Origin of the sequence: Pseudomonas sp. ADAK7 (assembly GCF_012935675.1) — a bacterium.
Lineage (GTDB): Bacteria > Pseudomonadota > Gammaproteobacteria > Pseudomonadales > Pseudomonadaceae > Aquipseudomonas.
Genome location: NZ_CP052861.1, coordinates 5,093,315 through 5,150,985, shown reverse-complemented (window position 1 = coordinate 5,150,985; position 57,671 = coordinate 5,093,315). Strand labels below are relative to the sequence as shown.

Sequence of the window (57,671 nt, the reverse complement as noted above, 5' to 3'; positions counted from 1 at the left end):
CACGCCCTGATGAACTACGGCGTTGACCGCTACAAACGCCCGTATCCGATTTCCGCCGAAGAAGAACGGCGTCGGCAGAAGGACCGTGAAGAGCATCTGCAGAAACAGATCAACGACCTGTGGCGCACCATTCCAAAAGGCGCGGACAAGTACAGCGACAAGGATAACGCACGCTTCCCCGCCGAACCGCAGGAAAACATCCTGTACTTCATCGAAAAACACGCGCCGCTGCTGGAGCCGTGGCAGCGGGAAATCGTGCGGATCGTGCGCAAGATCGCCCAGTATTTCTATCCTCAGCGCCAGACCCAGGTGATGAACGAAGGCTGGGCAACGTTCTGGCACTACACGCTGATGAACGACTTGTACGACGAAGGCCTGGTCACCGACGGCTTCATGATGGAGTTCCTGACGTCCCACACCAGTGTCGTGATGCAACCGGGTTTCGACAGCCCCTACTACAGCGGCATCAACCCCTACGCCTTGGGCTTTGCCATGTACCGGGACATCCGGCGCATGTGCGAACACCCAACCGAAGAGGATTACCGCTGGTTCCCGGAAATCGCCGGCACCGACTGGCTGTCGAGCATCAAGTTCGCCATGAGCAGCTTCAAGGATGAAAGTTTCATCCTGCAGTACCTGTCACCCCAGGTGATCCGTGACCTGAAGCTGTTCAGCATTCTCGATGACGATCAGAAGGACGATCTGCTGGTCCCTGCCATTCACGATGAACCCGGCTACCGGACCATTCGTGAAACCCTGGCGGCGCAATACAACCTGGGCAATCGCGAACCCAACGTGCAGATCTACAGCATCGACCGGCGCGGCGACCGCTCTCTAACCCTGCGCCACCAGCAACACGACCGCAAACCGCTGGGCGAGTCCACAGAGGAAGTGCTCAAGCACTTGCACCGCTTGTGGGGCTTCGACATTCATCTGGAAACCCTGCAAGGCGACCAAGTGATGAAAGTCCATCACGTACCCCCCAGAAGTGAGCATGCCGAGGGGGATTACGGTCGGCTGGACTTGGCTGTCATTCATCTTTGATTCTGTTTCTGCCTCCGGAAGTTCGGCGCAACGGTTATTCTGTCGAGCTAACGGAGGTTTTTTATGCAGATTTATAAAGTTGGCGGCGCGGTACGCGATCGCCTGCTGGGCAAGCCCGTCACGGATATCGACTGGGTCGTGGTCGGCGCCACCACCGAAGAAATGCTCGCCAAGGGTTTTCGCCCGGTGGGCTCGGACTTCCCGGTGTTTCTTCACCCCAAAACCGGTGAGGAATACGCCCTAGCCCGCACCGAGCGCAAAAGCGGACGCGGTTACGGCGGGTTCACCTTCCATGCCAGCCCCGAAGTCACCCTCGAAGAAGACCTGATCCGTCGCGACCTGACGATCAACGCCATGGCCGAAGACGATCAGCAGAATCTGACTGATCCCTACCACGGCCAGCGCGATCTCGAAGCGCGCCTGCTCCGTCACGTTTCCCCCGCGTTCGCCGAAGATCCGCTCCGTGTCCTGCGTGTTGCCCGCTTCGCCGCGCGCTATGCCGGGCTCGGTTTCACCGTTGCACCCGAGACCCTGGAACTGATGCGTCACCTCAGCGGCTCAGGCGAATTGGAGGCATTGACGGCGGAACGCAGCTGGAAAGAAATCTCCCGCGCCCTGATGGAAGATCAGCCACAGGTCTTCATCGAAGTCCTGCGCGCGTGCAATGCGCTCAACGTGCTGATGCCGGAAGTCGACGCGCTGTTCGGCGTACCGCAACCCGAAGCCCATCACCCGGAAATCGATACCGGCGTGCACACCTTGAGCGTGCTGGAACAAGCGGCGCTGCACAAACAGCCGCTGACGGTGCGCTGGGCCTGCCTGCTGCATGATTTGGGCAAAGGCCTGACGCCTAAGGAGGAGTGGCCTCGGCACATCGCCCACGAGCACACGGGCCTGCAGTTGATCAACGCGGTGAACGAACGGTTCAAGGCGCCGAAAGACTGTCAGGAACTGGCATTGCTGGTGGGCCAATATCACACCCATGGCCATCGGGCCCTGGAGCTGAAACCGTCAACCTTGCTGGAGTTGCTGCAAAACTTCGACGTGTACCGTCGACCGCAGCGGTTTGAGGAGTTTATTGCAGCGTGCGAGATGGATGCTCGGGGACGCAAAGGCCTGGAGCAGAGAAGTTATCCACAGGCGAATTATTTGCGCGGGGCGGCGGTTGCAGCCCGAAGCGTGGCGGTGCAGCCGTTGCTGGAGAAGGGATTCAAGGGGCCGGAGTTGGGCGAGGCTATCAAACGTGAGCGGCTCAAGGCGCTGAAAGCGTACAAAGAGGCGGCGTCTGCCTGAAAAGCTTCGCGGGCAAGCCTTGCTCCTACAGGACGGTGTCGTTTACATAATTTGCAAACGACTCAAATCCGTAGGAGCGAGGCTTGCCCGCGAAGGCGTCATCTGCTTTACAACAAATCCGAAGGCGTCAACGGCTGCCCACGCCACTCAAACGCCACCGGCGCCAACACCTGATCAATCTGCGCTTCATCCCACAACGTCGCGAAGCTTTTGCCTACACCCGGATGCACCCGGTCTGGCGCAATCAGCGACAACGGCCACAGCACAAAGGCGTTTTTCAGGATTTCCGCCCGCGGCAGGATCAAACCGTCGAAGTTGCCCACCAAATCGCCGAACAACAGCACGTCGATATCCAGCGGCAAACCCTTGCGGTCCGGCGCATAACGGCCGTTATCCGCCTCGATGAATTTCAGTCGGCGGTCCAGCTCCATCAGCGGCAAGTCGGTAAAAGCCGACACCACGAAGTTGAAGAACGGGCCGCTCTTTATCCCCACGGGCTGGCTTTCGAACACCGCCGAGCAGCGTATATCCACCAGAAAACCCGCCAGGGCTTCCAGGCCAGCCTGCAAATGGGATTCGCGCTCGATATTGCTACCGAGCCCGAGGTACACCTGAGTCAGCGACATCCGCGCTCGATCTCCACGCCGACGCCACCGGTGGCCGCCGGGACCGCGCCTGGCTTGGTCAGCTTCAGGCGCACCCAGGTGATCTTGAATTCGCTCATCAGGACCTCAACCAAACGCTCGGCAAAGGTCTCGACCAGTTGGTACTGCGCCTGCTCGGCGAACGCCTGGATACGCGACGAAACGCTCGCGTAGTCGAGCGCCAGGGTCAGGTCGTCACCCGCTGCTGCCGGGCGATTGTCCCAAGCGAAGCTCAGATCAAGTCGCAGGCATTGTCGGATGCCGCGCTCCCAGTCGTAGGCACCAATCACGGTGTCAACTTCCAGGCCCTCGATAAACACTCTGTCCAAGCACTTCTCTCCGCTGCACGACAAGGGCGCAATGCGCCGTTAGAATCAGGGCGTCCTCGCCCGGAATAGTTAGCATGTTTTGGTTATTGGCGATTCTCGCCTACCTGCTCGGCTCGCTGTCCTTCGCCATTTTGCTCAGCCGCCTGACCGGTAACCCCGATCCGCGAATGAGTGGCTCGGGCAATGCCGGCGCTACCAACATGTTGCGCCTGGCCGGCAAGAAACTCGCCGTCCTGACGTTGCTCGGCGATTTGTGCAAAGGCTTGCTGCCCGTGCTGATCGCCGGTGTTGCCGGTCTTTCGCTGCAAGAACAGGCCTGGATCGGCGTATGTGCCGTTATCGGCCACCTGTTCCCGCTGTACTTCCGCTTTCGCGGCGGCAAGGGTGTCGCCACCGCAGCCGGCATGTTGCTGGGCCTTTACCCGCCCGCAGCCTTGTTGGCGGTCTGTGCCTGGCTGCTGACGTTCTACCTGACCCGCACCAGCTCACTTGCGGCGCTGATCGCCACACCGCTGACCCTGCCATTGCTCGCCTGGCAAGAGCCAGCGGCACTGCTGCCGATGAGCGCACTCACGGCACTGATCGTCTGGCGTCATCGCGGCAATCTACGCGACCTGTTTGCCGGGCGCGAACGGCATTTTTAAATACCGCACATGAGCGCCGCTCATCACAGCGCCGACAATTGCTCCATCGGCCAGCGTGCCTGCACGCTGATCGCCAGGCTTTCGTGCTGACCCGCCTGCAAGCGCTGGCAACCGGCAAACGCAATCATCGCGCCGTTATCGGTGCAAAACTCGGGACGCGCATAAAACACGTCGCCCTTCATGTCGCCGAGCATTTTTTCCAGTGAAGTGCGCAGTGCCTTGTTGGCGCTGACGCCGCCAGCGATCACCAGACGCTTCATGCCCGCCGCTTTCAGGGCACGCTTGCACTTGATGGTCAAAGTCTCCACCACGGCCTGCTGGAACGCCAGCGAGATGTCGCAACGGGCTTGCTCGCTGTCGTCCCCGGCGCTGACGCACTGCTGCCAGGTGTTCAGGGCCGAGGTTTTCAAGCCACTGAAGCTGAAGGCCAGGCCCGGGCGATCGCACATCGGCCGCGGGAAAGTGAAGCGCCCTGCAACCCCTTGCTCCGCCAGGCGCGCGATTTCCGGACCGCCCGGGTAATTGAGGCCCATCATCTTCGCGGTCTTGTCGAATGCTTCACCGGCGGCATCGTCGAGGGTCTCGCCCAACAACGTGTATTTGCCGATCCCGTCGACCTGAACCAGCTGCGTATGACCGCCCGACACCAACAAAGCGACGAACGGAAATTGTGGCGGTTGCGGCTCCAGCATCGGTGCCAGCAAATGACCTTCCATGTGATGCACGCCAAGGGCCGGAATCCCCCAGGCAAAGGCCAGCGCCTGGGCGCAGGAAGCGCCTACCAACAGGGCTCCAACCAGGCCAGGACCGGCGGTATACGCGATGGCATCAATCTCGGTCGGCACGCAGCCGGCCTCGGCCAACACCTGACGGATCAAGGGCAGCATGCGTTTGACGTGATCACGCGAAGCCAGCTCCGGCACCACACCGCCATAGGCGCGGTGCAGGTCAATCTGGCTGAATAGCGCGTCAGCCAGCAGGCCGCGTTCACTGTCATATAATGCGACACCGGTTTCGTCGCAGGAGGTTTCTAATCCCAGTACTAGCATGGGTTTGCGCCTTGTTTAGGCTGAATTCGAAGGCGCGCATAATAGTCGCCATGGGATGCCCCGACTAGCGGTTTTCGATCAGAGGCTTTGCATTCCGGTCGATGAGGAGTTAACATCCGCAACCCTTAAAAACCGACGTCTTCAAGTGCTCTTTTGCCGCGAGGATGTTGACCCCGGTAATGAATGAAGGTAGCTCTGGATGCCAGCCGTCAAAGTAAAAGAGAACGAACCCTTCGACGTAGCTCTGCGTCGTTTCAAGCGCTCCTGCGAAAAAGCCGGTGTACTGGCTGAAGTTCGTAGCCGCGAATTTTACGAGAAGCCAACTTCTGAGCGTAAGCGCAAAGCAGCAGCCGCTGTTAAGCGTCACGCCAAGAAAGTACAGCGCGAACAGCGCCGCGCCGTTCGTCTGTACTAATACACAGACGTTCGTAGCAAGCTTCTGCCAAGCCCGGCCCTCAGCCGGGCTTATGGCATTTGCGTAAAACGCTTGATGCTTCACCGTCAACGCCGCCGATGCGACCGAGACAAACCTGCTTCACAGCGTCAGACCTGGCTCTTTTGCCAGCGGTGCACGTCTTTTCTGACGAGCCTTCCAAGGCTACTGACGAGCACACCCACTGATTCCTCTCACGACGATCAGCCCAAGGCACCTTCTTGCGTGCCCGCTTATGAGCTATCCGAGGCTATCGACTGGCCGCAGCGGATTTCAGCGCAACACTTTCAAATAGTCGAATACTGATTGGTACTAACGTCAGTGGATTTTCGGCAGATACACTCCCCGATAGCGATTACGCAGACGACACCGGTCGAGCCGCACATTTTGCGCGCCTCAAACAATGCCCCGTGTTCGCCAGCCTTTGTTTTGGGTCCATTTCAGATGACGAGAACGCCATGGCCGGGCTAATTCCCCAGAGCTTCATTGACGACCTTCTGAACCGCACCGACATCGTCGATGTGGTCAGCTCGCGCCTGCAAATGAAAAAAGCCGGCAAGAACTACACCGCCTGCTGCCCGTTCCACAAAGAGAAAACCCCGTCCTTCAGCGTCAGCCCCGACAAACAGTTCTATTACTGCTTCGGCTGCGGCGCTGGCGGCAACGCCCTCGGCTTCATGATGGACCACGACAACCTGGATTTCGTCCAGGCGGTCGAAGAACTGGCCAAAGCCGCCGGCATGGAAATACCCCGCGAAGAAAGCGGCCGCCCGCATAAACCGCGGCAGCCGACCGATTCGCCGCTGTACCCGCTGCTCACCGCCGCCGCAGACTTCTACCGGCAGGCGCTGAAAAGCCATCCATCGCGCAAAGCCGCTGTGGATTATTTGAAAGGTCGCGGCCTGACCGGCGAAATCGCCCGGGACTTCGGCCTCGGTTTCGCCCCGCCCGGCTGGGACAATCTGTTCAAGCACTTGAGCAGCGACACCCTGCAACAGAAGGCCATGGTCGACGCCGGCCTGCTGATCGAGAACGCCGAAACCGGCAAACGCTATGACCGCTTCCGCGATCGCGTGATGTTCCCGATCCGCGACAGCCGCGGACGCATCATTGCCTTCGGCGGCCGCGTCCTTGGCGACGATAAGCCGAAATACCTGAACTCACCGGAAACCCCGGTCTTCCATAAAGGCCAAGAGCTTTACGGCCTGTATGAAGCACGCAAAAACAATCGCAACCTCGACGAAATCATCGTCGTCGAAGGCTACATGGACGTCATCGCCCTCGCCCAGCAAGGCCTGCGCAATGCCGTCGCGACCCTGGGCACCGCCACCAGCGAAGAGCACTTGAAGCGATTGTTTCGCGTCGTGCCCAACGTATTGTTCTGTTTCGACGGCGACCAGGCTGGCCGTAATGCCGCCTGGCGCGCACTGGAAGCGGCGCTGCCCTGCCTGCAGGATGGGCGCCGGGCACGCTTTCTGTTCCTGCCCGAGGGCGAAGACCCGGATACGCTGGTGCGCTCCGAAGGCACCGATGCCTTCCGCGCGCGGATCAATCAGCACGCGCAACCGCTGGCGGATTATTTCTTCCAGCAACTGACCGAGGAATCGGATCCGCGCTCGCTCGAAGGCAAGGCCCACATGGCCACCCTCGCTGCGCCGCTGATCGATAAAGTCCCGGGCGCCAACCTGCGCATCCTGATGCGTCAGCGACTGACCGAAATCACCGGCCTGACGGGCGAAGCCATGAGCCAGTTGGTGCAAAGCGCCCCCCAGGAAGCGCCACCGGCCTACGATCCGGGCATCGATTACGACGCCGTGCCGGATTACAGCGACTACCATCAGCCGCAAGCGCAAGAGATGTACGCGCCGCAGCAGGAATGGACGCCGAAGAAACCCGGCGCTGGCGGCAAGAAGTGGGACAAGAAACCCTGGGACAAGAATGGCAAGCGAGGTGGCGATCGCGATCAGCCGAGCGCACCACGCACACCGATTGCCGTGGAAGCCCCGACCCTGATTGCACTGCGCACGCTCATTCATCACCCGGATCTGGCCGGCAAGGTAGAAACCGCCGACCATTTCGCCAATGAGAGCAATACCTACGCGCAGCTGCTGGTCGCCCTGATCGGAGCCGTGCAAAAAAATCCTAAGCTAAACTCAATCCAGCTAATGGCCCGCTGGCACGGGACCGAACAGGGTCGTTTGCTCAAGGCATTGGCGGAAAAGGAATGGCTGATTGACGGTGACAACCTTGAACGACAGTTTTTAGACACCATTACTAGGTTATCGGCAACGCAACACACGGATAACCTGGAAGCACTAATCAGGAAAGCAAGGCAGCCAGGACTGACCGCGGAGGAAGCAAATCAGATCGCAAATCAGATGCGCGACCTATTAAAACGCAATATGGCTGTATCAACCCCGACCTCAACTGGCGCGTGAGGTCATAGCTCAGGTATAATCCTCGGCTTGTTTTTTGCCCGCCAAGACCTTCAGTGGATAGGGTGTTATGTCCGGAAAAGCGCAACAGCAGTCTCGTATCAAAGAGTTGATCACACTTGGTCGTGAGCAGGGTTACCTGACTTACGCGGAGGTCAACGACCACCTGCCGGAGGATATTTCAGATCCGGAACAGGTGGAAGACATCATCCGCATGATCAACGACATGGGGATCAACGTATTCGAGGTTGCGCCAGATAAGGATTCCCTTATGCTGGCCGACGCCGATACTGACGAAGCCGCGGCCGAAGAGGCAGCAGCAGCGTTGGCAGCGGTCGAGACCGACATTGGTCGCACCACCGACCCAGTGCGCATGTACATGCGTGAAATGGGTACGGTAGAGCTCCTCACTCGTGAAGGCGAAATTGAAATCGCCAAGCGTATTGAAGAGGGCATCCGCGAAGTGATGGGCGCAATTGCGCACTTCCCTGGCACGGTTGACCACATTCTGTCCGAATACACTCGCGTCACCACCGAAGGTGGCCGCCTGTCCGACGTCCTGAGCGGTTATATCGACCCGGACGACGGCATTGCGCCGCCTGCAGCCGAAGTACCTCCGCCTGTCGATCCGAAAGCCGTGAAAGCGGATGACGACACCGACGACGAAGAAGCTGAAGCCAGCACCGACGACGAAGAAGAAGTCGAAAGCGGTCCTGATCCGGTCATCGCAGCACAGCGTTTTGGCGCTGTCTCCGATCAGATGGAAATCACCCGCAAGGCGCTGAAGAAGCACGGTCGTGGCAACAAGGCGGCGATTGCCGAACTGGTGCTGCTGGCTGAGCTGTTCATGCCGATCAAACTGGTGCCGAAGCAATTCGAAGGCCTGGTCGAGCGTGTTCGCAGTGCCCTGGATCGCCTGCGTCAGCAAGAGCGCGCGATCATGCAGCTTTGCGTTCGTGATGCGCGCATGCCGCGTGCAGACTTCCTGCGCCAGTTCCCGGGCAACGAAGTCGATGAAAGCTGGTCCGACGGCTTGGCCAAGGGCAAAGGCAAATACGCCGAAGCCATTGGTCGCCTGCAACCGGACATCATTCGTTGCCAGCAAAAGCTGATCGCGCTGCAAACCGAAACCGGTTTGACGATTGCCGAGATCAAGGACATCAACCGTCGCATGTCGATCGGTGAGGCCAAGGCCCGCCGCGCGAAGAAAGAGATGGTTGAAGCGAACTTGCGTCTGGTGATCTCCATCGCCAAGAAGTACACCAACCGTGGCCTGCAATTCCTCGATCTGATCCAGGAAGGCAACATCGGCTTGATGAAGGCTGTGGACAAGTTCGAATACCGCCGCGGCTACAAATTCTCGACTTATGCCACCTGGTGGATCCGTCAGGCGATCACTCGCTCGATCGCCGACCAGGCCCGCACCATCCGTATTCCGGTGCACATGATCGAGACGATCAACAAGCTCAACCGTATTTCCCGGCAGATGTTGCAGGAAATGGGTCGCGAACCGACCCCGGAAGAGCTGGGCGAACGCATGGAAATGCCTGAGGACAAGATCCGCAAGGTATTGAAGATCGCTAAAGAGCCGATCTCCATGGAAACCCCGATCGGTGATGACGAAGACTCCCATCTGGGTGACTTCATCGAAGACTCGACCATGCAGTCGCCAATCGATGTTGCTACCGTTGAGAGCCTTAAAGAAGCGACTCGCGAAGTTCTCTCCGGCCTCACTGCCCGTGAAGCCAAGGTTCTGCGCATGCGCTTCGGTATCGACATGAATACCGACCACACCCTCGAGGAGGTTGGTAAGCAGTTCGACGTGACCCGTGAACGGATTCGTCAGATCGAAGCCAAGGCGCTGCGCAAGCTGCGCCACCCGACGAGAAGCGAGCATTTGCGCTCCTTCCTCGACGAGTGATCACAAAACCCCCGGCCCAGGCCGGGGGTTTTGCTTTATGCAGATTAAATCCCCCGCACTACCCTCCCGCCGAATTGCCCGACTACACTCGAAACATTCCCCCGAGCCATAACGAGACCGTTATGCCCAGATTGCCGACCGTGCTTTTTTTGCTGTCGCTGATGACCTGGACCGCAACGGCTGGCGCGCTGACTCTGACCGACGAAGAACGTAGCTGGCTGGCGGCTCACCCGGACTTGCGTCTGGGCGTCGACGCGTCCTGGCCACCGTTTGAGTTCCGCGACGAGCAGGGCCGTTATCAAGGCCTGGCCGCGGACTACATCAACGTGATCCGCCAACGCCTGGACATCAAGCTCACCCCCATAGAGCCAGTCAGTTGGACGGTGGTCCTGGAGCAGGTCAAGCAGGGCAAGCTGGACCTGTTACCCGGCATCATGTCGACCCCGGAACGCCAGACTTACCTGTCGTTCACCCGGCCCTACCTGGATTTTCCGATTGTCATCCTCGCCCATATCGGCGGCGCCCAGCCGCACAAAATCGAGGACCTGTACGGTCTGAAAATCGCCGTGGTGGAAAACTACGCCCCCCATGAACTGCTGCGCACCCACCATCCAGACCTGAACCTGGTGGCGATGCCCAATGTCAGCTCGGCGCTGCAGGCGCTGGCCACCGACGAAGTGGACGCCGTGGTTGGCGATCTCGCCTCCAGCGTCTGGAGCCTGCGCCAGCTCAAGCTCGACGGGCTTTATGTCAGCGGCGAGACGCCCTATCGCTATCAATTAGCGATGGCGGTGCCGCCGAAAAACAAAATGCTCGTCGGCATCATCGACAAAGTCCTGGCAGACATGAGTTCGAGCGAAATCAACGCCATTCAGGAACATTGGGTCGGTAACGTCCTCGATCATCGGACTTTCTGGAACGACTTGCTGGTCTATGGCCTGCCAGGCCTGCTGTTTCTGATTATCGTGCTGGCGGTGGTCATCCGGATCAACCGTCGACTGAGTTCGGAAATTGCCCGACGGGTGGATCTGGAACAGGAGTTACGCAGCAGCGAATACCACTATCGCGGGCTGGTGGAGAGTCTGTCGGCCATTGCCTGGGAAGCGCGGATCAGCGATTTCACCTACAGCTACGTGTCGCCCCATGCTGAAGACCTGCTCGGCTATCCCCTGTCTCATTGGCTGATTCCGGGGTTCTGGCGCAACATCATCCACCCGGCGGACCTGACCCGCGCCCAGACCTTTTGCGATCACGAAGTGCTGGCCGGACGCGATCACAGCGTCGATTACCGGGTCATCACGGCCGATGGCCGCTGCCTGTGGGTGCGCGATATCGTCAGCCTGATTGAGCACGGCCATGAACCGGTGCTGCGCGGGCTGATGATCGACATCAGCGACGCCAAGCGTACCGAAGAAGCGCTGCGCCTGTCGGAACAGAAATTCGCGTCAGTGTTCCAGCAATGCCCGGACATCCTGGTGATTGCGCGGCTTTCCGATGGCTGCCTGCTGGAGGTCAACGAGGCGTTCGAAGAGCAGATCGGCCTCAAGGCCAGAGACGTCGTCGGCCAGACCGCCACCGACTTGAACATCTGGGGCATTCCGGGCGTGGGTCCGGGCTTGTTGCAGCGGTTGCAAGCCGGCAGCATCCGTAATCTGGAGATGCCCTTTCGTCGCAACAACGGCCAGGTGTTCACCGGCCTGATTTCCGCCGAGCCCTTCGATCTCGATACGACACCGGCACTAGTCGTCGTGGTGCGGGACATCAGTCAGCTCAAGGAAACCCAGCAACAGCTGCAAACCTCCGAGGAGAAGTTCGCCAAGGCCTTCCACGCCTCGCCTGACGGCTTGCTGCTGTCGCGGCAGAGCGATGGCCTGCTGCTGGAGGTCAACGAGGGTTTCAGCCGCATTACGGGCTTCAACAGCGCGATGTCGGTGGATCGCTCGGCGCTGGACCTGGGGATCTGGGTCAATCTGAACGAACGCAAACAGATGCTCGACCTGTTGCACCGGGATGGCTTTGTTCGGGATTTCAGCTGCCATATCCGCCGCAATGACGGGCAGATCCGTCTCTGCGAGGTGTCCAGCCGCCCGCTGCCGATCGGCGATGAAGACTGCATGCTGACCATCGCCCGGGACATCACCGAACGGCACCTGATGCAGGAAAAACTGCAACAGGCCGCCACGGTGTTCGAAAGCACCGCCGAAGGCGTATTGATTACCGACACCCAACAACACATCAGCGCGGTCAATCGCGCGTTTACCGAAATCACCGGCTACAGCGAAAGCGAAGCACTGGGCCACACCCCTCGCCTGCTCGCTTCGGGCCTGCATGACAGCGCCTTCTATGCAGCGATGTGGCATCAATTGACCGATGAGGGCCATTGGCAAGGCGAGATCTCCAACCGGCGCAAGAACGGCGAGCTGTACCCGAGCTGGCTGACCATCAGCGCCGTGCGCAACCGCGACAAATTCATCACGCACTTTGTTGCCGTGTTTGCGGACATCTCCAGCCTCAAGCACGCCCAGGCCAAGCTCGATTACCAGGCCCACCACGACCCGCTCACCGGCCTGCCGAACCGCACGTTGTTCGAAAGCCGACTGCTGACTGCACTCAACAATCAGCAGGAAAACGGCGGCCAGGGCGCGGTGCTGTTCCTCGACCTCGACCGCTTCAAGCACATCAATGACAGCCTCGGTCACCCGGTCGGCGACCTGCTGCTCAAAGGCATCGCCGTGCGCCTCAAGGAGCAGCTACGGGACATCGACACCGTGGCGCGACTGGGCGGCGACGAGTTCATCATCCTGCTGCCCGGCCTGCAGCAAGCCAGCGACGCCGACCACATCGCGACCAAGCTGCTGAACTGCTTCGCCGCACCGTTCCAGGCCGGTGAACACGAGTTCTTCATCAGTGCCAGCATCGGCACCAGCCTGTATCCCAAGGACGGCTGCGACGTCGCCACCCTGGTCAAGAACGCCGACGCAGCGATGTACCGCTCCAAGGCCAAGGGCCGCAACCGGGTCGAAAGCTACACCCGCGACCTCACCGCCCAGGCCAGCGAACGCGTGGCACTGGAACATGAACTGCGTCGCGCCATCGAGCGCAATGAATTGCATCTGTACTACCAACCGAAAATCAGCCTCGACGACCATCGCCTGGTGGGCGCCGAAGCACTCATACGCTGGCGTCACCCAACCTTCGGCGATGTCCCCCCCGAGCACTTCATTCCCCTGGCCGAAGAAAACGGCATGATCCTGCAGATCGGCGATTGGGTACTCGAAACTGCGTGCCGGCAGATGTTCGAGTGGAACCAACTCTATGAAAGCCCGGGCCCACTGTCGGTCAACCTCGCCGGCGCACAATTGCGTCAGCCAAACCTGCTCGGCCGCATCGAGCAGTTGCTCAAGGACAACCGCCTCAAGCCCGGTTTTCTGCAACTGGAAATTACCGAAAACTTCATCATGAGCCAGGCTGAAGAAGCGCTGGCGGTGCTGCACCAACTCAAACACTTGGGCGTGCAGCTGGCGATCGACGACTTCGGTACCGGTTATTCGTCCCTGAGCTACCTCAAGCGCCTGCCGCTGGACATCCTAAAAATCGACCAGTCTTTCGTCCGCGGACTGCCGGATGACCCCCACGACGCGGCCATTGTGCGGGCCATCATCGCCCTCGGCCGCAGCATGCAATTCACCATCATCGCCGAGGGTGTCGAAACCCAGGCCCAGCAAGAATTCCTCGCCCTCGAAGGCTGCGAACAGATCCAGGGCTACATCGTCAGCCTGCCCTTACCGCCCGAAGAATTCGCCGCGACGTTTCTTCGTATTGCCGTATCGGATTTTTCGGATAGCACAGCCGAGAAACCGTCGCTATAATCCGCGGCCTACTGAGGGCCTATAGCTCAGTTGGTTAGAGCAGGGGACTCATAATCCCTTGGTCGTAGGTTCGAGTCCTACTGGGCCCACCAAACAAAAAAGCCGCGCTGATGCGCGGCTTTTTCGTGTCTGGCGTTCTGGTTGCTCAAACTTTTTTTCCGTCAGAAACTTCTGAATTAGCCATGGACCGTTCAGCTCGACTTGCCGGCGCATTAGAGTTGCAGGCAAAAAAGAAGGGATGAATTTTATGTACCACTACGTAGAAAGCGGCCTACCGAACGTATGGCTTAGCAATGGCTTCGTGGTGAAGGAGACCGCCTATGGCGAGTCTGTCGCCATCACGGACGTGAAGGGCCTCCATGACGTAATCGGTAAAGCCATCGCGGAGAAACCTTCAGTACTAACAGGTGCTGAGTTCAGATTTTTGAGGAAGGAGCTTGGCCTGTCCCAGGAAAGCCTCGCCGAGATTGTTGGTTTGACAAGTCAGGCTGTAGCGATCTGGGAAAAAACCGACAAGATCCCGATGGTGAACGACCGGTACTTGCGAGGCCTTTATCTTGAAGCCAAAACGGGTGAAGCGGATCTGATGGCGGCTATCAATACCATCAACAAATTGGACCACGAACTCTACAAACTGAATCTGGAGTTTGAAGGTGAATGGCACAATCAAGCATGCGCTTGAGTCTTAAAGTCCTGTAAAGCCCGGCAGAAATGCCGGGCTTTTTCTTCACCTGCGATTTCCCCTACTCAGGCAACGCATACGCAATCACGTAATCCCCCCGATCCGAAGACTGTCGCGCCCCACCCACCGTCAGCAGGATGTATTGCTTGCCAGTTTTCGGCGAAACATAAGTCATCGGCCCGGACTGACTGCCCACCGGCAACCGCGATTTCCAGATCTCGTTGCCGTTACCCGTATCAAATGCCCGCAGATAGAAATCCTGAGTACCGGCGAAGAACAGCAGCCCCGACTGAGTAGCCAGCGAAGCCCCCAGCGTCGGCATGCCAATCGGAATCTGCAAGTGCATGCGAATACCCAGCGGCCCCGTGTCTTGAACGGTGCCGACCGGAACCTGCCACATCAGTTTGTGAGTCTTGAGGTCGATGGCGGACATGGTGCCAAACGGTGGTTTCTGGCATGGAATGCCGGCCGCAGAGAGGAAGCGTTCGCGCATGGCACCGAAGGGCGTGCCTTCCTGTGGCACGACACCCATTTCGATGCCGCTGGCCCCGGCAGCAATCTTATTGCGCGGGATCATGTAGTTGGCCAAGCCCAAGCGCATATCGTTGACGAACATGTAATTCGTGTTCGGATCGACCGAGACACTGCCCCAGTTCATACCGCCCAGGGAACCCGGGAATTGCAATGCGCGATCAAGGCCCGGCGGGGTGTAGACGCCTTGGTGGCGCATGCCTTTGAACTGGATGCGGCACATCAATTGGTCAAACGGCGTGGCGCCCCACATGTCGGATTCGGTCAGGGTCTGGTTGCCGATTGACGGCATGTCCACCGAGAACGGCTGGGTCGGTGAGTAGCGTTCGCCGGGGACATTGCCTTGTGGCACCGGGCGTTCTTCCACCCGCGCTATCGGCACGCCGGTTTCGCGGTTGAGCAGGAAGATCTCGCCCTGTTTGGTGACTTGCGCCAAGGCTGGCTGGGTGCCGCCCTTGTCGTCCGGCACGTCGTAGAGCAGCGGTTGCGCCGGCAGGTCGAAGTCCCAGAGGTCGTGGTGGGTGGTCTGGAAGTGCCAGCGCACCTGACCGGTCTTCACGTCGATGGCGACGATGGACGAGTTCCACTTGTCATCGAAGGCCGTGCGCTGGCCGCCGAAGAAGTCCGGGGTGGCGTTGCCGGTCGGCAGGTAGACCAGACCGAGTTTGTCGTCGTAGGACATGGCCGACCAGACGTTCGGCGTGCCACGGGTATAGGTCTCACCGGCCGGTGGGCGTTTGGTGGTGTTCGGGTTGCCCGGATCCCAAGCCCAGGCCAGTTCACCACTGCGCACGTCGTAGGCACGGACCACGCCTGGCGGTTCGCCGGTGGAGTAGTTGTCGGCCACACGACCACCGACGATCACCACATTGCCGGCGACCAGCGGAGTCGAGGTTTGCTGGTAGTAACCGGGTTTCACCTCACCCATGTCGGTTTTCAGATCGACTGTGCCTTTGTCGCCGAAGTCTGCGCACGGCTTGCCGGTATCGGCATTGATGGCGATCAGACGGGCGTCGCCGGTCGGCAGGAATAGACGTTTCGCACAGGCGGTTGGCTGGTTATCCGACGCTACAGGGGTTTCGGAATAACCCAGGCCACGGCAGCGCTGCCAGTTCGGCGCGGTGCCTTGGGGGTCGAACTTCCAGCGCTGGGTGCCGGTGTCGGCGTCCAGGGCGAAGACTTTGCCGTAGGCGGTGCAGGTGTAGACCGTGTCCCCGATTTGCAGCGGGGTGTTCTGATCTTCGGCGCCGGCGCCGGTGCTTTGCGGGATATCGCCGGTGTGGAAGGTCCAGGCCACCTGCAATTTGTCGATATTGCCTTTGTTGATCTGGTCCAGCGCGGCGAAGCGATTGCCGGCGGTGGTGTTGCCCCAGTGGGCCCAGTCTTTCTGTTCGGTGCCCGGTTTCACCGGAGTGACCGCCGGTTCAATGTTGGCCTTGACCACGTGGGTCGGCACGAACATGTAGGCCAGCGTGGCGACGATGCCAACGCCCAGAATGCCTGCCAGACCGTAAGCGCCACGCCCAGCATTAGCGCCGGAAGCACGCACTAGCGTGGGATAAATCAGCGCGACAACCAGGCCGATCACGGCAAACGTCAGCACCCGCGACACCAGCGGCCAGTAATCGAAACCGCTGTCCCACACCGCCCAGATCGCCGTCAGGATCAGCGCCACGCCATACAGCCACGCCCCCTGCGGCTTGCGCCGGGCAATCATCAACCCGGACACCAGCATCGCCAGGCCCATCAGCAGGAAGTACCAGCTCCCTCCCAAAGCAATCAGGTAACCACCGCCGCCGGCCAGGCCGAGCCCGATCAACGCGATCAGGACACCCAACCCCCACAGCAACCACTTGCTGCCGGCGGCAGCCCCAGAATTATTCATGTCGGAAGTTTTCCCCATTTGTGACAAGCGCGAAATGATGTACTACCTAGTTACTTATGGCAATTTGTCGCAGGTAAAAAAGTTCTGAACGGTACTGAAGCCAGATCAAACCTCCGCCACGCAAGCCGTGCTGTAACATGCCAACCCATCGATTTGTGTTGTTGGAGACGACCTTTGCCTGACACCCGCCCGCCCGTGCTTGACGAAATCGACCGCCAGTTGATCGCGGCCTTGCAAATCAATGCCCGTGAAAGCGTGGCCATGCTGGCCAGGCAATTGGGCATCGCACGCACCACGGTGACTTCACGGCTGGCACGGCTGGAAAAGGCCAAGGTCATCACCGGTTACGGCGTGCGCCTGGGTCAGCGCGTGGTGGATGGCGGGTTGCAGGCGTACGTCGGGATCACCGTGCAGCCGCGCTCCGGCAAGGAAGTGTTGCGCCGCCTTAGTGCGATGGCTCAGGTGCAGCAGCTATGCGCGGTGAGTGGTGAATTTGATTATGTGGCGTGGTTACGCACGGACTCGCCGGAGCAACTGGATCAGTTGCTGGATCAGATTGGCAGTGTGGATGGGGTGGAGAAGACGACCACGTCGATCATCTTGAGTAGCAAGATTGACCGGGGGCAGCCGGTTTAGCCGACGGAATGCAGTGAGAGATCGTCATATTGATCAGTTATCTGGCAAAACGACGACACATTGCGTCTTATTAACGTGTTCTACGCTCTCTAGAATGGCTGCCATCTTTTCCTATACTCAGACGCGCATCCCGCGTCGGGTCGCCAGCAAGGTCAGCCATGAACAAGAATAATCGCCATCCTGCAGACGGTAAAAAACCAGTCACCATTTTTGGTCCGGATTTTCCTTTCGCCTTCGACGACTGGATCGAGCACCCGGCCGGCCTCGGCAGTATTCCCGAGCATAACCACGGCGCAGAAGTGGCCATCGTCGGTGGCGGCATCGCAGGTCTGGTCGCCGCTTACGAACTGATGAAACTGGGCCTCAAACCCGTCGTCTATGAAGCCTCGAAGATGGGCGGTCGTCTGCGCTCCCAGGCGTTCAATGGCGCCGAAGGCATCGTTGCCGAGCTCGGCGGCATGCGTTTCCCGGTGTCGTCCACCGCGTTTTATCACTATGTCGACAAACTCGGCCTGGAAACCAAACCGTTCCCGAACCCGCTGACGCCCGCGTCGGGCAGCACGGTGATCGACCTGGAAGGCCAGACCCATTACGCACAGAAGCTGTCGGATCTTCCTGCACTGTTCCAGGAAGTGGCTGACGCCTGGGCCGATGCGCTGGAAGACGGCTCGCGCTTCAAAGAGATCCAGCAAGCGATCCGCGACCGCGACGTACCACGCCTTAAAGAGCTGTGGAACACCCTCGTTCCGCTGTGGGACGACCGCACGTTCTACGATTTTGTCGCCACCTCCAAAGCCTTCGCCAAGCTGTCGTTCCATCACCGCGAAGTGTTTGGCCAGGTCGGTTTCGGCACCGGCGGCTGGGACTCGGACTTCCCCAACTCGATGCTGGAAATCTTCCGCGTCGTGATGACCAACTGCGACGATCACCAGCACCTGGTGGTCGGCGGTGTCGAACAAGTGCCGCTGGGCATCTGGCGCCATGTGCCGGAACGTTGCGTGCATTGGCCAGAAGGCACCAGCCTCAGTTCGTTGCACCGGGGCGCCCCGCGTTCCGGGGTGAAGAAAATCGCCCACGCACCGAATGGCCGTTTCACGGTCACCGACAACTATGGCGACAGCCGCGAATACGCCGCCGTATTGACCACCTGCCAGAGCTGGCTGCTGACCACCCAGATCGAATGCGACGAAACCCTGTTCTCGCAAAAGATGTGGATGGCCCTCGACCGCACCCGCTACATGCAATCCTCGAAGACCTTTGTGATGGTCGACCGGCCTTTCTGGAAAGACAAGGATCCCGAAACCGGCCGCGACCTGATGAGCATGACCCTCACCGATCGCCTGACCCGCGGCACTTACCTGTTCGACAACGGCGACGACAAGCCCGGCGTGATTTGCCTGTCGTACTCGTGGATGAGCGATGCGCTGAAAATGCTCCCGCACCCGGTGGAAAAGCGCGTGAAGCTGGCGCTGGATGCGTTGAAGAAGATTTACCCGAAAGTCGACATCGCCGCGCGGATCATTGGCGACCCGATCACGGTGTCCTGGGAATCCGACCCGCATTTCCTCGGCGCCTTCAAAGGCGCCCTGCCAGGCCACTATCGCTACAACCAACGCATGTACGCGCACTTCATGCAGGACGATATGCCAGCCGAGCAGCGCGGGATTTTCATTGCCGGCGACGATGTTTCCTGGACGCCGGCCTGGGTTGAAGGCGCGGTGCAGACCTCGCTCAACGCGGTGTGGGGCATCATGAAACATTTCGGCGGTGAAACTCACGCCGAGAACCCGGGTCCAGGAGATGTGTTCAACGAGATCGGTCCGATCGCCCTGCCCGAGTAAGAGGAATCCGAAATGCGCGTAGCCCTTTACCAATGTCCGCCGCTGCCCCTGGACATCGCCGGCAATCTGCAACGCCTGCATCAATTGGCGCTGGAGGCCAAAGGCGCCGACTTGCTGGTGCTGCCGGAGATGTTCCTGACCGGCTACAACATCGGCGTCGATGCGGTCAGCGTCCTTGCCGAGGTGCACAACGGTGAATCGGCGCAGCAGATTGCGCGCATCGCGAAGACGGCCGGGATTGCCATACTTTATGGCTACCCCGAGCGCACCGAAGACGGCCAGATCTACAACTCCGTGCAGTTGATCGACGCCCAGGGCGAGCGCCTGTGCAACTACCGCAAGACGCACCTGTTCGGCGACCTCGATCACTCGATGTTCAGCGCCGGCGGGGATGATTTCCCCCTGGTTGAGCTCAATGGCTGGAAACTCGGCTTCCTGATTTGCTACGACATGGAGTTCCCGGAGAACGCCCGACGCCTGGCCCTGGCCGGTGCCGAGCTGATCCTGGTGCCGACGGCGAACATGATTCCCTTCGACTTTGTCGCCGATGTCACCGTCCGCGCCCGGGCTTTCGAAAACCAGTGCTATGTGGCTTACGCCAACTATTGTGGCCATGAAGGCGACATCCAATACTGCGGCCAAAGCAGCATCGCCGCGCCGGATGGCAGCCGTATCGCCCAGGCCGGGCTGGATGAAGCGCTGATTGTCGGTGAGCTGGATCGGCAGTTGATGGTCGATTCCCGCGCGGCCAATCGCTACCTGCTTGATCGCCGTCCCGAGCTTTACGGCGAGCTGAACAAGCGCTGAGACACAGTTATCCGCTAGCATTAGCGCTTCTCTGTTCTGGAAGTGCTCATGCCTGCGTTGAATCATCCCCGCCCACATACTGAAACCCTGGCCAACGGCCTGCGGGTGACGCTGCGTCATGCCCCGGATTTGAAGCGCAGTGCTGCGGCGTTGCGGGTGGCGGCCGGCAGTCATGACGTGCCTTTGGCCTGGCCCGGACTGGCGCACTTTCTTGAGCATTTGCTGTTTCTGGGGACCGAGCGCTTTCCTACTGGCCAAGGGCTGATGGCCTACGTCCAGGGTCATGGCGGCCAGGTGAATGCGCGCACCCGTGAGCGCACGACGGACTTCTTTTTCGAATTGCCGCCTCAGGCATTTGCCGGTGGGCTGGAGCGTCTGTCAGACATGCTCGCTCACCCGCGTATGAATCTGGACGATCAGTTGCGGGAACGGGAAGTGTTGCAGGCGGAATGTGTTGCGTGGTCCCAGGATGCTACCGCGCAACAGCAACTGGCCTTGTTCGATGGGCTATCGGAATCCCATCCGTTGCGGGCGTTTCATGCAGGCAATCGGGATAGTTTGCAGGTGCCGCAGCCTGAGTTTCAGCTCGCGTTAACAGATTTTTATCAGCGGTTTTATCAGACTGGGCAGATGACATTGAGTCTGGCCGGACCACAGAGTCTTGATGAGTTGAGAGCGATGGCCGAGGTGTTCGGTGCAGTCATCGCCCAAGGTGGAAAAGCCCTGCAACACACGCCTGTTTCTCTGATGGATTCTTCCGACAAAAGTTATCAACAGGCTAGCGATCGTCGGCTGGACCTGCTGTTCACCTTCGAAGCGCTTCCCGACTCATCACCTGAGGCCTTAGCGTTCCTGTGCCATTGGCTGAACGCCGCGAAATCCGGCGGCCTGCTGGCCAAACTGCAAGACAGCGGCATGGCCGACAGCCTGAAAGCCTCGCCGCTGTATCAGTTCGCCGGGCAAGCCGTGCTTCACATCGAATTCAAACTGCCCGCCAACGCAACACCGACGGGAATCCGTGAACAACTGATGGATTGGCTGGGATTCTTCGCCGCCCAACAAGACTGGCGCGGCCTGCGCGACGAGTACGCGGCCCTGCTGCTGCGTCAACAGCAAGTCAGCAGCGCCCTGCAACTGGCGCAACGGGACAGCGAACAGCTTGAAACCGGGCTATCCGAGCAGGGTGTTAGCGCCCTCAAGGACGTCATGAAACAAATCGGCGCTGTGGATAACTTCACCGGCCAATGGCAACTGCCGGCGCCTAATCCGTTTTTGCGCTTAGAGACACCCATCGCCAATGCCGGGCTGATCCGTGGCCAGACCAGCGCCCATCGAGGCCTGCGCACCTTTGCCCAGGATCGTTCCCGAGGACGTCGTGAGCGTTCACCGATGCAGTTCAGTCAGGCGCTGCCGGGGAATACCGACGAGGGCGCCATTTACCTGCGCTGGCGGCTGGATTCGGCGCCGGATGGCCGCCTCCAATCGCACCTGGAAACCAGCCTTGAGCCATTGTGTGAGGACGCCCGTCAGGCTGGTGTCGATATGTCCTTCAGCGCAACGGGCAATGAATGGCTGATGAAAATGACCGGTCTGCAGGAGCCGATGCCAACAGTCCTCGAACATGCGCTGACCGCTCTGACAAACGCTGATGCCGATTTCCCACAAGCGGAGCCGGCAAGTCCTGCGCTGATACCCATTCGGCAGCTACTCAAAGCGCTGCCGGAGCATGGCGTCCAACACACTGTCAGTTCCGGCGATCTGCAAAAACTCTGGTCAAGCGCACGCTGGGATGGTCTGGCCGTGGGCCTGTCCGCCCAGACCCAAGCGGCCATGGGCGTTGCCTTGAGCCGTATCCCCGGCACTGCGGACAGTCAGTTGACGCCGCCATGCTTGATCAACGCGCAGCATTTGTGGAATCACCACGACACAGGCTCCAGCGATCACGCATTGCTACTGTTCTGTCCGACAGCCACACAGGACATATCTGACGAAGCCTGCTGGCGTCTGCTCGCCCACCTGAGCCAAACGCCGTTCTACCAACGCTTGCGGGTCGAGCTTCAACTGGGTTACGCCGTATTCAGCGGCATACGCCAGATAAACGGCCAGACCGGATTATTGTTTGGTGTGCAATCACCCCATGTCGCTGCCGCTGAATTGCTGAAACACATCGAACACTTCTTGAGCGGACTGAGCGACGGCATCGATGACGCGACTTACCTCGCGCAGCGCCAAGCCCTCGCCGACCAATTCGACAGCGCCACCCTGCCCAACGCCCAGGCCGCCGAACTCCTGTGGCAGGCCAGGCTCGCCGGCCACTCGTCGGATTACCTGACGCAACTTCCTGAAGCAATTTTAAAGATCGACCGCCAAGCACTGATCACCGCCGCCCAACGCCTGAATAACGCCGAAGGCGGCTGGCGCTGCCTGGCCAACGCGGCTTGCCCTGGTGCGCCCTGGCAAGCGGCAAAATGATCATTACCGACGCTGCAATTAGCTTTCTCAAAGTTTCACGGGCAACGGCTCGGTAATTTTGAGTAACATAGCCACCTAACTATCTGAACATCTCCGGCTGGAGGTGGACTATATGTATAGGTCTCAACTGTCCCATCCACCTGAAAGGAGCACTCCCATGTCCTGGTCCAAACCTGCTTACACCGACCTGCGTATCGGCTTTGAAGTCACCATGTACTTCGCAAGCCGCTGAGTTTGTATCGTTGTGCAACGCCTCGGTCTGCCGAGGCGTTTTTATTTTCAGCGTTGAAATGATGGAGCAGCCATGTTTGTCCAGATTCTAGGTTCCGCCGCCGGCGGTGGTTTCCCGCAGTGGAATTGCAACTGCGTGAACTGCGCAGGCTTTCGCGACGGCAGCCTGAACGCCAAGGCGCGGACTCAGTCGTCCATCGCGATTTCCGATGACGGCGTGAACTGGGTGCTGTGCAACGCCTCGCCGGACATCCGCGCCCAACTCCAGGGTTTCGCCCCAATGCAACCCGGCCGCGCCCTGCGCGATACCGGGATCAGCGCGATCATCCTGATGGACAGCCAGATCGACCACACCACCGGCCTGCTCAGCCTGCGTGAAGGCTGCCCGCATCAAGTCTGGTGCACCGACATGGTCCACGAAGACCTGAGCACCGGGTTTCCGCTGTTCACCATGCTGACCCACTGGAACGGCGGGCTGAACTGGAACCGTATCGAACTCGACCAGAGTTTCACTGTGCCGGCCTGCCCGAACCTGCGTTTCACCCCGCTGCCCCTGCGTAGCGCCGCCCCGCCCTACTCGCCGCACCGCTTCGACCCGCACCCGGGCGACAACATCGGCCTGATCGTCGAAGACCTCAGCACCGGCGGCAAACTGTTTTACGCGCCGGGCCTGGGCAAGGTCGACGCGCCGCTGCTGGAAATCATGGCCGGCAGCGATTGCCTGTTGGTGGACGGTACGATGTGGGACGACGATGAAATGCAGCGCCGTGGCGTCGGCACTCGCACCGGTCGGGAAATGGGTCATTTGGCGCAGAACGGCCCCGGCGGCATGCTGGAAGTGCTGGAACAACTGCCCAAGCAGCGCAAAGTGCTTATCCACATCAACAACACCAACCCGATCCTGGATGAGGATTCGCCGGAACGGGCGGAGCTGGTTCGTCGTGAGGTTGAAGTGGCGTATGACGGCATGAGTATTGTGTTGTAGCGAAGGGCGATATCGCGAGCAAGCTTTGCTCCTACGGGTTAGCGCTGTCCCCTTGTAGGAGCAAGGCTTGCCCGCGATGAGGCCAGACCCGACACCAAAGAATCCACCGGTCCTACCCGGAGAACCAAAATGACTGACACCGCAATGTCCCCTACTGAGTTCGAAGCCGCCCTGCGCGCCAAGGGCGCCTACTACCACATCTACCACCCGTATCATGTGGCGATGTATGAAGGTCGGGCGACCCGCGAGCAGATCCAGGGTTGGGTCGCCAACCGATTCTACTATCAGGTGAACATTCCCCTGAAAGACGCTGCGATCCTCGCCAACTGCCCGGATCGCGAGATCCGTCGCGAGTGGATTCAGCGCCTGCTCGACCATGATGGCGCCCCCGGCGAAGACGGTGGCATTGAAGCCTGGTTGCGCCTGGGCCAAGCGGTCGGCCTCGACCCGGATCAGTTGCGCTCCCAGGAACTGGTGCTGCCCGGCGTGCGTTTCGCCGTGGACGCCTACGTCAACTTCGCCCGCCGCGCCAGTTGGCAGGAAGCCGCCAGCAGCTCATTGACCGAATTGTTCGCACCACAAATCCATCAATCGCGCCTCGACAGTTGGCCCCAGCATTACCCGTGGATCGACCCGGCCGGCTACGAGTATTTCCGCACGCGCCTGGGCCAGGCCCGTCGCGATGTCGAGCATGGTCTCGCAATCACTTTGCAGCACTACACGACGCGGGAAGGCCAGGAGCGCATGCTGGAAATTCTCCAGTTCAAACTGGACATTCTTTGGAGCATGCTCGATGCCATGACCATGGCCTACGAGCTCAATCGCCCGCCGTATCACAGTGTGACCGAACAACGGGTCTGGCATAAAGGAATCACCTTATGAGTTTCGATCGCAGCAAGACCCCGACCTGGCGCACGGGCTACCGTTTCCAGTACGAACCGGCGCAGAAAGGCCACGTGCTGCTGTACCCGGAAGGCATGATCAAACTTAATGAAAGCGCCGCGCTGATCGGTGGTTTGATCGACGGCGAGCGTGATGTGGCGGCAATCATCGCCAAACTGGACGCGCAGTTCCCCGGCGTACCGGAGCTCGGTGAAGACATCGAGCAATTCATGGAGGTCGCCCGTGCTCAGCACTGGATCGAACTTGCCTGATTCTGTGTCAGACAAGTTACCGCCCAAACCCGAAATCGGCCTGCCCTTGTGGTTGCTGGCCGAACTGACCTATCGCTGCCCGCTGCAATGCCCGTACTGCTCCAATCCGCTGGATTTCGCCGAGCAAGGCAAAGAACTCAGCACCGAACAGTGGATCAAGGTGTTTCGCGAAGCGCGGGAGATGGGTGCGGCGCAGTTGGGTTTCTCCGGCGGTGAACCGCTGGTGCGCCAGGACCTCGCCGAGCTGATCGCCGAGGCGCGCAAGCTGGGGTTCTACACCAACCTGATCACCTCCGGCATCGGCCTCACCGAACAGAAAATCAGCGACTTCAAGAAGGCCGGCCTGGACCATATCCAGATCAGTTTCCAGGCCAGTGACGAACAGGTGAACAACCTGCTGGCCGGCTCGAAAAAGGCTTTCGCGCAGAAGCTGGAAATGGCCCGTGCGGTGAAGGCCCATGGCTATCCGATGGTGCTGAACTTCGTGACCCATCGGCACAACATCGACAAGATCGACCGCATCATCGAGCTGTGCATCGCCCTTGAAGCGGACTTCGTCGAACTCGCCACTTGCCAGTTCTACGGTTGGGCGCAGCTCAATCGTGTCGGCCTGTTGCCGACCAAGGAACAGCTGGTGCGCGCCGAACGCGTCACCAATGAATACCGCGCCAAACTGGAAGCCGAAGGGCATCCATGCAAGCTGATTTTCGTTACCCCGGACTACTACGAAGAACGCCCGAAAGCCTGCATGAACGGCTGGGGCAGCATCTTTCTGACAGTCACGCCGGACGGAACCGCCCTGCCCTGTCACGGCGCCCGACAGATGCCGGTGCAATTTCCCAACGTGCGCGATCACAGCATGCAACACATCTGGTACGACTCGTTCGGCTTCAACCGCTTTCGCGGTTACGACTGGATGCCTGAGCCATGCCGTTCGTGTGATGAGAAAGAAAAAGACTTCGGCGGCTGTCGCTGCCAGGCCTTCATGCTCACCGGTGACGCCAGCAATGCCGACCCGGTGTGCAGCAAATCGGAACATCACGGCGTGATTCTCAAGGCCCGCGAAGAAGCCGAACACGCGACCCAGACCATCGAACAACTGGCCTTTCGCAATGAACGAAACTCACGCCTCATCGCTAAAAGCAGCTGAACCCTTCAGCGCCATCAAGGCTGTCGCGGCCGGCATCGACTTTGCCGAGTTGCAGGTCGGCCGTCATGGCTTGTTCTGGAACGAGTACCGTCCAGAGGATGCCGCGTGCCGGATCTGGCATTGGCACGATGGCGAGGCCCGATGCCTGACGCCGCCAGGGTTCAGTGCACGCAGTCGCGTGTACGAATATGGCGGTGGGGCGTTTTGTCTGACGGATGACGGGATTGTTTTCGTTAACGAGGCGGACCAGCAGCTCTATCGGCAATCGCTGAAGGGAGAGACTCCTGAGGTGCTGACGTCGAGTGGTTGCCGTTATGGCGATCTGCAGTTTGCCAACGGCCAGGTGTTGGCGGTTGAAGAAAACCATGATCAGCATCGGTTGGTGGCCATCGACCTGGCGGACGGTGTGCGTCATTTGTTGGCCGAGGGCGCGGACTTTTACGCCGCGCCGACGCTGAGCCCGGATGCTCGACGCCTGGCCTGGATTGAGTGGAGTCGGCCGGACCAGCCATGGACCGCGACTCGTTTGATGGTTGCCGAACGCCAGAATGAAGGTGGCTTTGCTCAGCCGCGTTGTGTGGCCGGCGATGGTGCTGAAGAGTCGTTGCAACAACCTCGGTTTGATGACAGCGGGCGCCTGTATTGCCTGACCGACCGCGACGGCTACTGGCAGCCGTGGGTGGAATCCGCAGAGGGATTGAACCCGCTGGCTAGCGCTAATGCCGATCATGGACCGGCACCGTGGCAGCTCGGCGGCAGCACGTGGTTGCCGCTGGGCGAAAACAGTTATCTGGCGAGCTGGACCGAAGGCGGGTTTGGCCGACTGGGCCTTTGCGGCGAAGCGCCTGAAGATTTCATCGGGGACTACAGCCGTTTCCGAAGTCTCGCACTGGATGCACAGTTTATTTACTGCATCGCCGCCTCGCCGGTCAGCTCCTCGGCGGTGATCGCCATCAACCGCCACACCCGACAAGTCAAAGTCCTCGCTGGCGGCATTGCGCCCTTGCCCGCCGAGCAGATCAGCCGCCCACAAACCCTGCGCTACCCAAGCGGTTCGGGCGAGGCCCACGGCTTTTTCTATCCGGCGATGACCGGCGCCGCGAAGCCGCCGCTGGTGGTGTTCATCCACGGCGGCCCGACCTCGGCCTGCTACCCGATGCTCGACCCGCGCATCCAGTATTGGGCGCAACGGGGTTTCGCCGTGGCCGACCTGAACTACCGGGGCAGCAGCGGCTATGGCCGGGCTTATCGTCAGGCGCTGCACTTGAGTTGGGGCGATGTGGATGTGGAGGATGCCTGTGCCGTGGTCGCCTATCTCGCCGAACGCGGGCTGATCGATGGCGACAAGGCTTTCATTCGCGGCGGCAGTGCTGGCGGCTATACCACCCTTTGCGCGCTGGCCTTTCACAAGGTCTTTCGCGCCGGGGCCAGCCTGTATGGCGTGAGCGATCCGGTTGCACTGGCCAGGGCGACTCACAAATTTGAAGGCGACTACCTGGATTGGTTGATTGGCGATCCGCTGCAGGACGCCGAACTTTACGCCGCCCGCACGCCACTGCTGCACGCGAGCAATATCTCGGTGCCTGTGATCTTCTTTCAAGGTGAACTGGACGCCGTGGTGGTGCCGCAGCAAACCCGCGACATGGTCACGGCGCTGGAGGACAACGGCATTCTGGTTGAGGCCCACTATTACGCGGATGAGCGTCATGGGTTTCGCAAGGCGGGGAACCAGGCGCATGCGCTGGAGCAGGAGTGGTTGTTTTATCGGCGGGTGATGGATTTAGCAGATTGAAACCGCGGCGCGCCCTTCGCGGGCAAGTCGGAACGCCGCCCGCTCGCTCCTACAGGTTTGTGTCGTTCAACAATCCCGTAGGAGCGAGCGGGCGGCGTTCCGACTTGCCCGCGAAGGCAATCTATCTGACGCCGAAAATGTCAGCGCTTGGCGATGATATAAACCGCATGCACGATCCCCGGAATGTAACCGCACAACGTCAGCAGAATATTCAGCCAGAACGCCCCGGCGAAACCGACTTGCAGAAACACACCCAGGGGCGGCAACAGAATGGCAATGATGATTCGAATAAAGTCCATGGGTCAGCTCCTGATTTGAAGTTTGGCTTGTGTAAGCCACACAGCTAATCGACCTGTGCCGTTCGTCAGGGTTCAGTACGGTTTTTCAGACCAACATTTCGCCGAGACAAAAAAACGCCCCACACCAAAAGAAGCAGGTATGGGGCGATGCGTTATTACCGCGAGACGGTTCGGAAATTCGTGTAGGACGGCTCTGATCAGACGGCAATCCCTTTGCGGCACTGCAGTTGCGCGGTGCGTACTCGGGAGAACGCGCGGGCCAGGCGCAGGAGCATTTCGTCGATGTTGGCTTTGCTGACGGTGAGGGCTGGTGTGAAGCGCAGGCAATCGGGTTGCGGGGCGTTGAGGAGCAAGCCTTCGCAGAGTGCGGCTTTGACTACCGCGTCTGCTGAATCGTCGGACAGGGTCAGTCCCCAGAGCAGCCCGTGGCCACGCAATTCGCCGTGGCCGTAGCGATGGGACAGCCGCCTCAGACCTTCTCCAAGGTATCGACCGGTCTGCTGCACATGATCGAGAAATCTTTTGTCGTGCACGCTATCGAGCACGGCCAGACCGGCAGCGGTCATCAGCGCATTGCCGTGATGGGTGCCGGTCATTTCACCGAGGTCGAAACAGCACGCCTTGCCCCGGGCCAGCAACGCCGCCAACGGCACGCCGCCACCCAGACCTTTGCCGAGCACAACGATATCGGCTCGCACGCCGTAGGACTGTTCCGCGAGCAAGGTGCCGCAGCGGCCGATCCCGGTCTGCACTTCGTCGAGGATCAGCAGGATGCCCAATTCGCGACACAAGCGTTCGATGCCCTTGAGGTAATGCTCGTCGGCCGCGATTACCCCGGCTTCACTCTGGATCGGTTCGAGCATGATCGCCACGGTCCGGGCATCCACGGCCGCGTGCAACGCTGGAAGGTCATTGAAAGGAACGTGGCTGAAACCCGGCAACTGAGGCTCGAATCGGTTGGTCAGATTCGAACTGTCCGACGCTGAAATCGTCCCGAGACTACGGCCATGACAACCCTTATTAGCGACGATGATTCGCGAAGCGCCCCCACGATGCAGTTGACCCCACTTGCGAGCCAACTTGATCGCTGCGTCGCAGGCTTCGCTGCCACTGTTGAGCAGGTACGCCTGATCGCTGCCGGTACTGGTGCAGAGGCGTTCGGCGAGGTTGAGCATGCCGCGGTTATGCAGGCCGAAGCCGGGGTTGATCAGCGATCGGGCCTGATCGGAAATCGCGTTAACCAGCACTGATGGACTGTGCCCCAAGCTGTTGGCGCCGCCGCCCTGGGTGAAATCCAGATAGGCGCGGTCATCGCTGTCCCACAACCACGAGCCCTGGCCGCGGACAAAAATCTGTTGTGGCCGCTCGACACTGGGCATCAGGCACTCGCTGGACAGGTTGTCACTGCAAGACGGCAATGAGGTGTCCATGACCAGGTCATCCAGACTGGGTGGGCTGCGCCGCAAACTAAACAGATTCATGGAAAAAAACCTCGTTTGAGGTTTTTTGTCTTTCCTATGTAAACACCATCACTGCAAACGGTATTCATCGCGCTTTCTGGCCCTGTAAGCCTTATGAATGCGGTTAGACTAGGCTCAGGCACGGCGCTGAGCCATTTCGATTTCACAGCATTTTCGATAAGCATTACTTATGGATTTCAAGCAACTGCGTTATTTCGTCGCGGTCTATGAAGAAGGCCATGTGGGCCGGGCTGCGGAGCGACTGTCCATCTCCCAACCGGCACTGTCGCAACAGATCCGCCACCTTGAGCAGAACCTCGATGTGAGCCTGTTTGAACGCAGCAGCAAACGCTTGCTGCCGACCCTCGCGGCGCACACGCTGTATAACCACGCGCTACCCCTGCTCGATGGCCTGCAACGGGCGCGGGAAGCCCTGGGTAATTTCAAGGGACAGGCATTGCGCACCTTGGCCATCGGCGTGTTGCAAACCGTGCACAGCAGCCTGGTGCCGCAGATGCTCGAACGGGTGCGCAAGGCCCAGCCGCATCTGGTGGTGCAAATCTATGAGCTGACCGGCATGGAGATCGAGCGGCGCTTGCTCAATGGTTCCCTGGACATCGGCATCAGCTACCTGCCAACCCGTCAACCGGGACTGCACGGTGTGTTGTTGTACGAAGATGAACTGACGCTCGTCATCCCGGCGGATCATCCGTTGCGCGAATTCAAGAAAGTCTCCATGAGTCAGGCCGCGGAATTACCGATGCTGCTACTGGGCGAGGAGTTTCAACTGCGGCAGATCTGGCAGGCGCAATTGGCCAGCCTGGGGCGACGGCCGCAGGTGCAGGCGGAACTGAACAATATGGCGGGAATTCTCGACAGCCTGCCCCATACCCGGTTGGCCACGGTGTTGCCCGGGCGTTCGCAAAAGGCGCTGGGTAATCATGAACTGCTGTGGAAACCGCTGACCGAGCCGCGCGTGCCGCTGAAAGTCGGATTGGTGTGTCGAGATGTGCAACGGCAACAAGCCTCTATGGCCTTGTTGCAGACATTGCTGGAAGAAGTGCTGAATGCGCCCGATGAGCGCTTGAACAGCCCGGCGAAAATGACCTGAGCCCTTTTCTACAGGCAAAAGAAAACCCCGCCGAAGCGGGGCTTTGCAGACTGTTTCCCTGACATCCATTTCACTCCGCCATCCTGGCAGAATCCTACGTGTCCGTGTTGTTGCTTTGCGCTTCCTGCGCGACGTCCATGTGAAGTAGATTAGCTCTGGATCCAATCGGCGCATATGGGAAAACAGCAGCACGTCATGTAAGAGAATGCTTACATAACGTTACATCGTCAGAATTGCGAAGCATCCAGCAGGAACAGCGATTCGCTGCCGGCCTTCACCGACGCGCTCAACGAGTGAATCCGCGGCAGCAGGCGGGCGAAATAGAAGCGCGCGGTGCCGAGTTTGCTCGCGTAGAAATCGTCCTGCGCCTCTTTGCCGTAGGCCGCTTTGGCCATCAATGCCCACATGTAGGCATAGGCAACGTATCCAAATACTTGCAGATACTCGACCGACGCCGCGCCGATTTCATTCGGGTTATTTTTCGCCCGGTCCAGCAGCCACGAAGTCAGTTCATCAAGGGTGGTCACCGCGTCATTCAATGGCTTGGTGAACTCCGCCAGGTCAGCGCTGGCGGTCGCAGTGAAGTGACGAATTTCGTCGGCGAACAGGTTATAGAACGCCCCGCCACTGCCAACAATCTTGCGCCCTACAAGGTCCAGCGCCTGAATGCCGTTGGTGCCTTCGTAGATCTGGGTGATACGTACGTCACGAACCAGTTGTTCCTGGCCCCATTCGCGGATGTAACCGTGGCCGCCGAACACCTGCTGGCCGTGCACGGTGGTTTCCAGTCCCAGATCGGTCAGGAATGCCTTGGCCACTGGGGTCAGCAACGCAACCAGGTCTTCCGCACGTTTGCGGGTGGTCGCGTCTTCGCTGAACTTGGCGGTGTCCAGTTGCATCGCCACGTACGTCGAGAAGGCACGGCCGCCTTCGTTCGAGGCTTTCATGGTCAGCAACATGCGACGCACGTCCGGGTGGACGATGATCGGGTCAGCGACTTTGTCTTTGTTTTGCGCGCCGGTCGGGGAACGGCTTTGCAGGCGATCGCGGGCGTATTCGACAGCGTTCTGGTACGAGCGCTCGCCGGTGGCCAGGCCCTGGATACCCACGCCAAGACGCTCGTAGTTCATCATGGTGAACATCGCGGCCAGGCCTTTGTTCGGCTCGCCGACCAGATAACCCACGGCTTCATCGAAGTTCATCACGCAAGTCGCGGACGCCTGGATGCCCATCTTGTGCTCGATCGAACCGCAGTTCGCCGGGTTACGTGCGCCCAGGCTGCCATCGGCATTGACCATGAACTTCGGCACCAGGAACAGCGAGATGCCTTTCGGCCCGGCCGGTGCGTCCGGCAGTTTGGCCAGTACCAGGTGGATGATGTTTTCGGTGAGGTCGTGTTCGCCGCCGGTGATGAAGATCTTGGTGCCGCTGACTTTGTAGGAACCGTCGGCCTGAGGTTCGGCCTTGGTGCGGATGATCCCCAGGTCTGTACCAGCGTGCGGTTCGGTCAGGCACATGGAGCCAGCCCAGACGCCGGCATACATGTTCGGCAGGTACGCGGCTTTCAGCTCGTCGCTGGCGTGGGCGTTGATCGACAGGCAGGCACCGGCGGTCAGCATCGGGTACAGACCGAACGACAGGCTGGAGGAGTTGACCATTTCTTCGACCTGGGCCGAAACCGCTTTAGGCATGCCCATGCCGCCGTAGGCCGGATCACCACCGACACCGACCCAACCGCCTTCAGCGTAAGTCTGATAAGCCTGTGGGAAACCTGCCGGCGTGGTGACGGCACCGTCCGCCCAATGGCAACCTTCTTCGTCAGCCGCACGGCTCAGGGGCGCGATGCTTTTGCTGGTGACCTTGCCGGCTTCTTCGAGAATGGCTTCGACGGTTTCGGCATCGACGGTGTCCGCCAGCGCCGGCAGCTCGGCCCAGAGTTTGGCGACCTCGAAAACTTCATTGAGGACGAAGCGCATATCGCGCAGGGGCGCTTTGTAGTCAGCCATGGCAAACCTCGCAGGATCTAAACGGGTGATTCGTAGGAATTGTGCTTTCGTTGGGTTCGAGTGTAACCCAACAACTTTTACGACACATAGGGTCAGCTCATGACTGATTTGTAATGTTTAGTCATTGGCGTATATCCGGTAAAACGTATTCGCGGGCAAGCCTCGCTCCTACAGGTCCTCGCTGTGCGCAGACTTCGCGAACGACACAAAACTGTAGGAGCGAGGCTTGCCCGCGAAGCTTTTAAAACCGATTAAAGCGCAAACAACTCCGCCGGCAGCTTCATCAGGCAATCACTTCCCGCCTCGATCGCCGCCCGATGAGCGGCGGTACGCGGCAGCAAACGCTTGAAGTAGAACTCGCAGGTCGCCAGTTTGCCCTGGCAATAATCGGCATCGCCGCTGCCCGCATCGATCTGTGCCTGAGCCACCAACGCCATTCGCAACTACAAATACCCAAGGATGATGTACCCGCTGTACATCAAGTAATCCACCGACGCTGCGCCGACTTCATCCGGGTTTTTCATCGCGGCCATGCCGACTTTAGTGGTCACCTCGCCCCACTGCTGATTCAAGCCATTGAGCTGTGCCACGAAGCTGCCCAGTTGCGGATGCTCGGCATTCGCCGCGCAGAACTTATGGACGATTTTGGTGAACCCCCGCAACAGTTTGCCTTGGCTGCCAAGGACCTTGCGCCCCAGCAGATCCAGTGCCTGAATGCCGTTGGTGCCCTCGTAGATCGGCGCAATCCGGCAGTCGCGGACCAGCTGTTCCATGCCCCATTCGCGGATAAAACCGTGCCCGCCAAACACCTGCATACCGTGGTTGGTCACCTCCAGGCCGGTATCGGTCATGAAGGCTTTGCAGATTGGCGTCAGGAACGCCAACAGGTCCTCGGCATCCTGACGCGCCGTAGCATCTGAGCTCAGATGAGCAACATCCAGCAACTGCGCGGTGAAATAGGTCAGCGCCCGGTTGCCTTCGTTGAAGGCCTTCATCGTCAGCAACATCCGCCGCACATCGGGGTGCACGATGATCGGGTCGGCGGCTTTTTCCGGGGCTTTCGGGCCGGTCAGCGAGCGCATTTGCAGGCGGTCGTTGGCGTACTTGATCGCGCCCTGGAAGCTCGCTTCGCCCAGACACAAACCCTGCATGCCGGTGCCCAGGCGTGCGTGGTTCATCATGGTGAACATGCAGTTCAGGCCCTTGTTCGCTTCACCAATCAAATAGCCCTTGGCCTCGTCAAAATTGAGCACGCAGGTGGCCGAAGCCTTGATGCCCATCTTGTGCTCGATGGAGCCGCAGGAAACGCCATTGCGCTCGCCCGCTTCGCCGTTAGCATCGGGTAGTAATTTGGGCACGATAAACAGCGAAATGCCCTTGGTCCCGGCCGGCGCGTCCGGCAGCTTGGCCAATACCAAATGAATGATGTTGTCGCTCATGTCGTGTTCACCGGCGGAGATGAAGATCTTGCTGCCGGAGATCGCATAACTGCCGTCGGCCTGGGGCACCGCGCGGGTCTTGATGATGCCCAGGTCGGTGCCGCAATGGGCTTCGGTCAGGCACATGGTCCCGGTCCACTGGCCGGCGGTGAGTTTGCTCAGGTAGGTCTGTTTTTGCTCTTCGGTGCCATGGGCGTGGATCGCCGACATCGCGCCGTGGGTCAGGCCTGGGTACATGCCCCAGGAGGTATTGCTGGAGGCGACCATCTCACTGATGACCAGCCCCAGTGAAAGAGGCAAACCCTGGCCGCCATGAACCGGATCAGCCGCCAGGCCATGCCAGCCACCCTCGACGTATTGGGCGAAGGCTTGCTTGAAACCTGTAGGCGTTGTCACCACGCCGTTGTCGAAATGGCAGCCTTCTTCGTCGCCGCTGCGATTGAGCGGTGCGAGGACGTTCTCACAGAATTTCGCGCCTTCTTCGAGGATCGCGTTGACCATGTCCGGGCTGGCATCGGTGGCACCCAGCGCGGCGTAGTTGCCATGGAAGTCGAAGACGTGGTCGATCAGAAAGCGCATATCGCGCAGGGGAGCTTTGTACTCGGGCATGGTCGTTTCTCCGGCGGCAGATTCCTCAAACCTACTGCCGCGCACCACGCCTCACAATCACAGTCCAGACGCTGAATGCGCCGTCATCACTCAACCCGCAGCGGCATCCATGCGCACTGCGCCACGGCGGCTCTGACCGAACGCCACCACGCAGTTGCGCCCGGCGCCCTTGGCGCTGTAGAGCGCCTCATCCGCGGACTTGAGCACTTGTTCGGGGGTGCGCTGCTCCAAGCGTTCGGCGACGCCGATGCTGACCGTGACCGACACGCTGGAAGCGCCGGAGCCGGCTCGACGCTGGCGACCTTGCTGATCGTCCTGAGGCCGGTCCGGATTACGCAATTGAATGTTGTAGGAGGCAATCGACTCGCGGATGACTTCCAGGTGCGGCATGCACTCTTCCAGCGTCTTGCCCGCGAACACCAGGGCGAATTCCTCGCCACCGTAGCGATACGCCCTACCGCCGCCGCTGATTTTCGACAGTTTGCTGGCCACCAGGCGCAGCACCTGATCGCCGACATCATGGCCGTGGGTGTCGTTGAATTTCTTGAAGTGATCGACGTCGCTCATCGCCAGCACGTAATTGCGCCCCAGGCGCTGCATGCGTTCGTTCAAGGCGCGACGGCCCGGCAGGCCGGTGAGTTCGTCGCGGAAAGCCATTTGATAGGCTTCGTGGGCAACGGCCGCGGCAATCATCAGCATCACCTGGCTGCACATGATGTTCAGGGTGAACGGCAGGATGAAGGTTTTCGGCAACATCCAGAACAACCCCAGCAGCCCCACCAATTGCGCGGCGTGCAACGGCCTCGGATTGCGCCAGTATTGCCAGGCCAACAAGACAAAAGAGGCGATGAAGACCGGGTAGGACAACTGGATCAGGCTCATCCATGCTCCGTGCAAGGCCGGCCAGCGGATTTCCGACAGCCACATCAGCAGCGCCTGTGGGTAACTTTGCTCAATGCCCAGCGCCACGCTGCCGAACGCCAGCAACACGGCGAAGCGCGCCACCATATCCTGAAACAGGTGAGTACGTTCCTGCCACGCGGCGAACAGGCCGAACAGCAACGGCAGCAGCAGACAACAGAGATGGAACACCACCGCGGCGTCTTCGCGAACCTTGCCGTTGTCGCGGTAATAATCGGTCTGGGTATCGAGCAGGAAGTAGGCGATGTACACCGTGACCATCAGGAACAGTTCACGCTGGCGTCGGTAAACCGCGCAGTACGCACCGCCGAGCAACAGCACCAGGGTGGGCAGCACGTTGAACAGCGACGTGAAGAAGACGTTGAGATCCTTGATGTACGCAGCCGAAAGCCCAGCGAGCAAGAGCAGTAGTGAGGGCAAGAAATGACTGAAACGTACAGCGGAAGAACGCGGCAAGGGTAAAGCTCCGACCCGGCATAGCAATTGATGGCATTGTGCCTGCAATTCGCACGATTAAGCACACGAAATGTGATGCAGGTCACGTGAACGTCTCTTTAACGGCAGAAATGCCGAGTATCTGAGTCAGTTGCCGAGGTTTTTTAACTGACGCCTCAAAGATCGTCATAGGACGCCTGCAACGGCCCTCCGCTGACGCTGCGCCCTTCTGCACCAATAGGCTTGAGGGAAATCAGTGCATCCAGTGCCTGCCGCGTCGAGATCTTCGGACTGACAGGGCGTGCCGTCACCGCATTTTCATCACCAACATAATCTTGGGGAATGACCAGCGACGGATGATCGAACGGCGCCTGTTCCCAGGCCACACAGAAGGATGTTCGAAGCCGCTGGTGTTGCTCGCATCCTCGCCGCACCGGTCGCCCATCGACATCCAGCGCGTCAGGCACATTGCCGCCCTGCAGTAGGGTGCTGGCCACTTCTGGCGGCCGTTGGCCCGCACCATACGGTCGTTGTGGGGTGGTGAAGGCGATTTTTGCCGGGGAATGGGTCCCAACTGGGGTTCGAACTCAAGGCAAAAAAAAGCCGCCACTCCCGAAGGAGCGGCGGCTCTTTTATTGGACTGCGCTAAGGCTTAGTAACCCAGTGCGAAGTCTTCTTCTTTCATGTCCATCAGGTTGTTGGCGCCCGACAGCATGGTAACAACGTGAGTGCGGGTACGCGGCAGGATGCGCTGGAAGTAGAAGCGCGCGGTCTGCAGCTTGGCGGTGTAGAACGCGGTTTCGGTGGTGCCGGCAGCCAGTTTCTCGGCAGCCAGGCGCGCCATGTCAGCCCAGAAGTAGGCCAGGCAGGCATAACCGGAGTACATCAGGTAGTCCACGGAGGCCGCGCCGACTTCTTCGCGATCTTTCATGGCAGCCATACCGACCTTCATGGTCAGCTCGCCCCATTCTTTGTTCAGCGCAGCCAATGGCTCGACGAACTCTTTGACCGCTTCGTTGCCTTCGTTGGTCTGGCAGAACTTGTGGACGATCTTGGTGAAGCTTTTCAGAGCCTCGCCTTGAGTCATCAACACTTTGCGGCCCAACAGGTCGAGTGCCTGGATACCGGTGGTGCCTTCGTACAGCATCGAAATGCGGCTGTCGCGAACGTTCTGCTCCATGCCCCACTCGGCGATGAAACCGTGACCACCGTAGATTTGCACGCCGTGGTTAGCGGATTCGAAGCCGACTTCAGTCATGAAGGCTTTGGCGATCGGCGTCATGAAAGCCAGCAGTGCATCGGCTTTCTTTTTCTCTTCTTCGTCTACGCCGTATTTGACGATGTCGACCTGTTTGGCGGTGAAGTAGACCATCGCGCGGTTGCCTTCGGCGAACGCTTTCATGGTCAACAACATGCGACGTACATCTGGGTGAACGATGATCGGGTCAGCGGCTTTTTCCGGCGCTTTCGGGCCAGTCAGGGAGCGCATTTGCAGGCGATCACGAGCGTATTTCAGGCCGCCCTGGAAGCCGATCTCGGCGTGAGCCAGACCTTGCAGCGCAGTGCCCAGACGCGCGGTGTTCATAAAGGTGAACATGCAGTTCAGGCCTTTGTTCGCCGGGCCGATCAGGAAACCGGTGGCCGCGTCGAAGTTCATCACGCAGGTGGCGTTACCGTGGATACCCATTTTGTGTTCCAGGGAACCACAGGTCACGGCGTTACGTGCGCCGATCGAACCGTCTTCGTTCGGCATGAACTTCGGCACGATGAACAGCGAGATGCCTTTGGTGCCAGCCGGTGCATCCGGCAGACGTGCGAGCACGATGTGGACGATGTTGTCAGCCATGTCGTGTTCACCGGCCGAGATGAAGATCTTGGTGCCGGAAACTTTGTAGGAACCGTCGGCCTGAGGTTCGGCCTTGGTGCGCAACATGCCCAGGTCGGTGCCGCAGTGCGGTTCGGTCAGGCACATGGTGCCGGTCCATTCGCCGGAGACCAGTTTGGTCAGGTAAGCCTCTTGTTGCTCAGGCGTACCGTGTTCGGAAATGGTGTTCATCGCGCCATGGGACAGGCCTGGGTACATGCCCCACGACCAGTTGGCTTCGCCAACCATTTCACTGACGGCCAGACCCAGAGACTCCGGCAGACCTTGGCCACCGTGTTCTACGTCGTGGGCCAGGCTAGGCCAGCCGCCTTCGACGAATTGCTTGTAGGCTTCTTTGAAACCAGTCGGGGTTTTAACGCCGGACTCGCTCCAGGTGCAGCCTTCGGTGTCACCCACGCGGTTCAGCGGTGCCAGCACCTGCTCACAAAACTTGGCGCCTTCTTCGAGAATGGCGTCAACCATGTCCGGAGTTGCGTCTGCGCAAGCCGGAAGGCTCTGATAGTGCGCTTCGTAGCCGAGCAGTTCGTCACGAACGAAGCGAATATCACGCAAGGGGGCCTTGTAGTCAGGCATAGCGATAAACCTCTGCTGATGTAACCGGGAATGAACGACCGTGTTGATTTGTTGTGACGGTCAAACAGTTGTTTGAAACATACGTTTACGCCCAAATCTTGTCAAGCGCCGATCTTTTGCCGTTCGTCTTCACACAGCCGTGCATAACGGCCACGCAGCCGCGCACCGCCGATGACAGAGCAACAGGCACTGTAGGAAAGATTAGTTGAGGGAGAAGGACTTACGCAGAAAAACGCCGCGAATATTCGCGGCGTTGGGGTAACAGGTTCAGCTGGATATCAAGCGTAGGTATCAATCAACGTGCCGAGCATTTCATCGGAAGCCTTGGCGACTTTCGCACCCAGCTCAACCTGAAACTTGCCCTGGGACATCTCGACCATATTGCTGGCCAGGTCGGATTCCTGACTGCGATCGACCGAACGCAGACGATCAACCTGAGATTCGGAAGACTGGCTGGTCTGCGAACGTTCAATGGTGGTGCTGGCGATCTGGCCGGCGGCCTGATCGACACGGTTCTGCCCTGTCTGAATAGTGCTCAGACCGGCATAAAAAGCGGTGCTACCTGAGATTTCCATGGGAGAACTCGTCCTTATGAAGGATCAACAGCGGCCATTGAAGCAGACGCGCAAGTAAAACACCCGACAAAAACACTAATGGCACAGTGCCTCGTCATAGGCAAAACCATTAATCCAACAGGTCCAGTTGAAGATGCTCAGCCACCGCCTCCGCCGTCACCGACTTGAGTTTCGGCACCCGGCCCAGGCACGGTGCGGGTATCCGCTCGGCCAGCGTGGCGAGGTTTTCCTCCAGCCGCGAGGTTTTCGGCTCGATGATGTTGGCCACCCATCCGGCTAATTGCAGCCCATCGTTGGCAATCGCTTCAGCCGTCAACAGCGCGTGGTTGATGCAGCCCAGCCGCACGCCGACCACCAGAATCACTGGCAGGTCCAGCGCTATCGCCAGGTCCGAAAGATTGTCCTGATCCGCCAACGGCACGCGCCAGCCACCCGCGCCTTCGATCAACGTGAAGTCCGCGTTCAGATCCAGAATCTCGCGCATCGGCGTCAACAAGGATTGCACCGTCAGCGCGATGCCCGCCTCCCGCGCCGCCAGATGCGGCGCAATCGCCGGTTCGAACGCCACCGGATTGACCTGTGCATACGTCAGCGGCACCGAGCACTCCGCCAACAACGCCAGTGCATCGGCATTGCGCAACCCTTTGGGGGTCACCTCACAACCAGAGGCCACCGGTTTGCCCGCGGCCGTACTCAAGCCCGCCAGTCGCGCGGCATGCAGCAAGCCCGCGGCGACGGTAGTCTTGCCGACATCAGTGTCGGTGCCGGTGATGAAATACGCTGCGCTCATAAGGGTTTCTCCAACACGGCATAAACCACTTGATAAGTCGCCGGCAGTCCTTGTGCCTGACGAAACTGCTCATAGGCCTCGATCAAGCCGAGGATCCTTGCCCGGCCAGTCAAACCGCCCGGCCGACCGGGGTTCAGGTTATGCGCGCCCAATGCCTTGAGTTCATGGGTCAGGCTGCGCACATCCGGGTAATGCAACACGTGTGGACGGGCTTGCAGGCTGACGACGTTCAAGCCACTGGCCGCGCACAGCTGTTGATAAGTCTCGAACCCGCGGAAACGGTTGACGTGCACCATGCCGTCCACCTGACGCCAGCTGTCACGCAATTCGTACAACGTGCCGACACACAGACTAGCAAACGCGAAAATTCCGCCCGGTTTCAATGCCCGATTGGCCTCGCTGAGCACCGCGGCAAAGTCCGAACACCATTGCACCGCCAGGCTGGAAAAGATCAGGTCGCAGGTCGAAGCCTGCAACGGCAGCCGCTCGGCATCCCCGGCGATGAAGTGCGTTGCGCCGCCCAATGGCCGAGCGTGATTGAGCATGCCCTCGGCGATATCCAGCGCAACGCCGTGACTCGCAGGAAAACGCTCACCCAGTGCACGGCTGAAGTACCCGGTGCCGCAGCCCAGGTCCAGCCAGCGATCAGGCGAAAAATCCTGCGGCAAACGGCGCAACAACTCGCTGCCAACATCGCGTTGCAACTCGGCCACGCTGTCGTAGCTGGCCGCTGCGCGGGAAAAGGACGCCGCGACCTGACGCTTGTCGGGCAAACCGCCGGGCAGGTTGGGAAGGGATAAATCAGTCATCACCGGACTCATGCAAAAAAGCCTGGATCGCCCCCGCCACACCGTGGGGGTCTTCCAGAAGAAACGCGTGGCTGGCCTGTTCGATCAGGCCGATTTCGACATCCGGCAGTAAGGCCAGCAAGTCCCCCGCCGCTTCGGCCGGGACCAGCCCGTCGAGGCCGGCGAACAGGTGCAGTTGCGGGCCACGAAACGCCTGTAGCGCCTGGCGGGTATCCAGTTGCGCGAGCAGTTCCAGGCCGTTCATCAACACCTGGGCCGACGTATGCGGCGCCCCGCCAAGTAACAGACGCGACAACCCGCGCGGGTCTTCGGCGCCTTGGGCGCAGAGCAGCGAGAACCGTTTCAAGGTCATGCGCGGATCGGCGCCGCAACCGGCCAGAAACGCATCAAACGTTTCGCCGGGCATCGCACTGGGCCATTGCTCATGGGCAACAAACGAAGGATTGCTCGCCAGGGTCAGCAGTCCGCAGCAGCGATCACCGCGCCGGGCCGCCAGCTCAGAGGCAAGCATGCCGCCAAGAGACCAGCCACCGAGCCAGGCATCCTGGGGCACGGTCGAATCGAGCTCATCGAGCCATTCTTCGAGATCGCTCGATTCGAGCTCCGGCAACGGCTCGATCTCGACCCGCAGGTGTTCATCCAACCCCTGCAACGCTGCCGCCAATGGCTCCAGCGGCGAAATCCCGAGGCCCCAACCGGGCAGCAGAATCAGACGATCACGCATGGCTTGGCTCCGTTCCCAGTTGTGCAAAACAATCGGCCAGTCCATTTAACAATAGCTGCACCTGCGCCTCGTTGTGGGCGGCGGTCAGGGTTACCCGCAAGCGGGCGCTGCCGGCCGGCACGGTCGGCGGACGGATCGCCGTCACCATCAGGCCATGTTCACGCAGCATCTGCGACAGTCGAACCGCGCGCCCGGCATCACCAATCATGATTGGCTGGATCGGCGTAAAGCTGTCCATCAACTCCAGGCCAATTTGCTCGGCACCATGGCGGAACTGGCTGATCAGCGTCTTCAGGTGCTCACGCCGCCAATGCTCGCTGCGCAGCAGTTCAAGGCTTTTCAGCGTCGCGCAGGCCAGGGCCGGTGGCTGGCTGGTGGTGTAGATGTACGGACGGGCGAACTGGATCAGGCTTTCGACCAACTCTTCACTGCCGGCCACAAATGCCCCGGCCGTGCCGAACGCCTTGCCGAGGGTGCCGACCAACACTGGCACATCTTCCTGGCTCAGGCCGAAGTGCTCGACGATCCCGCCGCCATTCGCGCCCAGCGGACCAAACCCGTGGGCGTCATCCACCATCAACCACGCGCCCTTGGCCTTGGCTTCCCGGGCCAATGCCGGCAGGTCGGCGATATCGCCATCCATGCTGAACACGCCGTCGGTGACCACCAGCGTGTTGCCGGTGGCTTTCTCAAGACGTTTGGCCAAGCTGTCCGCGTCGTTATGCAGGTAGCGATTGAAGCGCGCACCGGACAACAAACCGGCATCGAGCAACGAGGCGTGATTGAGCCGGTCTTCCAGCACCGTATCGCCCTGCCCGACCAACGCGGTGACCGCGCCGAGGTTGGCCATGTAACCGGTGGTGAACAGCAGTGCCCGCGGGCGACCGGTGAGATCGGCCAGGGCTTCTTCCAGCTCATGATGCGGGGTGCTGTGGCCGATGACCAAATGCGACGCCCCGCCGCCGACGCCCCAACGCGCCGCACCGGCGCGCCAGGCTTCGATCACTTGCGGGTGATTGGCCAGGCCCAGGTAGTCGTTGTTACAGAACGCCAGCAATGGCTGACCATCGACCACCACTTCCGGGCCTTGAGGGCTTTCGAGCAGTGGGCGTTGGCGATAGAGATTTTCGGCACGACGGGCAGCAAGACGCGCGCTGAGATCGAAAGACATGCAGACCTCGCGAGTAGGAAAGAGGTACAGCCCCTGTAGGAGCGAGGCTTGCCCTCGAAGGCATCACCGCGATCTTCAGATAGACCAGGGCGTCTCATTCGCGGGCAAGCCTCGCTCCTACAGGGCGGGGAAGTCACACAGCGGCGTTATAGAACTGCTCGCTGCTCTTCTGCTCGACCAATGCCTGCTCGATCGCCGCTTGATGCACTTCATCGGCATGCTCTTCGCGCGCTTCCGGCAGGATCCCCAGGCGCCCGAACAGTTGCATGTCCTTGTCGGCCTGCGGGTTGGCGGTGGTCAGCAGTTTGTCGCCGTAGAAAATCGAGTTGGCGCCAGCGAAGAACGCCAGGGCCTGCATCTGCTCGTTCATCGCTTCGCGGCCAGCGGACAGGCGCACGTGGGATTGCGGCATCAGGATACGGGCAACGGCGAGCATGCGGATGAAGTCGAACGGGTCGATGTCATCGGCGTTTTCCAGCGGCGTACCAGCGACTTTCACCAGCATGTTGATCGGCACCGATTCCGGATGCTCCGGCAGGTTGGCCAGCTGGATCAGCAGGTTGGCACGGTCGTCGAGGGACTCGCCCATGCCGAGGATGCCGCCGGAGCAGATCTTCATCCCCGATTCACGCACGTAGGCCAGGGTTTGCAGGCGCTCGCCATAGGTGCGGGTGGTGATGATGCTGCCGTAGAACTCAGGCGAGGTGTCGAGGTTGTGGTTGTAGTAATCGAGGCCGGCGTCTGCCAGGGCGACCGTCTGGTCCTGATCGAGACGACCGAGGGTCATGCAGGTTTCCAGGCCCATGGCTTTCACGCCCTTGACCATCTCCAGCACGTACGGCATGTCTTTGGCCGACGGATGTTTCCACGCCGCGCCCATGCAGAAACGCGTCGAACCGATGGCCTTGGCGCGAGCGGCCTCTTCGAGGACCTTCTGCACTTCCATCAGTTTTTCTTTTTCCAGGCCGGTGTTGTAGTGACCGGACTGCGGGCAATATTTGCAATCTTCCGGGCAGGCGCCGGTCTTGATCGACAGCAAGGTCGACACCTGGACCCGGTTAGCGTCGAAGTGCGCGCGGTGCACGGTCTGCGCCTGGAACAACAGGTCGTTGAATGGCTGAACGAAGAGTGCTTTGACTTCGGCCAAAGACCAGTCATGACGCAGGGTTGCAGAGGTGCTGGCGCTCATGGGTGTTTCCTTTGTTTTATGCTTGGCAAGCGGCTGGGGGAATGGAATACCCACAGGCGCGACACGGATGTTCGGCATATTTAAGGAAGAGCGATGCGCTGTCAACCACGATACGAAGGACCGGTTTACATCTGGTTAAAAAACAAACAATCCTGTTTGCTCTGTTCGGAACCTGCCGAAGACACTTCACCCATCTGCACAGCCTGCGAAACCGAGTTGCCCTGGCTGGGCGATCACTGCCAGACCTGCGCGCTGCCCTTGCCGGCGTCCGGCCTGACGTGCGGCCAATGCCTGCAACAGCCGCCGGCCTTCGAGCGAGTGGCGACGCCCTGGACCTACAGCTTTCCGCTGGACACGTTGATCACCCGCTTCAAACACAACGCGAAGTGGCCGTTTGGCCGCTTGCTCGGCGAACTTCTTGCCCAGTTCCTGCAACATCGCTTCGATGAAGATCTGGAGCGACCCGATGCGCTGGTCCCGGTGCCGCTGGCTACCAAGCGTCTGCGCCAACGCGGCTTCAACCAGGCGGCGATGCTCGCGCGGTGGCTCAGTGAAAGCCTGACTATTCCTTGTGATGAAACGCTGTTGCTGCGGATTCAGGACACCAGCGCCCAACAGGATTTGAATGCCCAAGCGCGCAAACTCAACCTGCGTAACGCCTTCGCCCTGGCGCCCGGCGCATCGGTTGCGGGCCGGCATCTGGCGCTGATCGATGACGTACTGACCACCGGCGCCACCGCGCAAACCCTGGCTCGTTTACTGATGGACGCCGGTGCCGCCCGGGTCGATGTCTATTGCCTGGCGCGCACACCCAAACCCGGTGAGGTGAGCTGACTTGACTCCCGAACGCCAAGCCGCCAACGTCCTCCCATCGCCACCGCCCAAAGCACTCGCCATGTCCTTGCCTACGTTGTTGTCCCAGCACATTGTCCGTCGCCCGCAGCGCATTGCCTTGCTGCAACACATTGCCGAACAAGGCTCGATCACCCGCGCCGCGAAAAGCGCCGGCCTGAGTTACAAAGCGGCGTGGGACGCCATCGATGAGCTGAACAACCTCGCGCAAAAACCGTTGGTGGAACGCAGTGTCGGCGGCAAGGGTGGCGGTGGCGCGAAGTTGTCCGAAGAGGGTCAGCGGGTCCTGCGTCTGTATCAAAAGCTGCAAGTGTTGCAGGCCCAGGTGCTGGAAGCGGCCGAAGACGCCAGCGACCTCGACCTGCTCGGTCGCTTGATGCTGCGCACCAGTGCGCGCAACCAACTGCACGGCAAAGTCGTGGCGATCGACTCCCAGGGGCGCAATGACCGCATTCGCCTGGAGCTGGCCGAAGGCTTGAACATCGACGCGCAGATCACCCACGACAGCACGCTGCGCCTGGAGCTGCAAACCGGCACCGAAGTCGTCGCCCTGATCAAGGCCGGATGGCTGGAATTGCTGGCCATCGAGCAAACCGCAACACCTGGCAACAATTGCCTGAACGGCATTATCGAAGAAATCCTCAATGCCGAGGACGGTCCCAGCGAAGTGCGCATCGGCCTGCCCAATGGCCAGACACTCTGCGCCCTGGCCGAGCCACTGCACTTAAGAAACACCGGCCTGGGCATCGACCAACCGGTGCTGGTGCAGTTCTCGCCGTCCAACGTCCTGCTCGGTACACCGCTCTGAAACAAAACCTTCATTAACGCTCATTAAGGTGACTGCAAAAACCCGCAGGGAGCCTGATGTGAGCCTATTAGAAGAAAACCAACCCACCGACCTGGAAAACATGGTCGGCCTCAGCCGTCGTGGTTTCATCAGCGCCGGCGCCCTCTGCGGTGCGGCGATGTTCCTCGGTGGCAACCTGCTGAGCCGCAGCGTGCTGGCCGCCAGTGTCAGCGCCGGCTCCAGCAAACTGTTGGGCTTCGACAGCATCGCCGCCGCGACCAGCGATGCGATCACCCTGCCGCCGGGTTACAAATCCTCGGTGTTGATCAGTTGGGGCCAGCCCCTGCAAAAGAACGGTCCGGCCTTCGACCCCAGCGGCAACGGCAGCGCCGAGCATCAGGAAGTCCAGTTCGGCGACAACAACGACGGCATGAGCCTGTTTGAGTTTCCCGGTGAAAAAGACCGGGCGCTGATGGCGATCAACAACGAATACACCAACTACCGCTACCTCTACCCCCACGGCGGCATGCCGCAGTCCGCCGAAGAAGTGCGCAAGGCCCTGGCTTGTGAAGGCGTGTCGGTGATCGAAGTGCAGCGCAAGAACGGCCAGTGGCAATTTGTTCAAGGCTCGCGCTACAATCGGCGCATCCACGGCAACGCGCCGATCAACCTGAGCGGCCCGGCCGCCGGTCACGAATTGCTCAAGACCAACGCCGACAAGCACGGCAAGAACGTCCTCGGCACGTTCCAGAACTGCGCCAACGGCAAGACGCCGTGGGGCACCTACCTGACTTGCGAAGAAAACTTCACCGATTGCTTCGGCAGCAGCAACGCCGAGCAGAAATTCGATGCCGCGCAAAAACGCTACGGCGCCGTAGCGGCCAGCAAGGACATCAACTGGCACCAGCACGATCCACGTTTCGATCTGGCGAAAAATCCCAACGAGCTCAACCGTCACGGCTGGGTGGTGGAGATCGACCCGTTCGACCCGCAATCGACCCCGATCAAACGCACCGCCCTGGGCCGTTTCAAGCATGAAAACGCGGCCCTGGCCGAAACCAGCGACGGTCGCGCCGTGGTCTACATGGGCGATGATGAGCGCGGCGAGTTCATCTATAAATTTGTCAGCCGCGACAAGATCAATCACAAAAACCCCAAGGCAAACCGCGACCTGCTGGACCACGGCACTTTATACGTCGCGCGCTTCGACGCCGGTGACGGTAATGCTGATCATCCGAAAGGCCAGGGCCAGTGGATCGAGCTGACCCACGGCAAAAACGGCATCGACGCCAGCAGCGGCTTTGCCGATCAGGCCGAGGTGCTGATTCACGCACGGCTCGCCGCCAGTGTGGTCAACGCCACGCGCATGGACCGTCCGGAATGGATCGTCGTCAGCCCCAAGGATGGCCAGGTTTATTGCACCTTGACCAACAACGCCAAGCGCGGCGAAGACGGGCAACCGGTCGGCGGGCCGAATCCTCGGGAGAAAAACGTTTACGGACAGATCCTGCGCTGGCGCACCGACCGTGATGATCACGGTTCGAAAAGTTTTGCCTGGGATTTGTTTGTGGTCGCCGGTAATCCGGGCGTGCATGCCGGTACACCGAAGGGTGGTTCGTCGAACATCACCCCGCAGAACATGTTCAATAGCCCGGACGGCTTGGGGTTCGACAAGGCCGGGCGCTTGTGGATTCTCACCGATGGCGATTCGAGCAATGCCGGGGACTTTGCCGGCATGGGCAATAACCAGATGCTCTGCGCCGACCCGGTGACCGGGGAAATCCGTCGGTTCATGGTCGGACCGATTGGTTGCGAGGTAACGGGGATCAGTTTTTCGCCGGATCAGAAGACGTTGTTTGTCGGGATTCAGCATCCTGGGGAGAACGGCGGGTCAACGTTCCCAGAGCATTTGCCCAACGGCAAGCCACGGTCTTCGGTGATGGCCATTTCTCGGGAAGATGGCGGGGTCGTCGGCGCCTGATCGGGCCTGATCGTTCCCACGCTCCGCGTGGGAATGCAGCCAGGGACGCTCCGCGTCCCAGAAACGGACGCGAAGCGTCCGGTGAGGCATTCCCACGCAGAGCGTGGGAACGATCCCCCTAAACACACCCCGTCTGCGCTACCATGCTTGGCCGGACGCGGCAGCCTGCTGCGCGCAGGAGTCAGCATGGCCCACCCGTTTGCAACCCTCACCCCAGACCTCGTGCTTGATGCCGTCGAAAGCATCGGCTTTCTCAGTGATGCGCGCATCCTCGCGCTCAACAGCTACGAAAACCGCGTCTATCAAGTCGGCATCGAAGACTCCGAGCCGCTGATCGCCAAGTTCTACCGCCCGCAGCGCTGGACCAACGAAGCCATTCTCGAAGAACACCAGTTCACCTTCGAACTCGCTGAATGCGATGTGCCGGTGGTCGCGCCGATGATTCATAACGGCGCCAGCCTGCACGAACACGCCGGGTTCCGCTTCACCCTGTTCCCCCGCCGTGGTGGCCGCGCGCCGGAGCCAGGCAATCTGGATCAGCTGTATCGCCTGGGCCAATTGCTCGGGCGCCTGCATGCCGTCGGCGCGACCAAGCCGTTCGAGCATCGTGAAGCGCTGGGCGTGAAAAATTTCGGCCACGATTCGCTGAACACCTTGCTCGAAGGCAATTTCGTCCCGAAAAGCCTGCTGCCGGCCTACGAGTCCGTGGCCCGCGATCTGCTCAAGCGCGTCGAAGAGGTCTACAAGGCGACGCCGCACCAGAACATCCGCATGCACGGTGATTGCCACCCCGGCAACATGATGTGCCGCGACGAGATGTTCCACATCGTCGACCTCGACGACTGCCGCATGGGCCCGGCGGTGCAAGACATCTGGATGATGCTCGCCGGGGATCGTCAGGAATGTCTTGGCCAGTTGTCGGAATTGATGGACGGCTACAACGAGTTTCATGACTTCGACCCACGGGAACTGGCGCTTATCGAACCGTTGCGCGCCTTGCGCCTGATGCACTACAGCGCCTGGCTGGCCCGCCGTTGGGATGACCCGGCGTTTCCCCACAGCTTTCCGTGGTTTGGTAGCGAGCGGTATTGGGGCGATCAGGTGTTGGCGTTGCGTGAGCAGTTGTCGGCACTCAACGAAGAACCGCTGAAGCTCTTCTAACACCCCCCACCTGTAGGAGCGAGGCTTGCCCGCTCCTACAGGGATCAGCACATCGCGACAAATCTCCTTACAATCCCCCCCTTTGTTAGCTGCCTAAGCAAGGACTCTGCATGCAAGCCGCCAACCCGCGTCGCGGGTACATCCTGGGCCTGAGTGCCTACATCATCTGGGGACTTTTCCCGCTCTACTTCAAAGCCATCGCCTCGGTGCCGGCGGTAGAAATCATCATCCACCGGGTGCTCTGGTCCGCGCTGTTCGGTGGCTTGTTGCTGATGGTCTGGAAGCATCCGGGCTGGTGGCGCGAGTTGCGCGACAACCCCAAACGCCTGGCGATCCTGGCCTTGAGCGGCACGCTGATCGCGGCCAACTGGCTGACCTACGTGTGGTCGGTGAACAACGGGCGCATGCTCGAAGCCAGCCTCGGTTACTACATCAATCCACTGGTGAACGTGCTGCTGGGGATGTTGATCCTCGGCGAACGGCTGCGGCGCATGCAATGGCTGGCGGTGGCGCTGGCCGCGATTGGTGTGGCGCAACAGGTGTGGCAGGTCGGCAGTTTGCCCTGGGTGTCGCTGGTGCTGGCGCTGACTTTCGGCTTCTACGGACTGATCCGCAAACAGGCGCCGGTCAAGGCGTTGCCGGGGCTGGTGGTGGAAACCTGGATGCTGGTGCCGATTGCCGTCGCCTGGCTGTTGTTCAACCCGTCGGCGGCCAGTGCGCAACCGGCGTTCTGGACCACCTCCGAAGCCTGGTGGCTGGTGGCGGCCGGCCCGGTGACGCTGGTGCCGCTGGTATGTTTCAACGCCGCCGCGCGGCATTTGCCCTACACCACTTTGGGATTTCTCCAATACCTGGCGCCGACGCTGGTCTTGCTGCAAGCCGTTCTGCTGTTTGATGAACACCTGTCGTCCAGCACGTTGGTGGCGTTCATGTTTATCTGGGCCGGCCTGGCGATTTACAGCGTTGATGCGGTGATCAGCATGCGCCGGCGCAACTGATCAAAAAACGTACAATTCTCTACAGGCCACGTTCTTCGTGGCCTGCATCAATCCTTCCCAAGGTTATCCACAGCGTGATCCCCGCTGTTTGTGCGCAACTTGTTGAAACTGCTGGTTTTTTGATCAGATCCTGAAGATCCCCGGCCGGCGTGGCCTGGCGGGGTGTCTCTACAGGTTATCCACAGGCAGGTGCACGTATAACTTGGATAACCCTGTGTCAGGGTTCGCTGCGCAGCACCAATTCAACCATCAAGTCGTCGGCCAGGGTTTCCAGGCGCGATTGCAGGACGTCCAGCGACAAGGTCAGCGGCACCGCGAGAATAGCTTCGGCGTGGAACAGCGGCTCGCTGCTCATCGGTGCCGGACGTACTTCGGTGACCAGCCGTTCCAGGTTCACCCCCTGCTCGCTCAACAACCGCGTGATGTCGCGCACGATCCCCGGCCGGTCATTGCCCACCAGTTCCATGGCGATCGGCTTCCAGGTGCAGGATTGCTCGATGCCGCTTTCCGCGATCAACACGCGAATGCCATGGGCGGACAACGCCTGTAGGGCATCGACCAGTTCGTCGTAGGCTTCGGCCGGCACGCCCACCCGAAGAATCCCGGCGAACTGCCCGGCCATGCGCGACATGCGGCTTTCCAGCCAGTTGCCGCCGTGCTCGGCAATGCATTGGGCAATGCGCTCGACCTGCCCTGCCTTGTCCGGCGCAAATACGGTGAGTACGAGGTGGTCCATGGCGCAGCCCTCTTTTGTTATAGAAAAAGAAGTATAGGCACGGGTTGTTGCGGCGTTGAATCGGCCGACGCCTTCGCGGGCAAGCCCCGCCCCTACAAGGATCGCGCAAAACCTGTAGGAGCGAGGCTTGCCCGCGAATGAAGCACCGCCAATGTCACCGACAAAAAACAAATCGTGTACAAGTTTTTATATTTAACTGGAACAATCCAATACTTTTTTGAGAACATCCCGTTCCCCGACATGACTGCAATGCGTCATGGGGTCGCAGAACGACGTAATTAGTCTAATTTTTACAAGCGCAATTCATCATGTAGTATGCCGCAGCGCGCACTACATAACGTTGGATCGATGTTTGCCACCGGCACACTCGCAACCCTGAAAGCCCCGTCAGCAAGGCCTCCAAGCCGTTGATTGGACCGAACCCAGCCGCCCGCAAGGGCATGTACTGGCGCACGGGTTTGTGGTTTAAATGGCCAGAGGCTTCATTGTCAAAATTGAAGAGCTGAAAAGCGAAATAGCTGAGCAGAGTGAGGCAAGCAATGACTGAACACGTTCAAGTCGGTGGCCTGCAGGTCGCCAAAGTCCTGTTCGACTTCGTGAACAACGAAGCCATTCCCGGTACCGGCCTCACCGCCGATAAGTTCTGGGCCGGTGCCGACAAGGTCATTCATGACCTAGCGCCGAAGAACAAAGCCCTACTCGCCAAACGCGATGATTTCCAGGCGCGTGTCGACGGCTGGCATCAAGCCCGCGCCGGTCAACCACACGACGCCGTGGCCTACAAAGCCTTCTTGCAAGACATCGGTTATCTGCTGCCAGAAGCGGCCGATTTCCAGGCAACGACGCAAAACGTCGATGACGAAATCGCCCGCATGGCCGGCCCGCAACTCGTGGTGCCGGTGATGAATGCGCGTTTTGCGCTCAACGCCTCGAACGCCCGTTGGGGTTCGCTGTACGACGCGCTCTACGGCACCGACGCCATCAGCGAAGCGGACGGCGCGGAAAAAGGCAAAGGCTACAACAAGGTCCGCGGCGACAAGGTCATCGCCTTCGCTCGTGCCTTCCTCGACGAAGCGGCGCCCTTGGCGGCCGGCACTCATGTCGATTCCACTGGCTACAAGATCGTTGACGGCAAACTGGTGGTGGCCCTTAAAGGTGGCAGCAACACCGGCCTGCGTAACGACGCCCAGTTGATCGGTTTCCACGGCGATGCCTCGGCACCGACCGCGATCCTGCTGAAGAACAACGGCCTGCACTTCGAAATCCAGGTCGACGCCAGCACCCCGGTCGGCCAGACCGACGCCGCCGGCGTCAAAGACATCCTGATGGAAGCCGCGCTGACCACCATCATGGACTGCGAAGACTCCGTCGCCGCCGTCGATGCCGATGACAAAGTGGTGATCTACCGCAACTGGCTTGGCCTGATGAAGGGTGATCTGTCGGAAGAAGTCTCCAAGGGCGGTCAGACCTTTACCCGCACCATGAACGCCGACCGCACCTACACCGGCGTCGATGGCAAGGAATTGAGCCTGCACGGTCGCTCGCTGTTGTTCGTGCGTAACGTTGGCCACTTGATGACCATCGACGCGATCCTCGACAAGGATGGCAACGAAGTGCCGGAAGGCATCCTCGACGGTCTGGTGACGTGCCTCGCCGCGATCCACAGCCTCAACGGCCACAACTCGCGCAAGAACAGCCGTACCGGCTCGGTCTATATCGTGAAGCCGAAGATGCACGGCCCGGAAGAAGCCGCGTTCACCAACGAGCTGTTCGGGCGCATCGAAGACGTGCTCAACCTGCCGCGCAACACGCTGAAAGTCGGGATCATGGACGAGGAGCGCCGTACCACGGTCAACCTCAAGGCCTGCATCAAGGCCGCCAGCGAGCGCGTGGTGTTCATCAACACCGGTTTCCTCGACCGCACGGGCGATGAAATCCACACCTCCATGGAAGCCGGCCCGATGGTGCGCAAGGCTGACATGAAGGCTGAGAAGTGGATCGGCGCCTACGAGAACTGGAACGTCGACATCGGCTTGAGCACCGGCCTGCAAGGTCGCGCGCAAATCGGTAAAGGCATGTGGGCCATGCCCGACTTGATGGCGGCGATGCTCGAACAGAAAATCGCTCACCCACTGGCCGGCGCCAACACCGCTTGGGTGCCTTCGCCGACCGCCGCTGCACTGCATGCGCTGCATTACCACAAGGTTGACGTGTTCGCCCGTCAGGCCGAACTGGCCAAACGTGCCCGCGCTTCGGTGGACGACATCCTGACCATCCCGCTGGCGGTCAAACCTGACTGGACTGCGGAACAGATCAAGAACGAACTGGACAACAACGCCCAGGGCATTCTTGGCTACGTGGTGCGCTGGATCGACCAGGGCGTGGGTTGTTCGAAAGTGCCGGACATCAATGACATCGGCCTGATGGAAGACCGTGCGACGCTGCGTATTTCCAGCCAGCACATCGCCAACTGGCTGCGTCACGGCATCGTCACCGAAGAGCAAGTGCTGGAAAGCCTCAAGCGCATGGCGCCGGTGGTTGACCGTCAGAACGCCAACGACGCGCTGTACCGTCCGCTGGCACCCAACTTCGACAGCAACATCGCTTTCCAGGCGGCGGTCGAACTGGTGATCGAAGGCACGAAGCAGCCGAACGGTTATACCGAGCCGGTGCTGCACCGTCGTCGTCGCGAGTTCAAGGCTGCCAATGGCCTGTAACTGAGCGCTGATGCCGGACATGAAAAAGCCCTGATCTTTCGATCAGGGCTTTTTTGTTTCAGATCGTTCCCACGCGGAGCGTGGGAACGATCGCGGTCAGGGCTCCATCCCCAACTCATGCTTGACCAACGCCAGCAACTTGCCGGTATCAATCGGCTTGAGCAGGAAATCCACCACGCTCAAATGCATCGCAGCAATCGCATCCTTCACGTCGGCATCGCCGGACACGATGATGATTGGCATCGCCGCCCGGACCGACTCACGCACTTGGCGGATCAAGTCCAGGCCGTCCACATGTCCCATCCGCAGATCGGTAATCACCAGGCCAATCGCGGGCTTCTCGTCCAGCATCTTGAGTGCGGTCTCACCACTGGCAGCGGTCATGCAACGAATGCCGTCCAGCGCAAGAATCTCCGATAGCAGCTCCCTGGCGTCCTTATCGTCGTCGACGATCAACACCCGCTGCGGCGGCAGATCAGGTTCCAGCATGATCGCACTGAGCGCCTCGCGCTCGGCGTCACTCAAAATATCGTGGTCGGACATGGCTTTCTCTACGTTTTCAAATCAATCCCCTAGCACAGTGGTCAGACATCGCTAAGCAGAGCTTCAATGTGCACTTCGTCGGATATTTTGCCTAGAGTAAAAGTGAGACGTTTTCCCACTATCTGTGTAGGGCATATCCGAAATATAGCCAAATGCACCGCCGACCTAGACTTACGTCCAATGGGCACTCTGTGCGCAGGGGCCGACCATGGCTGAACGATCCGACAACAACAATTCAAAAAAGACTGCGGTAATAGTTATGAGTAAAGCGGATGCCTTCACCCAGGCAGGGAAAACCGCGGTATTGCAGAACATCCAGGGCACTTTGCAATTCCTCCAGCGCTTCCCGCCCTTCAATCAGATGGAGCACGCCCACCTGGCCTATCTGGTGGAGCAATGCCAGCTGCGTTTTTATGCTCCCGGCGACAGCATTATCAAACCCGCTGACGGCCCGGTTGAGCATTTCTACATCGTCAAACAAGGCCGGGTGGTGGGCGAGCGTCCGCACACGGCCAAGGGTGGTACCGAAACCACTTTCGAAATCACCACTGGGGAATGCTTCCCCCTTGCCGCGCTGCTGGGTGAACGGGCAACCCGAACTGAGCACTTGGCGGCTGAAGATACGTTCTGCCTGCAACTGAACAAACTGGCCTTCATCAAGCTGTTCGCCCTCTCCAATACGTTCCGCGACTTCGCGCTGCGAGGGGTAAGCAGCCTGCTGGATCAGGTCAACCAGCAGGTCCAGCAAAAAGCCGTGGAAACCCTCGGCACGCAATACTCGCTAAACACCCGGCTAGGCGAACTGGCGATGCGTCACCCCGTGACGTGCAGCCCGACCACGCCCCTGCGCGAAGCCGTGACCCTGATGCACGAGCAGCAGGTCGGCAGCATCGTGATCGTGGACGAGCACAAAGCCCCACTGGGGATTTTCACCCTGCGCGACCTGCGCCATGTGGTGGCGCAAGGCACCAACGATTTCAATGAAGCTATCGAACGGCACATGACCCGCGCGCCGTTTTTCCTGTCGCCGGACCACAGCGCTTTCGACGCGGCGATTGCCATGACCGAACGGCACATCGCTCACGTTTGCCTGGTCAAGGATCAACGCCTGTGCGGCGTGGTGTCCGAGCGCGATCTGTTTTCCCTGCAACGGGTCGATCTGGTGCACCTGGCACGGACCATTCGCAGCGCGCAGAAAGTCGACAACCTGGTGGCGATGCGCGGCGAGATCGGCCAACTGGTCGAGCGCATGCTGGCTCACGGTGCATCCTCGACCCAAATCACGCACATCATCACGTTGCTCAACGACCACACCGTGTGCCGAGTGATCGAGCTGACCCTCGCCGAAAAGGGCGACCCCGGCATTCCATTCAGTTGGCTGTGTTTCGGCAGCGAAGGCCGCCGCGAGCAGACGCTGCACACCGACCAGGACAACGGCATTCTGTTCGAAGCCCGCGACGCGGCGCATGCCGCCGAGATTCGCGGCAAGCTGCTGCCCATCGCCCAACAGATCAACCACAGCCTGGCGCTCTGCGGCTTCACCCTGTGCAAGGGCAACATCATGGCCGGCAACCCCGAGCTGTGTTTGTCCCGGGCCGAATGGGCGCGGCGCTTTGCAGCGTTTATCCGCGAGGCGACGCCGGAGAACCTGCTGGGTTCGAGCATCTATTTCGACCTGCGAGTGGTCTGGGGCGACGAGCAAGGCTGCGAACAACTGCGTCGAGGCATTCTCGATCAAGTGGCGGATAACCGTTTGTTCCAGCGGATGATGGCCGAGAACGCGTTGCGCAATCGTCCGCCCGTAGGACGTTTCCGCGAGTTCGTGCTGGCGCGCAAGAATGGCGAGAAAGCCACGCTGGACCTGAAAGTCCAGGGGCTCACGCCCTTTGTCGACGGCGCCCGCTTGCTGGCCCTGGCCAATGGCATCGAAGCCAACAACACCCAGGAGCGCTTCCGGCAATTGGTAGAAAAAGAAATCATCGATCGGCTGGACGGTGCGGCATACGAAGAGGCCTATCACTTCATCCAGCAAACCCGCATGCAGCAACATCAGCTACAGACCCGGGAGAACTTGCCCTACTCCAACCGCGTCGATCCCGACAGCCTCAATCATCTGGACCGGCGCATCCTGCGTGAATCCCTGCGCCAGGCCCAACGCCTGCAAAGCAGCCTGACTCTGCGGTATCAGCTATGAGCCTGTTTTCGTGGCTGCGCCCTGCTACCCCGCTGCTGGCCGAGGACCTGCAACTACGCCGGCAACGCTTGCCGCTTGGCGCCGAGCTGCGCGAATGCAGTTTGCGTGAACAGCGCTGGGTGGTGCTGGACCTGGAAACCACCGGACTGAACCTGAACAAGGATCGGGTGCTGTCCATCGGCGCAGTGGTGATCGAGGATGGCGCGATCGATTTCAGCCAGCAATTTGAACGCACGCTGCAATGCGTCGATATGAAGCTGGCGCCGAGCATGTTGATTCATGGCCTGGGGCCTAGCGCGATTGCGGCCGGCAGCGACCCGGCCGAGGCGCTGCTGGAGTTCATGGAATTTTTGGGCGACAGTCCGGTGCTGGCGTTTCATGCGCCGTTCGATCAGCACATGCTTGGGCGGGCGCTGAAAGATCATCTGGGCTACAAGTTGCAGCATCCGTTTCTAGACGTGGCGGACATCGCGCCGCTGCTCTGTCCGCAGGCGAATATCCGCGAGGCCGGACTGGATGAGTGGATCGACTGGTTCAAGCTCGAAGTCTTCGAACGGCATAACGCCAGTGCCGATGCGTTGGCCACGGCGGAGTTGGCGTTGATTTTGTTCAGCCGGGCGCGGCAGCAGCAGATTCATAGTCCGTTGAATCTCCAGCAGCGGATCAGCCAGTGGAAACGACGGCAGCGGGCGCCTTCGTTCTGAATCGGCGGCATCTGTTCTGGCGCCTTCGTGGGCAAGCCTCACTCCTACGGGTTCCCTCGCTGCGGTCTCCCGACCAACGCCAATTGCTTCCCTCCTCCGCTCCTGCCACAATCGCGAACAATTCTCGTTAGTTAACACTTCCCAATCGGTGATGCTACGTGTCGTCAGTCCAAGGCCCCCACAGCGAGCTCGTTGGTGCGTTATATCGCGACCATCGCGGTTGGCTATTGGCCTGGCTGCGACGCAACGTGGCCTGCCCGCAACGGGCCGAAGACCTGAGCCAGGACACCTTTGTCCGCCTGCTCGGCCGGGATGAACTCAATGAACCGCGCGAACCCCGGGCGTTCCTGGTGGCGATCGCCAAGGGCCTGCTGTTCGATTATTTCCGCCGCGCCGCGCTGGAACAGGCCTACCTCACCGAACTGATGCTGATCCCCGTAGGCGAACAACCGTCGGTGGAAGAGCAGCAAATGATCCTCGAAGACCTCAAGGCCATCGACCGCCTGCTCGGCAAACTGTCGAGCAAGGCCCGGGCGGCTTTCCTCTATAACCGCCTCGATGGCCTGAGCCACGCCGACATCGCCGAGAAACTCGGCGTCTCGGTGCCGCGGGTGCGCCAGTATCTGGCCCAAGGCATTCGCCAGTGCTACATCGCGCTGTACGGGGAGCCGGTATGAACCCAGTCAGTTCCAAACCCGTGTCGGCCCAAGTGCTGGATGCCGCGATTGCCTGGCAGTTGTCCCTGGATTCCGGCAGCCCGATCGAGCGCGAAGAGTTCGCCAAATGGCACGCCGCCCACGAAGAACACGCCCGCGCCTGGCGCCAATTGGGCATGCTCGACCAGCGTTTCAGCGTCGCCAGCGGCCCGGCCCGCACGGCGTTGCTGCAATCGCGCGAAGGTATTCGGCGGCGCGTGCGCAAGCTCGGCAGCGGCTTGGCCAGCGTTGTCGCGGTGATCGGTTTGGCGCTGTTCGCCGGTGATCGTTACTTGCCCCTCGACTATTGGCTGGCCGACCAACGCACTGCCACCGGCGAGCAACGCACCCTGCGCCTGGCCGACGGCACCGTGATCAACCTCAACACCCACAGTGCGGTGGATGTGCGCTTCGATGAGAAGCAGCGGCGGATCATTCTTCAGGAAGGCGAAATCCTCGTCGAAACCGGCCATGGCGATT

General features: G+C 60.1%; 46 protein-coding genes, 1 tRNA gene and 2 pseudogenes (2 of these 49 running past the window's edge). 30 read left to right on the top strand and 19 right to left on the bottom strand.

The window, feature by feature from the left end; all coding sequences use genetic code 11:
* On the top strand, window positions 1–1,044 hold the 3' portion of the coding sequence (locus tag HKK53_RS23585) for a SpoVR family protein (protein WP_123513053.1). Its footprint begins 519 nt before the window's first position; only the last 1,044 of its 1,563 coding nucleotides appear in the window; its start codon lies beyond the left edge, outside the window; the stop codon is at window positions 1,042–1,044.
* Window positions 1,045–1,107: 63 nt separating this feature from the next.
* Entirely contained in the window at window positions 1,108–2,337 is a 1,230-nt protein-coding gene (locus tag HKK53_RS23580) for a multifunctional CCA addition/repair protein (protein ID WP_169372806.1), read from the top strand.
* A gap of 107 nt (window positions 2,338–2,444) precedes the next feature.
* Here HKK53_RS23580 and folK read toward each other — a convergent pair whose 3' ends face one another.
* Window positions 2,445–2,963: a 2-amino-4-hydroxy-6-hydroxymethyldihydropteridine diphosphokinase gene (folK, locus tag HKK53_RS23575; protein WP_169372805.1), complete on the bottom strand. Its 519-nt coding sequence runs from the start codon at window positions 2,961–2,963 to the stop codon at window positions 2,445–2,447.
* On the bottom strand, window positions 2,954–3,310 hold the full coding sequence (folB, locus tag HKK53_RS23570; RefSeq protein ID WP_007980224.1) for a dihydroneopterin aldolase: 357 nt from the start codon (window positions 3,308–3,310) through the stop codon (window positions 2,954–2,956). Before folB ends, folK begins: the two co-directional genes overlap by 10 nt.
* A gap of 74 nt (window positions 3,311–3,384) precedes the next feature.
* On the opposite strand from folB, the gene plsY reads away from it, so the two are divergent.
* On the top strand, window positions 3,385–3,954 hold the full coding sequence (gene plsY, locus HKK53_RS23565; protein WP_169372804.1) for a glycerol-3-phosphate 1-O-acyltransferase PlsY: 570 nt from the start codon (window positions 3,385–3,387) through the stop codon (window positions 3,952–3,954).
* A 23-nt stretch (window positions 3,955–3,977) separates the two neighbouring features.
* On the opposite strand, the gene tsaD is transcribed toward plsY, so the two are convergent.
* Entirely contained in the window at window positions 3,978–5,003 is a 1,026-nt protein-coding gene (gene tsaD / locus HKK53_RS23560; RefSeq protein ID WP_169372803.1) for a tRNA (adenosine(37)-N6)-threonylcarbamoyltransferase complex transferase subunit TsaD, read from the bottom strand.
* 199 nt (window positions 5,004–5,202) lie between these two features.
* Here tsaD and rpsU point away from each other — a divergent pair, with 199 nt between their 5' ends.
* The 6 genes from rpsU to HKK53_RS23530 all read left to right on the top strand — a co-directional run bounded on the left by rpsU (window position 5,203) and on the right by HKK53_RS23530 (window position 14,343).
* Window positions 5,203–5,418 (top strand): 30S ribosomal protein S21, encoded by a 216-nt coding sequence (gene rpsU, locus HKK53_RS23555; RefSeq protein WP_002551877.1) that lies wholly within the window; start codon window positions 5,203–5,205, stop codon window positions 5,416–5,418.
* A 476-nt stretch (window positions 5,419–5,894) separates the two neighbouring features.
* Entirely contained in the window at window positions 5,895–7,874 is a 1,980-nt protein-coding gene (gene dnaG, locus HKK53_RS23550) for a DNA primase (RefSeq protein ID WP_169372802.1), read from the top strand.
* 67 nt (window positions 7,875–7,941) lie between these two features.
* Entirely contained in the window at window positions 7,942–9,792 is a 1,851-nt protein-coding gene (rpoD, locus tag HKK53_RS23545; RefSeq protein WP_169372801.1) for an RNA polymerase sigma factor RpoD, read from the top strand.
* A gap of 122 nt (window positions 9,793–9,914) precedes the next feature.
* Window positions 9,915–13,661, top strand: a complete 3,747-nt coding sequence (locus HKK53_RS23540; protein ID WP_169372800.1) for a bifunctional diguanylate cyclase/phosphodiesterase — start codon at window positions 9,915–9,917, stop codon at window positions 13,659–13,661.
* Between the two features lie 15 nt (window positions 13,662–13,676).
* Window positions 13,677–13,753: transfer RNA gene (locus HKK53_RS23535), tRNA-Ile, on the top strand.
* Between the two features lie 155 nt (window positions 13,754–13,908).
* Window positions 13,909–14,343 carry a transcriptional regulator gene (locus HKK53_RS23530; protein WP_169372799.1) on the top strand — a complete coding sequence of 145 codons (435 nt, stop codon included), beginning with the start codon at window positions 13,909–13,911 and terminating at the stop codon, window positions 14,341–14,343.
* A gap of 61 nt (window positions 14,344–14,404) precedes the next feature.
* Here the strand turns inward: HKK53_RS23530 and HKK53_RS23525 are convergent, their stop codons facing one another.
* Window positions 14,405–16,759 carry a glucose/quinate/shikimate family membrane-bound PQQ-dependent dehydrogenase gene (locus HKK53_RS23525; protein ID WP_169372798.1) on the bottom strand — a complete coding sequence of 785 codons (2,355 nt, stop codon included), beginning with the start codon at window positions 16,757–16,759 and terminating at the stop codon, window positions 14,405–14,407.
* 174 nt (window positions 16,760–16,933) lie between these two features.
* On the opposite strand from HKK53_RS23525, the gene HKK53_RS23520 reads away from it, so the two are divergent.
* The 10 genes from HKK53_RS23520 (at window position 16,934) to HKK53_RS23475 (ending at window position 27,827) form a co-directional block, all read left to right on the top strand.
* Window positions 16,934–17,395: an Lrp/AsnC family transcriptional regulator gene (locus HKK53_RS23520; protein ID WP_007980298.1), complete on the top strand. Its 462-nt coding sequence runs from the start codon at window positions 16,934–16,936 to the stop codon at window positions 17,393–17,395.
* A gap of 158 nt (window positions 17,396–17,553) precedes the next feature.
* Window positions 17,554–19,236 carry a flavin monoamine oxidase family protein gene (locus HKK53_RS23515; protein WP_169372797.1) on the top strand — a complete coding sequence of 561 codons (1,683 nt, stop codon included), beginning with the start codon at window positions 17,554–17,556 and terminating at the stop codon, window positions 19,234–19,236.
* A gap of 12 nt (window positions 19,237–19,248) precedes the next feature.
* On the top strand, window positions 19,249–20,043 hold the full coding sequence (locus HKK53_RS23510; protein WP_169372796.1) for a carbon-nitrogen hydrolase family protein: 795 nt from the start codon (window positions 19,249–19,251) through the stop codon (window positions 20,041–20,043).
* 48 nt (window positions 20,044–20,091) lie between these two features.
* Entirely contained in the window at window positions 20,092–22,515 is a 2,424-nt protein-coding gene (gene pqqF, locus HKK53_RS23505) for a pyrroloquinoline quinone biosynthesis protein PqqF (protein WP_169372795.1), read from the top strand.
* Between the two features lie 157 nt (window positions 22,516–22,672).
* Entirely contained in the window at window positions 22,673–22,747 is a 75-nt protein-coding gene (gene pqqA, locus HKK53_RS23500) for a pyrroloquinoline quinone precursor peptide PqqA (RefSeq protein WP_009045898.1), read from the top strand.
* Window positions 22,748–22,819: 72 nt separating this feature from the next.
* Window positions 22,820–23,731: a pyrroloquinoline quinone biosynthesis protein PqqB gene (gene pqqB / locus HKK53_RS23495; protein ID WP_169372794.1), complete on the top strand. Its 912-nt coding sequence runs from the start codon at window positions 22,820–22,822 to the stop codon at window positions 23,729–23,731.
* A 129-nt stretch (window positions 23,732–23,860) separates the two neighbouring features.
* On the top strand, window positions 23,861–24,613 hold the full coding sequence (gene pqqC / locus HKK53_RS23490) for a pyrroloquinoline-quinone synthase PqqC (protein WP_123410558.1): 753 nt from the start codon (window positions 23,861–23,863) through the stop codon (window positions 24,611–24,613).
* Window positions 24,610–24,885 carry a pyrroloquinoline quinone biosynthesis peptide chaperone PqqD gene (gene pqqD, locus HKK53_RS23485; RefSeq protein WP_169372793.1) on the top strand — a complete coding sequence of 92 codons (276 nt, stop codon included), beginning with the start codon at window positions 24,610–24,612 and terminating at the stop codon, window positions 24,883–24,885. The genes pqqC and pqqD overlap by 4 nt, the downstream gene beginning before the upstream one ends.
* A gap of 4 nt (window positions 24,886–24,889) precedes the next feature.
* On the top strand, window positions 24,890–26,035 hold the full coding sequence (pqqE, locus tag HKK53_RS23480) for a pyrroloquinoline quinone biosynthesis protein PqqE (RefSeq protein WP_169374286.1): 1,146 nt from the start codon (window positions 24,890–24,892) through the stop codon (window positions 26,033–26,035).
* Window positions 25,998–27,827, top strand: a complete 1,830-nt coding sequence (locus HKK53_RS23475) for a S9 family peptidase (protein WP_169372792.1) — start codon at window positions 25,998–26,000, stop codon at window positions 27,825–27,827. The genes pqqE and HKK53_RS23475 overlap by 38 nt, the downstream gene beginning before the upstream one ends.
* Window positions 27,828–27,967: 140 nt before the next feature.
* Here HKK53_RS23475 and HKK53_RS23470 read toward each other — a convergent pair whose 3' ends face one another.
* Window positions 27,968–28,126 (bottom strand): YqaE/Pmp3 family membrane protein, encoded by a 159-nt coding sequence (locus HKK53_RS23470; protein ID WP_007904205.1) that lies wholly within the window; start codon window positions 28,124–28,126, stop codon window positions 27,968–27,970.
* Window positions 28,127–28,323: 197 nt separating this feature from the next.
* A complete protein-coding gene (locus HKK53_RS23465) occupies window positions 28,324–29,607 on the bottom strand; it encodes an aspartate aminotransferase family protein (protein ID WP_169372791.1) in 1,284 nt (427 codons plus the stop codon).
* Window positions 29,608–29,776: 169 nt separating this feature from the next.
* Between HKK53_RS23465 and HKK53_RS23460 the strand changes: the two genes are divergently transcribed.
* Complete coding sequence (locus tag HKK53_RS23460) at window positions 29,777–30,697, top strand: LysR family transcriptional regulator (RefSeq protein WP_169372790.1); 921 nt, start codon at window positions 29,777–29,779, stop codon at window positions 30,695–30,697.
* 227 nt (window positions 30,698–30,924) lie between these two features.
* On the opposite strand, the gene HKK53_RS23455 is transcribed toward HKK53_RS23460, so the two are convergent.
* The 11 genes and pseudogenes from HKK53_RS23455 to bioB all read right to left on the bottom strand — a co-directional run bounded on the left by HKK53_RS23455 (window position 30,925) and on the right by bioB (window position 43,823).
* On the bottom strand, window positions 30,925–32,703 hold the full coding sequence (locus tag HKK53_RS23455) for an acyl-CoA dehydrogenase C-terminal domain-containing protein (protein WP_169372789.1): 1,779 nt from the start codon (window positions 32,701–32,703) through the stop codon (window positions 30,925–30,927).
* 251 nt (window positions 32,704–32,954) lie between these two features.
* Window positions 32,955–34,751 (bottom strand): annotated as a pseudogene (locus tag HKK53_RS23450) (acyl-CoA dehydrogenase C-terminal domain-containing protein).
* 90 nt (window positions 34,752–34,841) lie between these two features.
* On the bottom strand, window positions 34,842–36,128 hold the full coding sequence (locus HKK53_RS23445) for a GGDEF domain-containing protein (protein ID WP_169372788.1): 1,287 nt from the start codon (window positions 36,126–36,128) through the stop codon (window positions 34,842–34,844).
* Between the two features lie 155 nt (window positions 36,129–36,283).
* Window positions 36,284–36,549: pseudogene (locus HKK53_RS23440) on the bottom strand (cytochrome-c peroxidase); the annotation flags it as partial.
* 210 nt (window positions 36,550–36,759) lie between these two features.
* Entirely contained in the window at window positions 36,760–38,565 is a 1,806-nt protein-coding gene (locus tag HKK53_RS23435; RefSeq protein ID WP_169372787.1) for a phenylacyl-CoA dehydrogenase, read from the bottom strand.
* 278 nt (window positions 38,566–38,843) lie between these two features.
* Complete coding sequence (locus HKK53_RS23430) at window positions 38,844–39,140, bottom strand: pyrroloquinoline quinone biosynthesis protein PqqE (RefSeq protein WP_169372786.1); 297 nt, start codon at window positions 39,138–39,140, stop codon at window positions 38,844–38,846.
* Window positions 39,141–39,249: 109 nt separating this feature from the next.
* Window positions 39,250–39,930, bottom strand: coding sequence for a dethiobiotin synthase (bioD, locus tag HKK53_RS23425; RefSeq protein WP_169372785.1), 681 nt, complete (start codon window positions 39,928–39,930; stop codon window positions 39,250–39,252).
* Window positions 39,927–40,739, bottom strand: a complete 813-nt coding sequence (bioC, locus tag HKK53_RS23420; RefSeq protein ID WP_169372784.1) for a malonyl-ACP O-methyltransferase BioC — start codon at window positions 40,737–40,739, stop codon at window positions 39,927–39,929. The genes bioD and bioC overlap by 4 nt, the downstream gene beginning before the upstream one ends.
* Complete coding sequence (locus tag HKK53_RS23415) at window positions 40,732–41,463, bottom strand: alpha/beta fold hydrolase (protein WP_169372783.1); 732 nt, start codon at window positions 41,461–41,463, stop codon at window positions 40,732–40,734. The genes bioC and HKK53_RS23415 overlap by 8 nt, the downstream gene beginning before the upstream one ends.
* Window positions 41,456–42,634, bottom strand: a complete 1,179-nt coding sequence (gene bioF, locus HKK53_RS23410; protein WP_169372782.1) for an 8-amino-7-oxononanoate synthase — start codon at window positions 42,632–42,634, stop codon at window positions 41,456–41,458. The genes HKK53_RS23415 and bioF overlap by 8 nt, the downstream gene beginning before the upstream one ends.
* 133 nt (window positions 42,635–42,767) lie before the next feature.
* Window positions 42,768–43,823, bottom strand: coding sequence for a biotin synthase BioB (bioB, locus tag HKK53_RS23405; protein ID WP_123513110.1), 1,056 nt, complete (start codon window positions 43,821–43,823; stop codon window positions 42,768–42,770).
* Window positions 43,824–43,916: 93 nt separating this feature from the next.
* Here bioB and HKK53_RS23400 point away from each other — a divergent pair, with 93 nt between their 5' ends.
* From HKK53_RS23400 to rarD, 5 genes are all read left to right on the top strand, one after another.
* Window positions 43,917–44,657, top strand: coding sequence for a ComF family protein (locus HKK53_RS23400; RefSeq protein ID WP_169372781.1), 741 nt, complete (start codon window positions 43,917–43,919; stop codon window positions 44,655–44,657).
* Window positions 44,658–44,718: 61 nt separating this feature from the next.
* Window positions 44,719–45,483, top strand: coding sequence for a TOBE domain-containing protein (locus tag HKK53_RS23395; protein WP_169374285.1), 765 nt, complete (start codon window positions 44,719–44,721; stop codon window positions 45,481–45,483).
* A gap of 58 nt (window positions 45,484–45,541) precedes the next feature.
* Window positions 45,542–47,443 carry a PhoX family protein gene (locus HKK53_RS23390; RefSeq protein ID WP_169372780.1) on the top strand — a complete coding sequence of 634 codons (1,902 nt, stop codon included), beginning with the start codon at window positions 45,542–45,544 and terminating at the stop codon, window positions 47,441–47,443.
* Between the two features lie 186 nt (window positions 47,444–47,629).
* Entirely contained in the window at window positions 47,630–48,604 is a 975-nt protein-coding gene (locus tag HKK53_RS23385) for a serine/threonine protein kinase (RefSeq protein WP_054616850.1), read from the top strand.
* 110 nt (window positions 48,605–48,714) lie between these two features.
* On the top strand, window positions 48,715–49,602 hold the full coding sequence (gene rarD / locus HKK53_RS23380; protein ID WP_169372779.1) for an EamA family transporter RarD: 888 nt from the start codon (window positions 48,715–48,717) through the stop codon (window positions 49,600–49,602).
* 217 nt (window positions 49,603–49,819) lie between these two features.
* Here the strand turns inward: rarD and HKK53_RS23375 are convergent, their stop codons facing one another.
* Entirely contained in the window at window positions 49,820–50,338 is a 519-nt protein-coding gene (locus HKK53_RS23375) for a glycine cleavage system protein R (protein WP_123410579.1), read from the bottom strand.
* Window positions 50,339–50,877: 539 nt separating this feature from the next.
* Here HKK53_RS23375 and HKK53_RS23370 point away from each other — a divergent pair.
* Entirely contained in the window at window positions 50,878–53,055 is a 2,178-nt protein-coding gene (locus HKK53_RS23370; protein WP_169372778.1) for a malate synthase G, read from the top strand.
* A 96-nt stretch (window positions 53,056–53,151) separates the two neighbouring features.
* Here the strand turns inward: HKK53_RS23370 and HKK53_RS23365 are convergent, their stop codons facing one another.
* On the bottom strand, window positions 53,152–53,598 hold the full coding sequence (locus HKK53_RS23365; protein WP_169372777.1) for a response regulator: 447 nt from the start codon (window positions 53,596–53,598) through the stop codon (window positions 53,152–53,154).
* 259 nt (window positions 53,599–53,857) lie between these two features.
* Between HKK53_RS23365 and HKK53_RS23360 the strand changes: the two genes are divergently transcribed.
* From HKK53_RS23360 to HKK53_RS23345, 4 genes are all read left to right on the top strand, one after another.
* The gene (locus tag HKK53_RS23360; RefSeq protein ID WP_169372776.1) at window positions 53,858–55,792 is read left to right on the top strand and encodes a DUF294 nucleotidyltransferase-like domain-containing protein; all 1,935 of its coding nucleotides are present in this window, start codon (window positions 53,858–53,860) and stop codon (window positions 55,790–55,792) included.
* Window positions 55,789–56,496 carry a 3'-5' exonuclease gene (locus HKK53_RS23355; RefSeq protein ID WP_169372775.1) on the top strand — a complete coding sequence of 236 codons (708 nt, stop codon included), beginning with the start codon at window positions 55,789–55,791 and terminating at the stop codon, window positions 56,494–56,496. Before HKK53_RS23360 ends, HKK53_RS23355 begins: the two co-directional genes overlap by 4 nt.
* A 158-nt stretch (window positions 56,497–56,654) precedes the next feature.
* Window positions 56,655–57,173 (top strand): RNA polymerase sigma factor, encoded by a 519-nt coding sequence (locus HKK53_RS23350; RefSeq protein ID WP_169372774.1) that lies wholly within the window; start codon window positions 56,655–56,657, stop codon window positions 57,171–57,173.
* Window positions 57,170–57,671, top strand: the 5' portion of a protein-coding gene (locus HKK53_RS23345) for a FecR domain-containing protein (protein WP_169372773.1). It continues 470 nt past the right edge of the window; only the first 502 of its 972 coding nucleotides appear in the window; it begins with the start codon at window positions 57,170–57,172; the stop codon falls past the right edge of the window. Before HKK53_RS23350 ends, HKK53_RS23345 begins: the two co-directional genes overlap by 4 nt.

What these genes read in the sequence shown, in the direction of transcription:
- HKK53_RS23580 (WP_169372806.1), top strand. Translation starts at nt 1,108, where the DNA reads ATGCAGATTTATAAAGTTGGCGGCGCGGTACGCGATCGCCTGCTGGGC.
- folK (WP_169372805.1), bottom strand. Translation starts at nt 2,963, where the DNA reads ATGTCGCTGACTCAGGTGTACCTCGGGCTCGGTAGCAATATCGAGCGC.
- plsY (WP_169372804.1), top strand. Translation starts at nt 3,385, where the DNA reads ATGTTTTGGTTATTGGCGATTCTCGCCTACCTGCTCGGCTCGCTGTCC.
- tsaD (WP_169372803.1), bottom strand. Translation starts at nt 5,003, where the DNA reads ATGCTAGTACTGGGATTAGAAACCTCCTGCGACGAAACCGGTGTCGCA.
- rpsU (WP_002551877.1), top strand. Translation starts at nt 5,203, where the DNA reads ATGCCAGCCGTCAAAGTAAAAGAGAACGAACCCTTCGACGTAGCTCTG.
- dnaG (WP_169372802.1), top strand. Translation starts at nt 5,895, where the DNA reads ATGGCCGGGCTAATTCCCCAGAGCTTCATTGACGACCTTCTGAACCGC.
- rpoD (WP_169372801.1), top strand. Translation starts at nt 7,942, where the DNA reads ATGTCCGGAAAAGCGCAACAGCAGTCTCGTATCAAAGAGTTGATCACA.
- HKK53_RS23540 (WP_169372800.1), top strand. Translation starts at nt 9,915, where the DNA reads ATGCCCAGATTGCCGACCGTGCTTTTTTTGCTGTCGCTGATGACCTGG.
- HKK53_RS23530 (WP_169372799.1), top strand. Translation starts at nt 13,909, where the DNA reads ATGTACCACTACGTAGAAAGCGGCCTACCGAACGTATGGCTTAGCAAT.
- HKK53_RS23525 (WP_169372798.1), bottom strand. Translation starts at nt 16,759, where the DNA reads ATGAATAATTCTGGGGCTGCCGCCGGCAGCAAGTGGTTGCTGTGGGGG.
- HKK53_RS23515 (WP_169372797.1), top strand. Translation starts at nt 17,554, where the DNA reads ATGAACAAGAATAATCGCCATCCTGCAGACGGTAAAAAACCAGTCACC.
- HKK53_RS23510 (WP_169372796.1), top strand. Translation starts at nt 19,249, where the DNA reads ATGCGCGTAGCCCTTTACCAATGTCCGCCGCTGCCCCTGGACATCGCC.
- pqqF (WP_169372795.1), top strand. Translation starts at nt 20,092, where the DNA reads ATGCCTGCGTTGAATCATCCCCGCCCACATACTGAAACCCTGGCCAAC.
- pqqB (WP_169372794.1), top strand. Translation starts at nt 22,820, where the DNA reads ATGTTTGTCCAGATTCTAGGTTCCGCCGCCGGCGGTGGTTTCCCGCAG.
- pqqC (WP_123410558.1), top strand. Translation starts at nt 23,861, where the DNA reads ATGACTGACACCGCAATGTCCCCTACTGAGTTCGAAGCCGCCCTGCGC.
- pqqD (WP_169372793.1), top strand. Translation starts at nt 24,610, where the DNA reads ATGAGTTTCGATCGCAGCAAGACCCCGACCTGGCGCACGGGCTACCGT.
- HKK53_RS23475 (WP_169372792.1), top strand. Translation starts at nt 25,998, where the DNA reads ATGAACGAAACTCACGCCTCATCGCTAAAAGCAGCTGAACCCTTCAGC.
- HKK53_RS23470 (WP_007904205.1), bottom strand. Translation starts at nt 28,126, where the DNA reads ATGGACTTTATTCGAATCATCATTGCCATTCTGTTGCCGCCCCTGGGT.
- HKK53_RS23465 (WP_169372791.1), bottom strand. Translation starts at nt 29,607, where the DNA reads ATGAATCTGTTTAGTTTGCGGCGCAGCCCACCCAGTCTGGATGACCTG.
- HKK53_RS23460 (WP_169372790.1), top strand. Translation starts at nt 29,777, where the DNA reads ATGGATTTCAAGCAACTGCGTTATTTCGTCGCGGTCTATGAAGAAGGC.
- HKK53_RS23455 (WP_169372789.1), bottom strand. Translation starts at nt 32,703, where the DNA reads ATGGCTGACTACAAAGCGCCCCTGCGCGATATGCGCTTCGTCCTCAAT.
- HKK53_RS23435 (WP_169372787.1), bottom strand. Translation starts at nt 38,565, where the DNA reads ATGCCTGACTACAAGGCCCCCTTGCGTGATATTCGCTTCGTTCGTGAC.
- HKK53_RS23430 (WP_169372786.1), bottom strand. Translation starts at nt 39,140, where the DNA reads ATGGAAATCTCAGGTAGCACCGCTTTTTATGCCGGTCTGAGCACTATT.
- bioD (WP_169372785.1), bottom strand. Translation starts at nt 39,930, where the DNA reads ATGAGCGCAGCGTATTTCATCACCGGCACCGACACTGATGTCGGCAAG.
- bioC (WP_169372784.1), bottom strand. Translation starts at nt 40,739, where the DNA reads ATGACTGATTTATCCCTTCCCAACCTGCCCGGCGGTTTGCCCGACAAG.
- HKK53_RS23415 (WP_169372783.1), bottom strand. Translation starts at nt 41,463, where the DNA reads ATGCGTGATCGTCTGATTCTGCTGCCCGGTTGGGGCCTCGGGATTTCG.
- bioF (WP_169372782.1), bottom strand. Translation starts at nt 42,634, where the DNA reads ATGTCTTTCGATCTCAGCGCGCGTCTTGCTGCCCGTCGTGCCGAAAAT.
- bioB (WP_123513110.1), bottom strand. Translation starts at nt 43,823, where the DNA reads ATGAGCGCCAGCACCTCTGCAACCCTGCGTCATGACTGGTCTTTGGCC.
- HKK53_RS23400 (WP_169372781.1), top strand. Translation starts at nt 43,917, where the DNA reads ATGCGCTGTCAACCACGATACGAAGGACCGGTTTACATCTGGTTAAAA.
- HKK53_RS23395 (WP_169374285.1), top strand. Translation starts at nt 44,719, where the DNA reads ATGTCCTTGCCTACGTTGTTGTCCCAGCACATTGTCCGTCGCCCGCAG.
- HKK53_RS23385 (WP_054616850.1), top strand. Translation starts at nt 47,630, where the DNA reads ATGGCCCACCCGTTTGCAACCCTCACCCCAGACCTCGTGCTTGATGCC.
- rarD (WP_169372779.1), top strand. Translation starts at nt 48,715, where the DNA reads ATGCAAGCCGCCAACCCGCGTCGCGGGTACATCCTGGGCCTGAGTGCC.
- HKK53_RS23375 (WP_123410579.1), bottom strand. Translation starts at nt 50,338, where the DNA reads ATGGACCACCTCGTACTCACCGTATTTGCGCCGGACAAGGCAGGGCAG.
- HKK53_RS23370 (WP_169372778.1), top strand. Translation starts at nt 50,878, where the DNA reads ATGACTGAACACGTTCAAGTCGGTGGCCTGCAGGTCGCCAAAGTCCTG.
- HKK53_RS23365 (WP_169372777.1), bottom strand. Translation starts at nt 53,598, where the DNA reads ATGTCCGACCACGATATTTTGAGTGACGCCGAGCGCGAGGCGCTCAGT.
- HKK53_RS23360 (WP_169372776.1), top strand. Translation starts at nt 53,858, where the DNA reads ATGAGTAAAGCGGATGCCTTCACCCAGGCAGGGAAAACCGCGGTATTG.
- HKK53_RS23355 (WP_169372775.1), top strand. Translation starts at nt 55,789, where the DNA reads ATGAGCCTGTTTTCGTGGCTGCGCCCTGCTACCCCGCTGCTGGCCGAG.